The following is a 56,486-nucleotide window of genomic DNA, read 5'->3' on the forward strand; positions in this document are numbered from 1 at the left end:
AATACCTTTATCGAGACCTGCCCTGAACATCCACTCAGGGCGCTCCAGGCTGTAGAAGCGACGCGTCGATCTTTGGACTTCTTCATCAGCCATTTCCACGTCTCCTGCTCAGAAAGACAGCAAGAGTAGAAGTTACGTGAAGTCGATAAAGCCTACTACTGACAGAACTGACAGTTCTATAGTAGAAATCCTCATAAACATGCACGCTATTCGGACTATTTCAAGTACGTGAAAACGATCAATACAAGGCCGTCAGCAGGACGGGGGTATCGTTTGGGCCGCATCCGGCTATGCGCGGCGACGCAGCCACTGTAAGAAGCCCTTTTTCACCGCGACATTGGGCACTTCCTGGCTCAGGGTCTGGGCGCTGTGCAAGCGGTAGTCGAGCAAAGCTTGGATTGCTTCGCTGATGTCATGGCGGGCGTCGAGGCAGGGTTTGAGGTAGGCCTTCTCGATGCGGTACAGGGTGCAGAAGGTCTTGGCCGAAAAGTCCGCCGGCAGCGAGGCATCGGAAAGGATGCCGGCTTCGCCGATCACCTCCCCCGGCCCCATGCGCCCGGCTTCGAACGGGCTGCCGTCGCGAGTGAGGCTCACCGAGACCACGCCCGATTCGATGATGAACAAATGATCGCTGACCTCGCCCGCGGGCAGGATCATCTCGCCGGCACGCAAGGTTACGAGCTGCATGTTCTGGCTGAAGGTGTCTTTTTCGTCCGGGCGCAGGGTGGAGAATATGCTCGAGCTTTCCAGCAGTGCCCGCGGCCGCGAGTAGCCTTCTGGTGCTTGGTTTTCCGCGCTGGACAAAAGGCTCACACCCGAGGCCTGCAAGTGCCGGAAGGCTAGGTCGAACAGCGCATTGCGCGCTTCACGCTTGTGCAGCATGGAGCTGACAAAAGCGCTGATCTCGTACTCCACGCCGCTGCTGCTGGCACTTTTCAATGCCACGCTGGGGGCGGGTTTCGCGAGCAATTGCCGGCAACCCTGCATCGCCCGCTCCAATGCTTCGATCACCGTTTGCGGGCGGGCATGGGGGCTGACCTGCACGCTGACCGCAATGCCGAAAATGTCGCTCGGGCGGCTGAAGTTGATGATCTTGGCCTTGGCCGCCAGTGAGTTGGGAATCACCGCCATGCTGCCCTGGGAGGTCTGCAGGCGCGTGGCACGCCAGTCGATGTCGATGACCCGGCCTTCCATGCCGTCGATGGAGATCCAGTCATCGAGTTGATAGGGTTTGGTGGTGTTGAGCACGATCCCCGAGAACACATCACTGAGGGTACTTTGCAGCGCCAGGCCGACAATGATCGCCACCGCCCCGGAGGTGGCCAATACCCCCTTGACCGGCAGGTCGAGGACATAGGCCAGCGCGGCAATCACCGCAATCAGGAAAATCACCGCGCCGAGCAGGTCCTGCAACAATCGCCCGGTATGCCCGACGCGCTGCATCATCAGCGCGCCGATCAGCACCGTCAGGGTTCTCGCAGCGAACAGCCACCAGCCGATCTGCAGGCCGGTCGCCGCCAGGTGCAACGGCACATTGTCCGGCCAGGGCGCGGTCTGCAGCGGGTTCAGGCCTTCGTTGAACAGCACCATGCTGAACAGCGAAAAAATCAGCACCCGCACCAACAGCTTCCAATAGCTGCTACTGGCGCTGAGCAACCGCCACAACAGCATGTCGAGAAGAATCAGGGCCAAGGCGCAGATCAGCGGATGATCAGTAAAAAAGGACAGCATCGAACCACTCCAGCCAAGCCAATGCCGTGACGACTGCACGGATTGGGCACAGTGTAGGAGCAATTGAGGGCAGGCAAAGAAGGGACCGCAGAAAAACCTGTAGGAGCAAGCTTGCTCCTACAGGGGGTGAGGGATGGCGTACGGAATCGGGGTACGCCACCCGGGCAAGGTTACTTGCTGTTGGTCAGGGTGTTGTAGCTGGTCATCAGGTTGCGGTAGTCCGGGATGTGGTTGGAGAACAAGGTGCCCAGCCCTTCCACATCGTTGCGCCAGTCGCGATGCAGCTCGCAGGCCAGGCCGAACCAGGTCATCAGTTGGGCGCCTGAGGACGACATGCGATCCCAGGCCGATTGCCGGGTCAATTCGTTGAAGGTACCGGACGCATCCGTCACCACGAACACCTCAAAACCTTCGGCCAGGGCCGAGAGAGCCGGGAACGCCACACAGACTTCAGTCACCACACCGGCGATGATCAGTTGCTTCTTGCCAGTGGCCTTGATTGCCTTGACGAAGTCTTCGTTGTCCCAGGCGTTGATCTGGCCAGGACGGGCAATGTACGGCGCATCCGGGAACAGTGCCTTGAGCTCGGGCACCAGCGGACCGTTGGGGCCGGTTTCAAAGCTGGTGGTCAGGATGGTCGGCAGCTTGAAGTACTTGGCCAAGTCGGCCAGGGCCAGCACGTTGTTCTTGAAACGATCGGGGTCGATGTCGCGTACCAGCGACAGCAGGCCTGCCTGGTGATCCACCAACAGAACGGCGGCGTTATCCTTGTCCAGACGCTTGTAAGAAGTAGTCATTGCAGTAGTCCTCGCGTGTTATCGATGCCGAGTGAGCGTCGGCGTTGGGTACCCGGCCCGTGCTGGAAGTCCAGCACCGGCTGTTCGTTCGCTACCTGTGAGCCCTTACAGCCCAAGGAGCGTAGTCATGATGTGAAGCAGCACCACTGCAACCTGGGCCAAACGGTCAATTGTCGGATCAGTGGCCGGTTGCAGTGGCTGGCGCGGCAGGGGTCAACCCTGCATCTGGCCGAAGCGTCCGGACTGGAAGTCGGCGAACGCCTGGTGAATCTCTTGTTCGGTGTTCATCACGAACGGGCCGTGACCGACGATCGGCTCGTCGATCGGCTCACCGCTGAGCAGCAGCACCACGGCATCGCCGTTGGCTTCCAGGCTAAGTTGGTCGCCATTGCGTTCGAACAGCGCCAACTGCCCTTGACGCACCAGCTCCTGGCCGTTGACCTGAACCGTGCCGCGCAGCACCACCAGGGCGGTGTTGCGACCTTCGTGCAGGTCCAGGTTGAGCACCTTGCCGGCATTCAGGCGGATGTCCCAGACGTCGATCGGGGTGAACGTGCGCGCCGGCCCCTTGTGACCGTCGAACTCACCGGCAATCAGACGCAGGCTGCCGGCCTTGTTCTTCAGGGCGATGCTCGGGATGTCTGCATCGAGGATCGTCTGGTAGCCGGCCTCGGCCATTTTGTCCTTGGCGGGCAAGTTGACCCACAGCTGGACCATCTCCAGGGTGCCGCCCTTCTTGGCGAACGCCTCGGAGTGGTACTCCTCGTGCAGGATCCCGGAGGCCGCGGTCATCCATTGCACGTCGCCAGGTCCGATCTTGCCGCCGCTGCCGGTGGAGTCGCGGTGCTCCACTTCGCCGTCGTAGACGATGGTCACGGTTTCGAAACCGCGGTGCGGGTGCTGGCCAACGCCGCGCCGGGCATTGGTGGGGGTAAATTGCGCAGGACCGGCATGATCGAGCAGCAGGAATGGGCTGATGTGCTTGCCCAGGTTGTCGTAGGAAAACAGTGTGCGAACCGGGAAACCATCGCCCACCCAGTGCGTTTTTGGGCTGGTGTAGATACCGATGATGTTTTTCATGGTGCCTCCGAATGGGGTGAGTCAGAACATGGACAAAGCTTAAATCCACCACCTTTGATGGGATAGACTGCAAAAATCGCTCTTAGCGTTCTATTTGAGGAACGATAGTGGAAGACCTGAACACCCTGTATTACTTCACCGAGGTGGTTGAACACGGCGGATTTGCCGCGGCCGGGCGTGCCTTGGACATGCCGAAATCCAAGCTCAGCCGGCGTATCGCCCAGCTCGAAGAGCGCCTGGGCGTGCGCCTGATCCACCGCTCCAGCCGGCATTGCTCGCTCACCGAAATCGGCCAGGCCTATTACCAGCGCTGCCTGGCGATGCGCGTGGAAGCGGAAAGCGCCGCCGAACTGATCGAGCGCAATCGCTCCGAACCCCAGGGCCTGGTGCGCATCAGTTGCCCGACCGCGCTGCTCAACTCCTGGGTCGGGCCAATGCTGACGCGCTACATGCTCAAGTACCCGTTGGTGGAGTTGTTCATCGAGAGCACCAACCGCCGCGTCGACTTGATCCACGAGGGGTTTGATATCGCCCTGCGCGTGCGTTTTCCGCCCTTGGAAAACACCGACCTGGTGATGAAAGTGCTAGGCAACAGCACCCAGGTGCTGGTGGGCAGCCCGGCGTTTGCCCAGCGCTTGTCGGCGCCCGCCCTGCCCGCCGACCTGAGCGGACTGCCCAGCCTGCACTGGGGCGCGGCGCAACGGGAATACCAGTGGGAGCTGTTCGGCCCGGAAGGCGCCACTGCGCTGATCCGCCATCATCCGCGCCTGGTAACCGACGACTTGATCGCCCTGCGCACGGCCGTCCTGCAAGGCCTGGGAATTGCCCATCTGCCGGCCGTGGTGGTGCGCGACGACCTGGCCGCCGGGCGCCTGATCGAACTGGTGCCGGGCTGGGCGCCCAAGTGCGGGATTGTCCATGCGATCTTCCCGTCGCGTCGCGGTTTGTTGCCGTCGGTGCGCGCCCTGATCGACTTCCTGGGAGAAGAATTCAGCCACAGCGACATCGCGTAGGAGCAAGGCTGGCCCAAAGGCATTGCTCCGGACTGGGATTAACTCGCGCGGCTCAGCCTTTGAGGGACTGGTCCAGACGCCGCATAGCGGACCCTAGATCTTGCACCGCCTGCTCCAGGGCCGCACTGCCGGCGGATTCCTGGCAGGCGGACTCGAGCAACTCGCAACCGTGAATCAGTTGCCAAGCCCTGACCATGTTTGCCCCGCCCTTGATGCGGTGAGCCAGCTCCAGCAAGCCTGGCACATCGCCTCGTGCATGCAGTTCCTGCAGGCGCGCCATGTCCTCGGCATTGCTGGCCGCCAATTGCACCAGCAGAGCGTCGATCATCGCTGGATCATCCCCGCTCATCTGCCGCAGCCCACTAAGGTCGATACCAGCCGCGGCATCGCCCACTGACACAGGCGACAACGGCCCGTCGGTGTTGAGTGTGCCCCGCGCAAGGGCGGCACCGAGGTCGCGCAGGCCAATGGGCTTGAACAGGCAATCATCCATCCCGGCCTCAAGGCAACGGATCTTTTCCTCGGGCTGCGCGTTGGCGGTAAAGCCCAGGATCAGGCAGCAAGGCAAGCCCAGGCGGCGCTCTTCGTCGCGGATCGCGGCCGCCAATTCATAACCGTTGAGCGCGGGCATGTGGCAGTCGCTGATGACCACGTCGAACGCCTGGTCATGCCAGGCTTGCAGCCCTTGCGCGCCATCGTTGGCGACCTGCACCTGATGCCCCAGATGGCGCAGTTGTTGGGCGAGCAACTGGCGATTGGCCGGGTAGTCATCCACCACCAGCACATTCAACGAACGCCCTGGTTCCGCTGTCGTCACGTCGCTGCCGGGCGGCAACTCGCTCAAGGATGGCAGCGTGGGTAGGTCGAGGGTGACTTCGACCCGGGTACCACTGCCCAGCACACTGCTCAGGTGCAGTTGCCCCGCCATCATTTCGCACAAGGAGCGGCTGATCACCAGGCCCAGGCCCGAGCCACTGCGCCCGTGCTGCGAGCCCTGGGCTGCCTGCACAAAGGGGCTGAACAGGCGTTGTTGGTCAGTGGCGCTGATGCCGATTCCGCTGTCCTCGATCAGCACCTTGACCGCCACATGCCCGGCAATGTTGCCTGGTACCACCCGCAACCTCAGGCGAATGTAGCCGGCGTGGGTAAACTTGATAGCGTTGCTCAACAGGTTGGACAGAACCTGTTTGAAACGCATCGGGTCGATCAACACATCACGCTGGCAGTGCACGTCCAGTTCCACCTGCCACTCCAGGTTTTTCTGCCGCGCCAGGCCTTCGAAAACTGCACTCAACGATGTCACCAGCAGCCGCAGGTTGGTCCGCTCCGGCACCAGGGTCAAATGCCCGGACTCGATCCGCGAGATGTCGAGAATGTCGCCAATCAGCTCCAGCAGGTGCTGCGCGGCATTCGATGCGACCTCGATCGCGACGCGGTCGGTCACCCCCTGTTCGGCACTTTTGCTCGCCAGCTCCAACATGCCGATCAGCGCGTTCATCGGCGTGCGGATTTCATGGCTCATAGTTGCCAGGAAGGTGCTCTTGGCGCGGTTGGCGTCGTCGGCGTCGGCCCGGGCCTGCTGCACTTGATCCAGCAACAGTTGCCGCTTGCGGATCAACTGCCGCTGATAAGTGATCCAGCCCAGCGCCAGCAGCAACAACAGGCTGGCGGCCACAAAGCCTTGGATGATCGTCGTGCGATAGCGCGCCCAATGGCTGTCGTTGACCGGTTGTCCAGTGCGCCAGCGGTTGGCCAACTCGTCCATTTCCTCCGGCGCAATACTGAGCAACGCCTTGTTCAGGATCGACTGCAGCTCAACCGCCCCACGCTGCGTAGCAAAGCTGATGTGCACCGGTTCGGCGCCCACGGTACTGGCCACCTGGAGCTGGTCACGGTATTGCCGGGCAATGATGTAGCGCGCGCTGATCAAGGTATTCAACGCCGCCTCCGCCCCGCCGCTGGCCACCAGCGCCATCGCCTGGGCGGGACTGTCGACCTCGATGAAGCGCACGTTGGCGGCCTGGCTGCGGATCAGCTTGCGTTGCGGGTTGCGGCTGACCACCGCCACCCGCTTGCCCGCCAGATCCTTGAGCGTGACCGGGGGCTGGTTGCCGATCGCGCAGACCAATACATAAGGGTTGATCAGATAGGGTCGAGTGAACCGCAGCAAGGCCTGGCGTTCGAGGGTCGGGGTGATTCCGGCCAGTACGTCCAGTTCGCCGGCCTGGAGCCGGGCGATCTGGCCACCGAGGGAGTCACCCGCCAGCGCCTGGAATTTCAGCCCGGTGCGCAGGCTGATACGGTCCAGGACCTGGGCGCCGAGCCCCGCAAATTGTGCATTTTCGTCTTCATACGACAGCGGTGCGAAGTTGCGCAGGAAGCCAACCTTGACCTGGGGGTGTTGCTCCAGCCAACGCTGCTCGCTCGCGCTCAACTGCACCTGTTGGTTGTCGCCAAAACTGCTGCCGGCGCTCCAGCGGCGCAGGATGCTGGTGCGCTCCTGCTCGGGAATCGCCGCCAGCGCGGCGTCGATGATGCGCCGCAACCGCGGGTTGTCGACACTCAGGGCAAAGCCGAACGGGTTGACTTCCAGCCGCGCGAATTGAGCCAGTTGCACGTTGCTCAGGTAGTGGTTGTTGATCAGGTAACTGGCGCTGATGGAGTCTCCCAGGTACACATCCGCTCCGCCAAACGCCACCGCGCCGACTGCGTTCAAGGTCGACTGATACAACTCCAGGTGCGCCTTGGGATAAGCGGCCCGGATAGTCTGCGGCGGCAGGTAATGGTCGAGCATCGCCACCCGCAGGTTTGCCAGATCGGGGGCCAGGCGCGCATTGTCGCCCCGGCGGGTCACCAGGATGGGCGCATCCTCGGCATAGGCGCGGGACATCACCAACTGCGGGTCGGCCGCTTCAAAACCATTGGCCGCCCCCAGCAGATCGACCTCGCCCCGTTTGAGCGCGGCAATCACCGCCTGACGCGAATCGTAGCGTTGGACTTCCACCCGGATATGCAGCAACTGGCCGATCAACCCGGCAAAATCGGCGGTGATACCCTCGAAATTATCGCCATTGATCGTGTTTTCGAAAGGTGGGTAATCCGGCGCCGAAGCGCCCAACCGCAAACGGCCCTGGGTCCTCAGCCAGCGCCAGTCGGTTGCCGCGAGCTCGACCCGATAACCTTCGACACTCGAGCGCCCCAACAACTGCAAGGGTTGCGGTCCGGCGGCAGGGCTGTTCGCCGACCACCACAGGTTGAGCAACGTCAACAGCAGCAGCCAGGCGCGCATGTCGATAGCCCTTCAGATCAGATGATTGCGCTGGGCAAAATCCCTCAAGTGGACCAGGGATTTCACGTTGAGTTTATCGATCAGGCGGGTCTTGTAGGTGCTGACTGTCTTGTGGCTCAGGTGCAGGCGCTCGGCGATTTCCTTGTTGCTAACACCACGGGCGAGCGCCTGGAAAATGCTCAGCTCGCGGTCCGAGAGCGTGTCGATCATCTTCTGCTCGTCGAGTTGCACGCTGCTGAGATTGACCGTGCTGGTATCCAGCTGAGGGAAATAGGTGTAGCCACTGAGCAGCGCTTGAACAGCTTTGCGCAGCTCCTGCAGGTCGTTGGTTTTTTCGACGAAGCCCATGGCACCGACCCGGGTGCAGCGCTCCATGTAAAACCGCGGTTCGTTGGCGGTGAACACCACCGCCCGCGTAGGGATCTGTTCACGCTGCAGGCGACTGAGAAAGTCCAGCCCGCTGAGCCCTGGCATATTGAGGTCGAGCACCAGCAGCGAGGGCGCATGTTGATGAATCATCTGCAGGGCCTCAATCCCGCTGGAAGCCTCCAGGATAGTCGTGAAGACTGTCCGGTCGCGGGCGTCCTTGAGGGCTCCAAGCATCATTTTCAGAGCGGCACGAATTACCGGATGATCATCGATGATCAACAGTGAGCTCATGGATAGTTCCTGATGTACACGGCGTGCGCCAACGCAGGCGCTACGGCTGCGCCAAGACTATTGCACGGGGGATGACGCCCGGACTACCTGTCAGATCTGACAGTTCCGACGAACGGTAGTCCAGTTCAAGGCTATTCAGGCGCGCAAACTGTCACGCGGCCAGCCATGTCCACGCTCGGACAGTGGAATAGGTGTATCGACCCGCCGCATCAGGCTCTCCAGGGTTTCCTGGTCGGGTAGACGGGCCTGGTGGAGCCGCACCTTGCGCTGTGCAACGGCATACAGGGCGGGCAGCCCGGCCTGCTCGGCATCGTAGATCAAGGCATGGCGGATCTGCAGGTTGTCCTGGCACAAACCCAGCGGGTCCAGCCCGCCGCTGGTGGTCAGGTTGGCATTGAGGATGACCAGGTCAAAGGGCTCGCAGCCGTACTCCACCACAATCAGCAGTTCTTCGAGCGAGTGCACGGGAGCAATCCGGTAGTAACCGAGCTGGTTCAGGCCACGTTCGATTTTCATGCGATGAAAATGCTGCTCATCGGCGATCAGGATGCGTAAGGCTTTATTTGGCATGGTGACTAACTCTGCAAAGACAATGCGACCGGTCTTTAACCAGCCCTTTCAAGAGGCTGCAAGACTAAGCGCAACATCGCGACGTTTCTGTAGGACTATTCCTAAAGAAACAGTTCCATTCTCGATCAGGTTTTTTGTTGCCCGAGCGCAGACGCCTGCAGCCAGCGCAACAGATCGGGGCCGCTCATGGGGCGGGCAAACAGATAGCCCTGGGCCTGGGTACAGCCCAAATCAAGCAACTGCTGGCGCTGCTGCTCGGTCTCGACCCCTTCGATCACCACCGACATGCCCAAGGCCTCCCCCAGGGCCAGGGTGCTGCTGATCACTGCCCGGCAACGCGGCTGATCCTCAAAGGTGCGGACGAACTCGGCGTCCAGCTTGATCTCGTTGAACGGCAGTTGGCACAGGCGCTGCAACGAGGAAAAGCCGGCACCGAAGTCATCGATCGACAGCTGGCAGCCCATCATGCGCAAGCGCACCAGACTCTCAAGGCTGGTAGCCGGGGCTTCCAGCAGGCCGCTTTCGGTCAGTTCGAAGGTCAGGCTCGAGCCTGGCGTGCCCTGCAGCGCAAGAATGCCGCGGATGGTGGGGACCAGTTGTGGATTGGCCAATTGCTGGGCGTGCAGGTTGAACGCAACGTTGACCGCAAAGCCCTGCTCACGCGCCTGGCGTTGCAGGGTCAGGGCCTGGTCGATCTGGGTGAACAACAGCGAATCCAGCAAGCCGGCACGCTCAAGCTCCGGCAGGAACGCTACGGGCGACAGCACCCCACGAAACGGGTGATTCCAGCGCACCAGCACTTCCACGCCACAGACCGCGCCGCTCAACAGGTCGACTTTAGGCTGGTAGTAGGGTTGGAACTGACCATCGTGCAGGGCGTGGCGCACTTCGTTGGCACAGACTGGCGGCGGTGCTGGCTGCGGCACTCGCTCTTCGCGGGGACTGATCAGGTGTTTTTCCAGCAACTGGCCCAGCGCCTGCGGATGCAAGGGTTTACCGACATCCCCCAGCAGCCTGAGCCCCGACAACGCCACGATCTGCCGCACCGCGCGGCGCAGGTCCGCCGACAGTGAACTACTGATGATGATCGAGCCGACTAACCCGGATTGCCCGACTTGGCGGAAGAACTCCAGGCCATCCATACCCTCCATGCACAGGTCACACAGGGCAATGTCCACGGCACCTACTTCATCCAGGACCGCCAGCGCCTGCTCGCCATCACTGGCCTGGAATACCGCCTCGCAGCCCAATTGCGTGAGCATCTTGACCGCTACAGCGCGGACAAAAGGGTGATCCTCAAGTACCAGAACCCTGATCGGCAGTATCATTTGGGCGGCCCGTTGCGTAAAAAAGATTCCTGATTATCACCGCCCGCTTCCTGAACTTAATTAGGAAACGTCCTAAAACTTGTAGGAAATTTCCCAGAGTTACCCATTTGCCCTCGCAATCGCGCTGCCCCCCTTGCCGCTCAGCCCACCTGTTGCTCCAGGGTTTCCCCCAGGCGCTCCATGGCCTGCTGCAATGCATCTACTGCAGCCGTCAGTTGCGCCTCATCGAACCCCTCGCAGGCCGCCTCCAGACGTTCACAACAGTGAATCAGCCCTTGCGCCTTGATGATCCGCGCCCCGCCCTTTACCCGGTGCGCCAGGTCTGCCAAACCGTTGACATCATGACGGCTGAACAACTTCAGTAGCCGCGACATGTCCTCTTCGTTGCTGCTGGCCAGGTCCCCGAGCAGGTTGCGGATAACCGTGCGGTCACCCCGGGTCAGCTGTTCGAGGTTGTCCAGGTCGATGGCATCGGTGGGCTCGCGACGCTCCTCGAGGGTCGGGACCGGCAAGGTATCCGGGGCCACGGACGCCAGGCACGCACTCAAGTCCCGCAGGCTGATGGGCTTGAACAGGCAGCCATCCATCCCGGCCTCGCGGCAACGGACTTTTTCCTCCGGCTGCGCGTTGGCCGTGAAGCCCAGGATCAGACCGGGCTCAATGCCCCTGGCGCGCTCTTCGGCACGAATCGCCTGGGTCAGTTCATAGCCGTTCATCAGTGGCATGTTGCAGTCGGTGATGACCACATCGAAATGCTGACTGCGCCAGACACACAAGCCGTGGGCGCCGTCCTGCGCTTCCTTGACCCGATGCCCCAGGTAAGTCAGTTGCTGGGACAACAACAGGCGATTGGCCGGGTAGTCATCAATCACCAGGATATTCAGCTCCTGGCCCTGCGCTGCGGGCGCTTCCTTGTCCTCAAGGGCGGTAGCCAGGGGCTCGAGAACTGGCAAGTGCAGGCCCACCTCAATCTGTGTGCCTTGGCCCAGCACACTGGACAGTTGCAGCGTGCCGCCCATCATCTCGCACAGCGTGCGACTGATCATCAAGCCCAGGCCGGAGCCGCTGCGCGCCGACTGCAGGTTGTTGCTGGCCTGGCTGAAGGGACTGAACAGGCGTTGCTGGTCTGCCAGGCAAATCCCGCTGCCGGAATCTTCCACCCGTACGAGCACCGTCAGCCCCTGGCCGTCATCGCCCGGCGTGACCTGCACCCGCAGGCGCACCTGGCCCTTTTCAGTGAACTTGATGGCATTGCTCAGCAGGTTGGAAATGATTTGCTTGAAGCGCAGCGGGTCGACCAGCACATCCTGGTTGGCGGCGGCATCCACCTCCAGGTGCAGGTGCAACTGCTTCTGACGGGCCAGCCCTTCGAAAATCCGTGCACCCGACTCCACCAGGGCGCGCAGATTGGCGCGCTCGGGCGCCAGCGACAGGTGCCCGGACTCGATACGCGAGATGTCGAGGATGTCGCCGATCAACTCCAGCAGGCCTCGCGCCGCGCCTGAGGCCACCTCGACGGCAAAGCGGTCCATGATCCCTTGCTCGGCCTTTTTCATCGCCAGCTCGAGCATGCCGATCACCGCGTTCATCGGGGTGCGGATCTCGTGGCTCATGGTCGCGAGGAAGGTGGTCTTGGCCCGATTGGCCGCGTCGGCCTCGTCCTTGGCTTCGCGCAACTGTTCCAGCAACTGCTGGCGCTCGCTGACGTCGATCCAGCCACCGATAATGCCTTTGACCTGACCGGCGCTGCCCCGGTAGGGCAGCATCCAGTGATAGATGGTGCGCACATCCGTGGCCGACAGGGTCAACTGCCGATCGAGCACTCGCGGCAACCCCTGCGCCATCACCTGCAGATACTCTTCGTGGAAAACCCTGGCTTCGACCACGCTCTTGAGCTTGCCGGTGATCACGGTCTTGCCGATGACCGACTCGCGCTCAACCCCGAATACCTGCAAATAGGCGTTGTTACAGACCATCAGGCAGCCCTGGCGATCGCGCACATAGATCGGGTGCGGCGTACCGTCGATCAACACGCGCATAAACTCCAGTTGATCGCCGAGCGCCTGTTCGGCCTGCTCGCGTTTGTGAATCAGGCGGCGCAGGTAGCCGATCCATACCAGCGCCACCACCAACAGCAGGCCGGCAATGGCAAAACCCTGGATGATCGTCGAACGGTAGCGCAGCCAGTAACTGTCATCGACCACCACCTCGCTGCGCCAGCGATTGGTCAGTTCGTCCATTTCTTCCGGGGGGATGCTGAACATGGTCTTGTCCAGGATCGAATGCAGCTCCCGCGCCTCGCGCCCCGTGGCAAAGGCCATATAAGCCGCAGACGTGCCGACGGTACTGGTGATCTGCAATTGGTCGCGGTACTGCCAGGAAATCATGTAGCGCGCGGTAATCAACGCACTGACCGCAGCATCCACTTCGCCGCTGGCCACCATCGCCATGGCCTTCAGGGCGTTGTCTGCCTCGAGCAGCTGAATGCCCGGATAACGCGCGGCGATCATGTCCTTGACGGCGCTGCCCTGGGTCAGGACCAAGCGCCGACCGTCCAGTTCATCCAGGGTCGCCGCCGCGTTGTCGGTCGCGCGGCTGACCAGCACGTAGGGGGTATTGAGATAAGGACGGGTGAAGCGCAGCTTGCCTTCTCGCTCGGCACTCGCGGTCAGGGACACCAGCAGATCGGCCTGGCCCGACTCGATCCGCTGGACCAGCTCAGGCACGGCAAAGCCTCGTTGAATGTCGAATTTCAAGCCGCTGCGCAGGCTGATCTTGGCCAGCAGATCAGCCGTTACCCCACGAAACTCACCCTCGCTGCTGTAGAACGACAGCGGTACAAAGCTGCTGTCGACGGCCACCCGCACCCGGGGATGAGCGTCCATCCAGCGCTGTTCGCTGGCCGTGAATTGCACGCGATTTTTCCCCGAGAGACTGGCGCTGCCGGCATTCCAACGCCGCAGGATGGTCTGCCGTTCTTCCGCGGGTATAGCGGCCAATGCGGCATTGATCAGGCGTAGCAAGCGCGGGTTGTTCCGGGCCAGGGCGAAGGAAAAATCGTTGACCTCCATGCGCGAGAAATCGACCAACTGCACGTTGTTCAGGTAGTTTTTCAGAATCAGGTAGTTGGCGCCGATGGCGTCGCCGATGTAGACATCCGCCTGGCCAAACGCGACCGCACCTATCGCACTCAGGGTCGAGGGGTACAGTTGCAACTGCGCCTTGGGGTAGAAGGCCTGCACCTGGTCGGGAGGCAGGTAGTAATAGACCATGGCCAGGCGCTTGCCCGCCAGGTCCGGGGTGACTTCCCGGGGAGCATCGATCCGGCTGACCAGGGTCGGCTGGTCATCGGCATAGGCGTTGGACAGCACCACCTGCGGGTCGGCGACCTCGAAGCCGTTGGAGGTGCCAAGAAAATCGATCTGGCGCGCCTTGAGTGCCGCGATCACTTCGCCCCGCGAGCCGTAGCTGCGGACCTTGACCTCGACTCCCAGCAATTGCCCGAGCAGGTACGCATAGTCGGCGGTGATGCCTTCATAATCGCGGCCATTGCTGGTGATTCCGAACGGTGGGTACTCAGGCTCCGATGCCCCGAGCACCAGCGTGCCCTGCTTGTGCAACCACTGCCGGTCGCTGTCGTCGAGTTCGACCTGATAACCCTCGACCGTGGAGCGCCCCAGCAGTTTGTAGGTCAAGGGCTCGGCCGCCAGCAGACTGCTCGCGAGCGACAGGAGCACGACGCCGAGCGCGCCCAGGTACCTTCCCATGGACCTCATCTACAGCAGGTTGTTACGTTTGGCGAAGTCCGCCAGGTACACCACCGACTTGACGTTGAGCTTCTCGATCAGGCGGGTCTTGTAGGTGCTCACAGTCTTGCTGCTCAGCAGCATTGCCTCGGCGATCTGCTTGTTGCTCAAGCCGTTGGACAGTTGCTGGAGGATGCTCAGTTCCCGGTCGGTCAGGCTCTGGATCAGCTCCAGTTCGCTGGTCTGGCCGTCGCTGCGGCGTACCGAGCTGTCGGCCAGGTTGGGGAAAAACGTGTAGCCGTGCATCACCGCGGCGATGGCCTTGCGCAGTTCGCCGACGTCATCGGTCTTGCACAGGTAGCCGGCAGCGCCGGCCTTCATGCAACGCATGGCATAGAACTGCGGGGCCTGGGAGGTCAGCACCAGGATTCTGATCGGCAGGCGCAGGGCGCTGATCCGGCTGATGACCTCCAGGCCGTCCAGCTTGGGCATGGCGATGTCCAGCAACACCAGGTCGGGTACGTGCTCGCGCGCCAGTTGCACGGCATCGGCACCGTTGCCCGCCTCGGCCACCACGGCAAATTGTTCCTGCTCCAGCAGCACCCTCACTGAAGACCGAATGAACGGGTGATCGTCCACGATCAGTGCCTTGTACATGGGGACCCCTGCAGACCAAGCAAAACGCCATGATATCCCGTCTGGCCGCAACATTCCCCGTCCAGTGCACGCGGTGGCGCCATCATTCGGTGGTGCTCGGGCTCCAGAAGGCTTGTTGCACCAGCGGCGACAGGCTCAAGCGCGCCACCAGGGCGTCCAGTTCGTCGCCGTCCACCGAGGTGGTGGCCAGGGTCGCTTCGATCTCCACTTCATCGCTGCCAAAGGCGTGCACGTCGACGTCGCTGGCCGGGTAGTTGCTGCGTTCCAGCTCAGCTTCGAGCAGGGCCAACACGGCTTTTTGCCGAGAGCGTTGGGCGATGACATAGACGATATTGGTCACTTCGGCCGAGACCACATCCAGCGGCTGGCGGTTGATGTTATTGACGATCGGCCGAAGCAACGTGTTCGCCGCCAACACGAACAAGGTGCCCAGCAGCGCCTCGAGCACCAGGTCAGCGCCGGCACAGGCGCCGACTGCCGCCGAGGCCCAGAGGGTAGCGGCGGTGTTCAAGCCGCGGACATTGCCCTCCTCGCGCATGATCACCCCGGCGCCGAGAAAGCCGATCCCGGAGACCACATAGGCCACCACCCGCACGGCCCCCTCGGCGCCGGCCAGGCGGTTGGCCATGTCGACAAATATCGCCGCGCCAACGGCCACCAGTACGTTGGTGCGCAGGCCCGCCGTACGTTGGCGGTACTGGCGCTCGAAGCCGATCAGTCCACCCAGGATGAAGGCGGCGCTGAGGCTGACCAAGGTGTCGACCAGTGAGTCGAGATTGATGTTGTTGAGTGCTTGCATAGGTAGATTTCCTGACTGGGTTGCCAAGTGCAGGAAGACCCTCAAGCCGGTACGACCGAGCGCTGCCCCGCAAACCAACCGGGACAGGGGTGACGCGCCGGGCAAAAGACTGGCGTGTCGACAGCGGGTCTGGTCCACCCAAGGTGGCCAACACAGGCTGTTCAGTGTCGATGAGAGGGGTGTCACACGTCGGCCAGGACTGGCCTTGACCGGAGGAAACCGCTGCTCGCTGTTTATCGGCGAGACAACGGCACAAGCGGGCTGCGCGTTATCTTGCCGAGAAGGTGCCGGTTAGCGTAACCGGCCGACGACTGTCGCTCGAACAAGTACCCACTGTGGGTCTCCGTAAAGGTTGAAAACGCGCGCAGCTTACGCCTCGCGTTGCGCAGGGTAAACCTTGATGGCCGATTATGCGGGGCGATTCCCCAGCCGTTCAGTACCGATTCAGGCTGAGGGTGGGACTAAACCACCCCCGCACTAACGTCGTGCTCAGGACGCCTGGGCGTCAGGCTTGTGCGCGACAAACCGCATCATCCACTCGGCTACGGTGCTGCCATGGTGGTCCTGGTCGAGGCTGGCCACGCCTTGCTGGTAGATCTGTTCGCCGAGAAACTGCTGGCGAATGTCCAGCAACGCCCGCGAGTAGTCGTGGATGAACTCGGGATGCCCCTGGAAACACAACACCTGATCGTTGATGTGATACGCCGCAAAGGGGCAGAAATCGCTGGAAGCAATCACCGTGGCGTTCTCCGGCAGCGCGGTGACCTGGTCCTGGTGGCTGATCAGCAGCGTCAGCTCCTCGCGCACCGGGCTCATCCAGGGGGCCTTGGCCGCCATTTTGTAGTTGTGGATACCCACGCCCCAGCCTTGGCTCGCGCGCTCGCTCTTGCCACCCAGCAACAGTGCCAACAGTTGATGGCCGAAGCACACTCCCAGCAACTTGTCGCCGCGCTCATAGCGCGCCAGCAGATAAGTCCTGAGGGTTTCGATCCAGGGGTCGGTGCCGAACGAATCGGCCTTGCTGCCGGTAACCAGGTAGGCGTCGAATGTCAGGTCATCGCTCGGATACTCGCCCTGCATTACGTTGTACACGGTGAACTCGGCGGCGATCGGTTGCTGGGAAAACAGGCGCTGGAACATCTGCCCGTAACCCTGGTATTGATCGACCAGTTCTGGACGCAGGATGTCGGTTTCCAGAATGCAGATGCGTAGCGACATAAAAAATACCTGACACGATGATGGGAATAATTGACACCCCAGAGCCTGCCTTGAAACACCCTGGCAAGGCAAGCCCCGAGATGCGCCCTCACCGCCTCAGAACAGCTCGCCCTTGGCTGCTTTTTCCAGCAACAGCGCCGGCGGCGCAAAGCGCTCACCGTACTGCTCGGCGAGGTAGCGGGCACGGGCGACAAAATCCTTGAGCCCATACTGGTTGATGAACTGCAGTGCCCCGCCCGTCCACGGGGCAAAGCCGATACCGAAGATCGAACCGATGTTGGCGTCGGCCGTCGACATCAACACGCCCTCTTCCACACAGCGCACGGTCTCGATGGCCTGCACGAACAACAGGCGATCGCGCACATCCTGTGGCGAAATCTGCCCATCCGTCTGCTCGAAGCGGGTTTTCAATTGCGCCCACAGATGTTTTGGCGCGCCGGCCGGGTAGTCGTAGAAACCACCGCCAGCAGCCTTGCCCGCCCGCTTGTACTCATTGAGCAGCAGATCGATCACGGCAAACGCCGGATGCTCTGGCAATGGCTTGCCTTCGGCTTGCAGGTCCTTGGCGGTCTGCTGACGGATGTGGCTCATCAGGCTCAGGGAGACCTCGTCGGAGATCGCCAGGGGGCCAATCGGCATCCCGGCCTTGCGGGCCTCGGTTTCGATCATGGGCGCGGCGATACCCTCGCCGAGCATGGCAATGCCTTCGTTGGTGAAGGTGCCAAATACCCGCGAAGTGAAGAACCCCCGGCTGTCGTTGACCACAATCGGGGTCTTGTTGATTTGCAGGACAAAATCGAAGCCCCTGGCCAGGGTTTCATCGCTGGTGTGAGCACCCTTGATGATTTCCACTAGGGGCATTTTTTCCACCGGGCTGAAGAAGTGCAGGCCAATGAATTTGCCCTGGTCCGGCACTGCCCGGGCCAGGCCGCCGATGGGCAGGGTCGAGGTGTTGGAGGCGATCACCGCGTCGGCACCGACCACCGCCTGGGCGGCCGCCGAAACTCGGGCCTTGAGTTCGCGGTCTTCGAACACCGCTTCGATTACCAGGTCGCAACCGGCCAGGTCGGCATCCTGCTCGGTGGGTGTGATCCGCGCCAGCGTGGCGTCGCGCTGCTCGGCGCTCAACTGGCCGCGGGCAACTTTCTGCTCGAGCAATGCCGCCGAATGAGCCTTGCCCTTCTCGGCTGCCGCCAGGTTGATGTCCTTGAGCACCACCTCGATGCCCGCCACCGCGCTGACGTAGGCAATGCCGGCGCCCATCATGCCCGCACCGAGCACCCCGACCTTGCGTGTCTGGTACGGCGCAAAACCCGCCGGCCGCGAACCGCCGGCATTGATCTGATTGAGCTGGAACCAGAAGGTACCAATCATGTTCTTCGCCACCTGGCCGGTGGTGAGCTCGGTGAAGTAGCGGGTTTCGATCAACTGTGCCGTGGCGAAATCCACCTGGGCGCCCTCGACGGCCGCGCAGAGGATTTTCTCCGGGGCCGGCAGGCAACCCTGGGTCTTGCTGCGCAGGATCGACGGGGCGATGGCCAGCATCTGCGCGACCTTGGGATGGGCCGGCGTGCCACCAGGGATCTGGTAACCCTTGACGTCCCAGCGCTGCACCGCCGCCGGATTGGCCAGGATCCAGTCGCGGGCCTTGGCCAGCATGTCAGCGTGATCCAGCGCCAACTCATCGATCAGCCCGGCCTGCAATGCTTGCTGGGCGCGGACTTTCTTACCTTCGAGCAGGTATGGCAGGGCTTTCTCCAGGCCCAGCAGGCGCACCATGCGCACCACTCCGCCACCGCCTGGCAACAGGCCGAGGGTCACTTCCGGCAGGCCGATCTGCACCGCACTGTGGTCCAGGGCGACCCGGTAATGGCAGGCCAGGCAGATTTCCCAGCCACCGCCCAGCGCCGCGCCATTGATCGCCGCGACCACTGGTTTACCCAGGGTCTCCAGGCTGCGCAGCTGGCTTTTGAGTTCCAGGACCATGGCATAGAACGCCTTGGCCTCGGGTTTGCCGACCTTGATTAATTCATTGAGGTCGCCGCCGGCAAAAAAGGTTTTCTTGGCCGAGGTGATGATCACCCCGGCGATGCTGTCCTGCTCGGCGAGCAGCCGCGCGACACAGCCAGCCATGGCCTCGCGGTACAGCGCATTCATGGTGTTGGCGCTCTGGCCCGGCATATCGATGGTCAGGACCACGATCTGGTCCTGACCTTTTTCGTAACGAATGGCATCAGTCATCAATATGTTTCCTTGAAGTCAGGGGGCTCAGAGGCGTTCGATGATGGTGGCGATACCCATGCCGCCACCGACACAGAGCGTGGCCAGGCCATAACGCTGCTGGCGCGCTTCCAGCTCATCAAGCAAGGTGCCGAGAATCGCGCAGCCGGTAGCGCCCAGCGGATGCCCCATGGCAATCGAGCCGCCATTGACGTTGACCCTCCCCGGATCGATGGCCATGTCCTTGATGAACTTGAGCACCACCGAGGCAAACGCTTCGTTGACCTCGAACAGGTCGATGTCTTCGACCCGCAACCCGGCCTTGGCCAGGGCCTTGCGGGTCGCCGGTGCGGGGCCGGTGAGCATGATGGTCGGGTCGGTGCTGGTGACTGCGGTGGCGACGATCCGTGCCCGTGGCTGCAGGCCCAGCGCCTTGCCCTTGGCTTCGGAGCCGATCAGCATCAGCGCCGCCCCGTCGACGATGCCGGAACTGTTGCCCGGGGTGTGCACGTGACGGATCCGCTCGACATGGCTGTAGACCCGCAACGCAGTCGCGTCGAAGCCCATCTGCCCAATCATCTCGAAGCTCGGCTTGAGTTTGCCCAGGCCTTCAAGGGTGGTGTCGGCACGGATGAATTCATCCTGCTCGAGCAGCACGATGCCATTCTGGTCCTGCACCGGTATCAGCGACTTGTTGAACGCCCCCGCTGCGCGCGCCCGGGCGGCCTTGAGTTGTGACTGCAAGGCGAACGTGTCGACATCCTCGCGACTGAAGCCTTCGAGCGTGGCAATCAGGTCGGCGCCCACGCCCTGTGGCGTGAAGTGAGTGTGCAGGTTGGTTTGCGGGTCCAGCGCCCAGGCGCCGCCATCGCTGCCCATCGGCACGCGCGACATCGACTCGACACCACCGACCACCACCAAGTCCTCGAACCCGGAGCGCACTTTCATGGCCCCCAGGTTCACCGCCTCCAGACCCGAGGCGCAGAAGCGATTGATCTGCACGCCAGCGACGCTGACATCCCAATCGGCTACCAGGGCGGCCGTCTTGGCGATGTCGGCGCCCTGGTCGCCGACCGGCGTCACACACCCGAGCACGATGTCATCAACCTGGCTGGTATCGAGCTGGCTACGTTGTTGCAGCGCCCCCAGCAGGCCCGCCAGCAGGTTCACCGGCTTGACGCTGTGCAAGGCACCATCGGCCTTGCCACGACCACGGGGCGTGCGTATCGCATCGAAAATCAAAGCTTGGGTCATGACATCCTCGTACTGGCGGGCAGGTAAAAGATCAATGAGTGTCCACCTTAGGCCGACGGGTGAGGGATTCAATGACCGATACGCTCAATGGCCTTGACGCTCATGCTCAGACGAACGGTCGCCAGCAATTGGGTTAACCGTTTCAGGTCAGCGAACTGTCTAGCAAAAGGCCGACCACGCAGATGGCAATAGGCCTCATGCCTTTTTAGCTGCCTTTTGCGCTTAGCTGATATGAAATGGATCTAAGCCACAGCCCGCGTGGCCCCTAAGGTAAAGCTTACGAGGTTGTCGTCGGGTTTTGCCGAGGCACCCGGTAGCTGGACCCTACAGCGCTTTGCCGATGGAGATTTGCAGGCAAGCATTCGACGCTCAGGAAATAACAAAAAAGGCGGTCAGCCATGTTCAAACAATCGAAAGTGCGTCAAGCCGGGCTCATTCTCTTCGCCACCACCCTGCTGTTGATTCTGCCGAACCTGACCAAGGTGATTGGCTGATCCAACGCCAAGTGTTGCGACACCTTACTGTTCGCCCTCGTGTGCTTGTGCCAACCTTGGCGGCATGACCACGACCGGATGGCTATTACGTGAAAGCTTTGATTCTGCTTGCAGCCTTGCTCCTCGGCACGCCCTTGCATGCCGCACAACTGGTGCTCGACCTGGGTGCCGACAGCCGCACCTGGCAGACCGAGGAGCTGCTGCACCATCCGTTGGCACAGACCATCCGTGTTGCTGACGACGTTTCCTATAAGCGCGACATGGACTACCGAGCAGTGCCCCTGGCAGCGCTGCTGACGGGCGTCAAGGCCGACCATCACCTGCAGGCCGTGGCCCTGGATGGTTTCGCCGCAGAGCTGGCGGCGGCCCCCTTGCTCGCGACACAGGGCGCCCAGGCCTGGCTGGCCATTGAAGACCCGGCGCATCCGTGGCCGGCACTGGCGCCTGGCAAACCCAGCGCGGGTCCGTTCTACCTGGTCTGGACTCAGCCCCAGGCCGCGGGGATCAGCCCGGAGCAATGGCCATTCCAGGTCGCCAGCATCAAGCGCCTGGCCGCCGTCGCCGAGCGTTTCCCGGCCCTGCTGCCGGACCCTGCCCTCCCCACCCGTGACCCGATCAACCTGGGCTTTGCCCTGTTCCAGAAAAACTGCCTGGCCTGTCATCGCCTCAACGGCGCGGGTGACGCGCAGTTCGGACCGGACCTGAACATCCCCTACAGCCCTACCGAATATTTTGGCGCGCAGTTTCTCGAACGCTACATCCGCGACCCGCAAAGCCTGCGCCAATGGCCCCAGGCTAAGATGCCGGGGTTCTCCCAGGCGGTGTTGAAGGATGAAGAGTTGGCGCAGTTGGTGGCGTACTTGCGGCATATGGCGGGGCGCAAGGTGAAACCCTGACGGGTGGCCCCATCGCGAGCAGGCGGAGCGCGCGCGGATGTCTCCCACAAGGTCTGTTGATCACCGCAAGAGCCACTGTGGGAGCGAGCTTGCTCGCGATGCAGGCACGCCGCCTACTGCTGTTGCACCGACATCACCGGCGCCGGCAACGGCGAGACGAAGACCTTGGCGTGCATCTGTTCAAAACCGCCACCGCGGCGCATGCCGCGTACCGGGCAGGCGTCGAGGTAGTCCAGGCCCACTGCCAGCTTCAGGTGGCGCTCGGGACGGGCCAGTTGGTTGGTCACGTCAAAGCTGTACCAGGCGTCTTCCAGCCAGGCTTCGGCCCAGGCATGGCTGGCCAGGTGTTCGCTGCTTTCGCTGTACAGGTAGCCCGACACATAACGCGCCGGGATCCCCAGGCTGCGGGCACAGGCGATGAAGGTGTGGGCATGGTCCTGACAGACCCCGGCACGGCCGGCGAAGGCTTGCGCGGCGCTGGTTTGCACTTCGGTGGCGCCTGGGGTGTAGGTGATGTACTGGTTCAGGCCATGCATCAGGTCAATCAACGCGCTGCGGTCGCGGCGTTGCCGACACTGTTGTGTCGCAAAGGCCTGCAGGGCCTCGTCGGCCTCGGTCAGGCGGGTGAAGCGCAGGAATGGCAGGGCCGATTGGCTCTCGTGTTCGGCCTCGCGCAACTCATCGATGTCCACCTGCCCGCGCGCCCCGATGATGATGGCGTCGTGGGGCTCGTCCAGGGTCAGCACATGCAGGATGTTGCCGAACGGGTCGAGCTGCGCACGCACCGGCCGCGGTAACTCCAGCTGCCAGCTGAGTACGTGCTGGCGCTCGCTGTCGTGGGGGGTCAACCGCACATACTGGATGCTCGCCCGCACCTGGTCCTCGTAGTGATAGGTGGTCTCGTGGCTAATGGAAAGTCTCATGCAGCCTCCAGGTAGGAACTGTGTATGGCATTGCCCAACTGGCGTACCAGCGGGATGAACTCGGTCAACCAGGCATGCAGGCCTTCGTCGAGGATTTCCTGGATGCCGGTGTAGCGCAGGCGCGCGTCCATTTCCGCCGCCAGGCGCTGGGCTGGACGGCCGTTGGCGCCTGGTAACTGGGCAAGGATCTGGTCGATTTCCTCGGTGCAGGCACGCAACGAACGGGGGACATCGGCTCGCAGCAACAACAACTCGGCGACCTGCTGGGCGCCGGGCGCATCACGATAGATTTCGGTGTAGGCCTCGAATGACGACAAGGCCCGCAGCAACGCACTCCACTGGTAGTAGGCGTGGGCGGTGCCATCGCTGACCGCCTCGCCCTGATCGCCGGCCATTTCGTAGCGCGCATCCAGCAGGCGCAAGGTGTTGTCGGCCCGCTCGATGAAGGTGCCCAGGCGAATGAAGCGAAACGCATCATTGCGCATGATGGTGCCGTAGGAAGCCCCGCGGAACAGATGGGAACGTTCCTTGATCCACTCGCAGAACCGGCTCATGCCATAACGCCCAAGGCCCTGTTCGGCTATCCCGCGAATTTCCAGCCAGGTGGCGTTGATGTTTTCCCACATGTCGGCGGTAATCCGCCCACGCACCGCATGGGCGCTGGCCCGCGCGGCCCCGAGACAGCTATAGATGCTGGCCGGGTTGGCGGCGTCCAGGGCGAAGAAGTGCAGCAAACGCTCGGCGTGCAACGCGCCATGGCGCTCCAGGTAGTCGTCCAGCGTGCCGGTGATCAACAAGGGCATCGCCAGTTCATGCAAGCCATCGCCGCGGCCGTCCTGCGGCATCAACGACAGCGAATAACTGATGTCGAGCATCCGCGCGAGGTTTTCCGCCCGCTCCAGGTAGCGCGACATCCAGTACAGATCCGAGGCAGTTCTACTCAACATGGCAAGCTTCCTTTAATCCTCGACAACCCAGGTGTCCTTGGTACCGCCACCCTGGGAGGAGTTGACCACCAAAGAGCCCTCGCGCAGGGCGACGCGGGTCAGGCCCCCAGGCACCACCCGGGTTTCACGGCCCGACAAGACGAACGGGCGCAGATCGATATGCCGCGGGGCGATGCCGTTCTCGACGAAGGTCGGACAGGTCGACAGGGACAACGTCGGCTGGGCGATATAGGCATGGGGCTTGGCCTTGATCCGTGCGCGGAACTGTTCGATCTCGGCCGCCGTCGCTGCCGGTCCGACCAACATGCCGTAGCCGCCGGAGCCCTGGGTTTCCTTGACCACCAGCTCGGGCAGGTTGGCCAGCACGTGGGACAGTTCCGCCGGGTTGCGACACTGCCAGGTCGGCACGTTTTTCAGGATCGGCTCCTCGTCGAGGTAGAAACGGATCATCTCGGTGACGAACGGATACACCGACTTGTCATCCGCCACACCCGTGCCGATGGCGTTGGCCAACACCACATTGCCGCTGCGATAGGACGCCAGCAGGCCGGGAACCCCGAGCATCGAGTCCGGGTTGAATGCCAGCGGATCGAGGAAGGCGTCGTCGAGCCGCCGGTAGATCACATCGACGGCCTTGGGGCCATCGGTGGTGCGCATGAAGACTTTGTCGTCACGCACAAACAGGTCCGCGCCTTCCACCAGTTCCACGCCCATTTCCCGGGCCAGGAAGGCGTGCTCGAAAAACGCACTGTTGAAGCGTCCCGGGGTCAGTACCACCACGCTCGGGTTATCGATGGGGCTGGAGCTTTTCAGGGTGTCGAGCAGCAGGTTCGGGTAGTGGTCGATGGGCGCAATACGCTGGGCCGCGAACAGCTCAGGGAACAGGCGCATCATCATCTTGCGGTCTTCGAGCATGTAGCTCACACCGCTGGGGGTGCGCAGGTTGTCTTCCAGCACGTAGTAGCTGCCGTCGCCATCGCGCACCAGGTCGACCCCGGAGATGTGCGAGTAGATGTCGCGGTGCAGGTCCAGGCCCTGCATGGCCAGTTGGTACTGTTCGTTGGCCAGCACCTGCTCGGCCGGGATGATGCCTGCCTTGATAATGCGTTGTTCGTGATAGAGGTCGGCGAGGAACATGTTCAGCGCCTTGACCCGCTGGATGCAGCCACGCTCGACAATCCGCCACTCGCTGGCGGGGATGCTGCGCGGAATGGTGTCGAAGGGAATCAGGCGCTCGGTGCCCTGCTCGTCGCCATAGAGAGTGAAGGTAATCCCGGCGCGATGAAACAACAGATCGGCCTCGCGTCGGCGTTGAGCCAGCAGCTCGTCAGGCGTTTGGGCCAACCAACGGGCGAATTCTCGATAATGCGCGCGGACCTGGCCGCTGGCATCGTACATCTCATCAAAATAGGTGCGGATCATGCCGTACTCCTTGTCACCCGGACACCTTGGCATCGCAAGGCCCGTGCCAGCGGCATAAACCCTTTAGTATCAATCAGTTGGATTTTCACCCCGAAGGCTTCGCACCAATCCCGTGCAGCAAACGCCCCCACCTGATCGCCCGCGCTTCATTGCGAAGCAATGCTTATGGCTATTAGCAGCATAGCCATAGTTCATTTCACTGCCCGCCCAGGCACGCGGATAATTGGCCCATCACGCAGCAAGCGGCACCGCTCGCTTGCTGGCTACCCCTCTTCCCTTTTGGCCACCTGCTCAGGTGGCTTTTTTTTGCCTGGCGTTTGCCCCAACCCAAATGAAAACGGCCGACCCAAAAGGTCAGCCGTCGCTGAGTGATGTCGCTATTCATAGTGTTATGCGAGTTGCCCTCGTACCTCCTGCTTGACGCCCCAACCTTCGATGATTCCCCCCAAAGGCTCGACCACCGCCTCGAAGTCCTGTTCAAAATCGCCAATGCCGCCGTAGGTGGCGTACATCACCTTGCTCAGTTCCAGGTACCAGGCACCGTCGTCGCGCACACTGATCTGTGCATTCAAGGATTCACCGCGAAATTGTCCTGCCGCCCTGCGTGCCCCCTCCTCGTCGGGGAAAATGGCGTAGAACTCGATGGGATGGAACCGTGAAAAATCAAAACCGCCTTCTTTCATGCGGCGCAGCACGCTGCTGCTGATGTCTTCTTGATAGGCTGTGCTCATGAAACGTCCTCCTACTTCCAATGGATAGACTTTCCGTACTCCACGCGCCGGCAACCGAATGGTGCAGGCGCTACGGCAATCAGATTGCCGCCGGGACACAAGCATGTAGCTGACAAGACCAGACCTTAGCGATCCATTCGCTGATCTCGCTTGCAGAGTAGCTCCAACTCGGAGCGCGTGCCAAGGCCTGGTTACAGAAGGGATTATGGAATCGGGGAGATGCTGAGGATTTGAATGCTGTTCTGATCTTTGAGGCTCTTGAGCGTCGGGTCGTCGGTGCGACCTTCCAGGTCATTGAGATCCAGCTCGGCCGGGACCGGGAGAAGTTTGGCGCGAATCAGTTGCGCGGCCTTTTCCATGTCAGGTTGCTGCTCGCAGTCGAAGCGTTCGACGCTTTGCACACCATGATCATCCACAAAGGTGATTTCCCACTTTTGCATCGGTGCCTCCTCGATAAAACCCGTAGATGGGCTTACTTCCATCTCGACCCGGGTCGCCGGGCATTCGTTCCCTGCCCCTCGAAGAACTGCCCTGGCAACAGGGTTGCTATCACCAACCCTGTTGTTCCGATGGCCTGGAACAGGCGTGCTTACTTCTCGGCACGTTCCTTGAGGGCCTTGAGGGTCTCGAAAGGTGCATCGACCACAAACTTGTTGGCGACCATCGCCGGCACGCTACCACCTGGCTCTGTGTGCACTTGATAGGTCACTTCGACCTGATCGCCCTTGGGCACGAACTTCCAGAAGCCCTTGACCTCGGTTACCCGGACAAAACCCTTTTCCTCCGGAATGTATTTCGGCACGCCTTCCAGGTTGCGGGTCAGGCTGCCATCGGCGCCATCGACGGTGGTGATATGCAGCACCGAGTCACGCGCAGTCACCGGCCAAGGGGTATTGAACTGGGTGTAGGTCCAGCTCTGGTCACCTTCGTGCTTGAGCAGTTTCTGGCTCTTGCACTCGTGGATCCAGGCACAGGCCCCGGCCACGTCTTCCTGCAGCGCCCGCAGCTTGGCAACAGTGGTCTTCATCAGGGTAACGCCCTGATAGGACTTGTAGTCGGAGCCCGGCACTTCACTCAGGGAGATCTTGATCCCGTCTTCGTTCTTGGCAACTTTCCAGTCTTCGGCCTGAACCACGGTGGAGGCCAGAACAGCGCTCAACCCACACAGCACAGCGATACGATGCAGCGAACCCATAGTCTTGTTCCTTATTGTTGAAGTTCCGTTCGTTGAACACACTACGCCGCGGTCATTTGTTCCCACCAGCCGATCAGTGTGATGGCTTGTTCCTGGCTGCTGCCGCAGACCTCGATATCCGCCTGGAACGCACCACAGACGGCAGGACGCTCGGGCTGGCCGAAGATACTGCACAGATTATCGACAGACAGTTGCACACAACGTTCGCCCGCGGGCTTGCCATGGGGCATGCCGGGAATCGGTGTACTGATGGAAGGGGCAATGCAGCAGGCGCCACAGCCTTCTCGGCATTTCATGACGACAAGCTCCTCGGGAGTGTGGAATGACGGAGACTAGAGTACCCGCTTAAACAGCCGTTTGAAATTGGCCGCCCAGGGGTTTTTCGCGCAAATACGCGTGACTGATCAGTCTTGCGACAAAGCGTCGGCTCGCCAGGTCACACCTGCCGTCGGGTTTTACTGATTGAACTGGAATTCCAGGGCCGCGCCTTCGATTTCCCGGCGCTCTTCGTTGCGCAGTTGCAATTGCATTTCGTTGGAAATCAGCCGGCCGTTAAGCTGGAACTTGCTTTCTTCCTTGGGTTTTTCCTCGAACAGTGGCGGCAACAAGGGTGCGCGCTTGACGATCGGGACGGTGCCAATGGGTTGCAACTGGCGGACCATTTCCGGAGGCAGGCTCAGGTCGATATTGGTGGACGGTAACTCAGTGGTGCGCACCACTTCGCTGGCGGCCTTGGATTTTGAGGCAATCGGCGGGCGTGGCTTGTGCGCAACGGGTTTGTTCGCAGCGTCCGTTTTTTTCACGGGCGCGACTTTTTTGACCGGCGTGGTGGGGGCCACCTTAGTCGTTGACGTACTGGAAACCGCTTTATCCGGGGTCGCCGCCGCCATCGCGCTCCCCCAATTGAACACACTCAGCAAGCAGACCAACACCAGACCAACAGGAAAAATCGCTTTCATAACCCCTACAGCACTAACGGCAGAGGGCCATATGCTCGCCTGTTGCAAGGGCGCTGACAAGCGCCCATCTCGATCAGCCCCGGCGATGCCTCAAAAACCGCTGGCGGTTTCCTGACACAGCTGGGTCGCGAGCATGCCCAGTGTCATCAAGGCTCGCTCGGCTTCACGGTTCCAGGGGATGCCGCAGTTCAAGCGAATGCAGTGGTTGAACTGCTCGGTGTTACTGAAAATCAGTCCCGGGGCGATGCTGATCCCCTGCTGCAAAGCCCGCACGTGCAGTTCCTGGGTATTGACCCGTCCCGGCAAACTGACCCACAGGATGAAACCGCCAGTGGGTCGGGTCATCTGGGTGCCTTCGGGGAAATACTGCTGCACTGCCAGCTGGAACGCACTGAGGTTCTTGCGATATTCCTGGCGAATGTAGCGCAGGTGCCGATCGTAACCGCCGTTCTCCAGGTAGGCCGCGATGCCCATCTGCGTGACGCTGCAGGCCGAATGGGTACTGAAGGTCTGCAGCCGCTGGATTTCTTGCTGGTACTTGCCGGCGATCATCCAGCCGATGCGCACCCCGGGGGACAGGGTCTTGGAAAAGCTCGAGCAGTAGATCACCCGATCCAGGCGGTCATAGGCCTTGAGGGACTTGGTGCGCCCCTGCTCGAACATCAACTCGCCGTAGATATCGTCTTCGACCACCTGGATATCAAAGTCCGAGGCCAGGCGCAGCAGTTGTTTCTGCCGCTCTTCCGGCATAGTGCCACCCAGGGGGTTGCTCAGGCGGGTGGTCAGCACCAGGGCCTTGATCGACCACTGGTTGGCGGCTAGTTGCAGGGCTTCCAGGCTCATGCCGGTGGACGGATCACTGGGAATCTCGATGACTTTGAGGCCGAGCAGATCGGCCAGTTGCAACAGGCCGTAATAGGTCGGCGACTCTGCGGCAATCAGATCACCGGGGCGGGTCAGCACGCGCAAGGACATCTGCAGGGCGTCGACACAGCCGTGGGTGATCACCACTTCGGATGGGTCGACCACCACCCCGGCGTCGCGCATGCGAATCGCCACCTGGCGGCGCAAGGGCTCGAAACCGGGACTGAACATGTAGCTGAACGCCCGCGGACTGTGAAAACGCGTGACCTTGGCCAGTTGCTGATGCAGCGCCCGCACCGGCAGATAGTCGACACTGGGCACAGCGGCGCCCAGTGGGAACACCCCTTCGCGGCGTGACTCCACCAACACTTGCTGGATGATGCTGCTGCGGGTCACGAGGCCCGGGCGCTCGACCCGGGCGATATCCGGGGTCGGCGCGGTCAGGGCCGGGGTCTGGTGAACGTAGTAACCCGACTGCGGACGTGCGCGAATCAGGCCCTGGTCTTCCAGGTTGGCATAGGCCTGGAGCACCGTCGCATGGCTGACATTGAGCTGCGAGCTCATCTTGCGCACCGAAGGCACACGCTCGCCAGGCTGATACACGCCGCGCCGGATATCCTCAGCCAGCTGCTGAGCGATACGTTGATAGAGCAAAAGATTGGTCATGACGCAGCACTCGATTTCACGGGCATTTTATTTTTGTAGAGAACTATACCGGCACAGTTTAGAAGTGTACGGGGACAGTTGCCACAATAGTCGACCGTACAGCCCAGTGTCAGTAAAAACTGTACTGTTTTGTGCGCCGATTGGCAGGCCAAAAAAAACCCGGCACCTCTACAGGTGCCGGGCTTTCCAGTAACGCTGACCTTAGCGGGCAGCGCCGAGCTGGCCTTTTTCGTCGGAGAACACAATTTCCACCCGGCGATTCTGCGCCCGGCCCCGCTCGGAAGCGTTGGCCTCTACCGGGTATTCATCGCCATAACCTTCGACTTGAATACGTTTATCGTCAACACCCAGGTCCATCAGCATGTCGGCCACCGCCTGGGCGCGGTCCCGGGACAGTTTGCGGTTTTCCTGTTTGCCGCCCGTGCTGTCGGTGTAACCCTCGATGCGCACGACACGCTTGGGGTTGAGCTGCAGGAACTGGACAATTTTCAGCACCGTGCGATTGGCCGAACTCTTGAGCTCCGCCTCACCAGTGTCGAACAGCACATCGCCAAGGGTCATCACCAGCCCGCGATCGGTCTGGGTAGTTGCCAGGCTGATGATCTGCTCTTCCAGCCATTTGCCCTGCTGCTGCACGCTGAGCAACTTGGCCTCGCGCAATGCCAGTTGCAGGCGTTGGCGCTCCAGCTCGAGCTTGGCTGCGCGCTCTTCGTTGAGCACTTTCTCGCTATGTTGCCGGGCAATCTCACTGTAACGCTGGCTCAGGTAGGAATAGTGCTGCACATCGGCACCGCTGCCCCAATAGCTGGACAGGCGATCGGCCCGGGCCAGGGATTCACCGGCCCGGATCACGTCCTTGGGCGCGATGCGCAATACGTTGGAGTCTTCCTTGACCTTCTGGAAGTCGTTATAGGCTTGTTGCAATGCCACATCGCTGTGCTGGCCCGCACACCCGTACAGGCTGGCCAGCAGCAGGCCGCCGAGGACGCCATTCGCAAGCTTCATTGGGCGTCTCCCAACTGCTTGCGCAAGCGCGCGATGCGGGTGTTGAGAACGTTCAGTTGCTCCTGGCTTTTAAGCGTCAGGACCTTGGCCTCGGCCAGGCGTGCATCCAGTTCGGCCTGCTCGGCCTGCACACGGGCATCCTTGAATGACTGGTCGGCCATATCGGCCTTGGCCTGGGTGTACTTGCCTTCTGCCAGCTTCAGCTCCGGCACTTCCTCGGCGGTGGCCCCCACCGCGGTCGCCTGTTCCAGGGCCTGCCCGGTCAAACGCATTTGTTCATTCGGCGCCGGATCGGCTGCACAACCCGCCAGAGCCGTGACGGCCAGGGCAGCGAAAAGAGGTCGAATAGTCACTAAAAATCCCTACTGTTTTGGGGTGCTGACGGGCTGTTTCAATTGTGCTTTCCAGCGCTCCAGATTGCGCTGTAGCACGGCCTCAGTCAGACCGGACGCGGGCAATTCTGTCATCTTTTTGGCTAACTGTCCGCGCAACCATGGATCGTTGCACGCCGAGTTGTGGGAAATAGCCAGAAACAGCCCGGGTTTATCCACCGGTTGGGCGTAAGCCTGCACGTCGTTGGCGATACTCAGGGTCTGTGTCATGGCCATCCCGGCGTACCGCCCCGCCAACACAAACTCCACTTCGCCCAGCAGCAATTTCTGAAACGCCTGGGTCAGGTTCGGCGTACTGACCAGGGTCAGTTGCGATTGGGCGAACGCTGCGAAATCCTGGGTCAGCCGTGCCTGCTGCGACACCGCGCCTAGATGCCCACTCAGATCCTTGGCCTCGCTGTAGTCCAGCATCGAACCATTACGGGTCCATACCAGGTAGTCATTGCTGGCCAGCGCCGGGTGTATGTAGTCCAGCGCCTCCAACTGCCCGGTCGCCAACGGAGCGTCCGCCAGCATGTCGATGCGCCCGCTGCGCACCTCCTCCAGCGCCTGGGAGCGCTTGCCGGCATAACGCAACTCGACCTTGAGCCCCAACTCCGCTGCCACCTGCTGCAGCAAGTCGGCATTGGCGCCGATCAGGTGCACGGGGTCCTGCGGGTCTTGCCACAGATAGGGCGGTGCATCGGGGCTGCCGGTCACCACCAGGCGTTCGCATTTACCGGCAGCGTTCGATACAAGGGGCAATAGGGTCAGGCCGAGGAACATCGACCAACCGCTCAAGCGACGCAAATCCATGGCGTATGTCTCCACTCTCAACTCGCGGACAAAAAAAAGCCCAGCCAAAAGGCCGGGCTCTTTATAAGTGAAGCCGCTGGATTAGACCAGCTTCTCCAGCTCAGGGATGGCTTCGAACAAGTCCGCCACCAAGCCGTAATCAGCCACCTGGAAGATCGGCGCTTCTTCGTCCTTGTTGATCGCAACGATCACTTTGGAGTCTTTCATGCCGGCCAAGTGCTGGATCGCGCCGGAAATACCGACGGCGATGTACAGCTGTGGAGCAACGATCTTGCCGGTCTGGCCGACCTGCATGTCGTTGGGTACAAAACCTGCGTCAACCGCGGCACGGGAAGCGCCGACAGCAGCGCCCAGCTTATCGGCCAGGGCGTACAGGTGTTTGAAGTTGTCGCCGTTCTGCATGCCGCGACCGCCAGAAACGACGATCTTGGCAGCGGTCAGTTCCGGACGATCGGATTTGGCCAGCTCTTCGCCAACGAAGCTGGAGGTGCCAGCATCGTGAGCAGCAGCAACCGCTTCAACAGCAGCCGAACCACCTTCAGCTGCAACCGGGTCGAAACCGGTGGCACGCACGGTGATCACTTTTACGGCGGCGTTCGATTGCACGGTGGCGATCGCGTTACCGGCGTAGATCGGGCGCTTGAAGGTGTCAGCGCTTTCTACCGAGATGATCTCGGAGATCTGGTCAACGTCCAGCTGCGCGGCAACGCGCGGCAGGATGTTTTTACCGTTGGAAGTGGCGGCAGCCAGGATGTGGCTGTAGCCAGCGCCCAGCTCGGCAACCAATGGCGCTACGTTTTCCGGTAGTTGGTGTGCGTAGGCGGCGTTGTCGGCCACCAGCACTTTTGCCACGCCAGCGATTTTCGCAGCGGCTTCAGCCACCGCGCCAACGTTCTGGCCTGCGACCAGGACGTGGATGTCGCCACCGATCTTCGCAGCGGCAGCCACGGTGTTCAGGGTGGCCGGGGCCACAACCTTGTTGTCGTGTTCAGCGATTACCAAGATAGTCATGATTAGATTACCTTCGCTTCGTTTTTCAGTTTCTCGACCAGTTCAGCCACCGACTTGACCTTGATACCCGCGCTGCGTGCAGCCGGCGCTTCGACTTTCAGGGTCTTGTTGGTGGAGGCAGTGGAAACGCCCAAAGCATCCGGAGTCAGCACTTCAAGCGGCTTCTTCTTGGCTTTCATGATGTTTGGCAGGGACGCATAACGCGGCTCGTTCAAACGCAGGTCGGTGGTGACGATGGCTGGCAGTTTCAGGGAAACTGTCTGCGCGCCGCCGTCGATTTCACGAGTCACGGCAACGCTGTCGCCAGACACTTCGACTTTCGAAGCGAAGGTGCCCTGACCGTAGCCGCTCAATGCAGCGAGCATCTGACCAGTCTGGTTGTTGTCGCTGTCGATCGCTTGTTTGCCGAGGATCACCAGCTGCGGCTGTTCCTTGTCGACAACAGCTTTCAACAACTTGGCAACGGCCAGGGAAGTCAGGTCTTCGGCGGATTCGACGAGGATGGCGCGGTCGGCACCCAGAGCCAGCGCGGTGCGCAGTTGCTCTTGAGCGGTGGACGGGCCGATGGAGACGACGACGATTTCAGTCGCAACACCTTTCTCTTTCAGGCGTACGGCTTCTTCCACTGCGATTTCGCAGAAAGGGTTCATCGACATCTTGACGTTAGCGAGATCGACGCCGGAGTTATCCGCTTTGACGCGGACCTTGACGTTATAGTCGACCACTCGTTTGACAGCTACAAGAACCTTCATGGATTCCTCGTTACTCTCCGGTGAAAAGAAAGTCGCCTAGGCGAACCTGGCGGTTGATGCTCATCGGGCACAAGGGCACCTCTAAAAACGCCGGCCTGTGTATCGGGTAATCCTGCTCAGGAGGCAAATGACCGTTCGTCAGCGGTGACTGACAAGTCATTCGTTTTCACAGCGTGTAGACTTCGCCGCGAACCCACATTGCGCATCACCTTGTACTGCCTTCGCCCTGTCTTTAGAGGTGCTCTTGAAACCAACAGTCAGCCTACGGCGAGCGCAAAACCGCCCGTATCTTGACCGGAACGCCTATTCCGGTCAATACGGCAAAATGGTCAGTTATAAGCCGCGCTTCTTTGATTTATCTGGCTTCCAGCAATTTCAAACAAACGTTTGTATTGGACGCTGAGAGTGGTGTAGATATAATGCGCCACCTAGAGAGAAAGGTGGGCCCTCGATTGTCCTCCTGCCCACAGGGCAGAGCAATTGATCGAGGCTACACCAAACCTCCAATTAGAAAAAAAACTGTTGAGCCTTGAGTAGGAGATAACCTGTGGAACGCGAATACATGGAATTCGACGTGGTCATCGTCGGTGCCGGCCCCGCTGGTCTTTCCGCCGCCTGCCGATTGAAGCAGAAGGCCGCCGAAGCCGGTAAGGAAATTAGCGTCTGCGTGGTCGAAAAAGGCTCCGAAGTCGGTGCGCATATCCTGTCCGGCGCGGTGTTCGAACCTCGAGCCCTGAACGAATTGTTCCCGGACTGGAAAGAGCTCGGCGCCCCGCTCAACACCCCGGTCGTGCGCGATGACATCTATGTGCTGCGCAACCCCGAGGCGTCCGTCAAGGTTCCTGACTTCTTTGTGCCCAAGACCATGCACAACGAAGGCAACTACATCATCTCCCTGGGCAACCTGTGCCGCTGGCTCGCCCAGCAGGCCGAGAACCTGGGCGTGGAAATCTACCCTGGCTTCGCCGCACAGGAAGCCCTGTTCGACGAAAATGGCGTGGTCCGCGGGATCATCACCGGTGACCTGGGCGTCGATCGCGAAGGTAATCCGAAAGAAGGCCTGTACACCCCCGGCATGGAACTGCGCGGCAAGTACACGCTGTTCGCCGAAGGTTGCCGCGGCCACATTGGCAAGCAACTGATCAAGCGCTTCAACCTGGACAGCGATGCCGACGCCCAGCACTACGGCATCGGCCTCAAGGAAATCTGGGAAATCGACCCGGCCAAGCACCAGCCTGGCCTGGTGGTCCACACCGCCGGCTGGCCGCTGGATATCATGGGCACCGAGAACACCGGCGGCTCGTTCCTCTATCACCTGGAAAACAACCAGGTGGTCGTGGGCCTGATCGTCGACCTGTCCTACAGCAACACCTACCTGTCGCCATTCGACGAGTTCCAGCGCCTCAAGCATCACCCGGTGCTCAAGCAATACCTGGAAGGCGGCAAGCGCATCAGCTACGGCGCCCGGGCAATCTGCAAAGGCGGCCTGAACTCGTTGCCGAAAATGGTCTTCAAGGGCGGCGCGCTGATCGGTTGCGACCTGGGCACCCTGAACTTCGCCAAGATCAAAGGCAGCCATACGGCGATGAAGTCCGGCATGCTCGCGGCTGAAGCGGTGGCTGATCGCCTGTTCGCCGAATCCGAAGGCGGCGACGAACTGACGGCCTATGTCGACAGCTTCAAGAAAAGCTGGCTGTACGAAGAACTGTTCGCCAGCCGCAACTTCGGTCCAGCGATCCACAAGTTCGGCGCGATCGTCGGCGGTGGGGTCAACTGGCTCGACCAGAACATCTTCGGCGGCAAGCTGCCGTTCACCCTGCACGACACCAAGCCAGACTACGCGTGCCTGAAGCTGGCGGCCGACTGCAAGAAGATCGACTACCCGAAACCCGACGGCAAACTCAGCTTCGACAAGCTCAGCTCGGTGTTCATCTCCGGCACCAACCACGAAGAAGAGCAGCCGTGCCACCTCAAGCTGGCCGACGCGAGCATCCCGATCAGCAAGAACCTGCCGCTCTACGACGAGCCTGCGCAGCGCTACTGCCCGGCCGGTGTGTATGAAGTGATCACCAAGGAAGACGGCGAGAAACGCTTCCAGATCAACGCCCAGAACTGCGTGCACTGCAAGACCTGTGACATCAAGGACCCTGCGCAGAACATCACCTGGGTGACGCCGGAAGGCGCGGGCGGACCGACTTACCCGAACATGTAAGCCGTATGCCTGAACATCAAGGCTCCCGAATGGGGGCCTTTTTGTTGCCTGCAATAAAGCTCTGGTAGCAGCTGCCGAGCAGCGCACGGCTGGGTCAAGCGGCGCGCTCGTCTCCCGGGTTGCGCTCGAAGTAGCGCTTGTACTCGCGACTGAACTGCGACGTGCTCTGATAACCGACCCGGTGCGCCACCTGCGCCACGCCCAGGCCCTCGGCCACCAGCAAAGTCTGAGCCTTGAGCAGGCGCAGGCGCTTCAAGTACTGCACCGGCGACAACAAAGTACTGCGCTTGAAGTGTTCATGAAAAGTCGAGGCGCTCATGTTGGCGTAGCTGGCCAGGGTCTCGACGTTCAACGGCTCGTTGTAGTGCGCATGCAGATGGCTGATCGACGCCGCGACGCGGGCGAACTGGCCCTGCTGCTCCACCAGCGCCCGCAGCACATCGGCCTGGGGCCCGCGCAGGGCGGTGAACAACAATTCACGCAGGCGCGCCGGCCCCATGATCCGAGCTTCCAGCGGATCGTGCAGGCACGACAACAACCGCTCGACACAACCGCGCATGCCGTCATCGAGCACCACCGAGGTCATCGACTCGGGTGTCTGTGCGGCACCGGGCCGCCCTGGCGCCAGCCCCATGGCCAGCACCAACTCCCCCAGCAGCACCCGGTCAATCGCCACCGAGACCCCCAGCAAGGGGGCATTGGGCAAGGCATAGGTTTCGCATTCGAAGGGCACCGGCAATGCCTGGATCAGGTAATGCCCGGCCCCATACTCCATGGTCCGCGGCCCCAGGTACGCCAGTTTGCTGCCCTGGGCGATGATCATCAGGCTCGGCTCATAGATATGAGGGCCGCGGGCAACGTCGCAACTGGCGCGCAGCACCTGCACGCCGGGCAACGCGGTCGGGGTGAAGCCATCACCGGTGGCCAGCGGCTCGATCAGCGCCACCAGGCTGGCATTGGCGTCGAGATGACGGGTCAGCAACATAGGAAAAACTTCGCAAAAATGGGATGAAAGCATCATCGCAGGTCTGCTCGCCAATGCGAGCCTTGGCAGGCCGATGCCGGAGGATTAGGCATGACACCCGGAGGAATCGCCATGGCCGTTGACCGCCTTGGCGCCCAGAATGCGCCGCCTCTCCTGTCACTGTATTTGCGAGGTTCATCATGTACACCGCCATCGGTTACGCCGCCCAGTCGGCCACCACTCCCCTCGCCCCCGTGCAATTCCAACGTCGTAGCCCACGAGCTGACGACGTCGCAATCGAGATCCTCTACTGCGGCGTCTGCCACTCCGACATCCACCAGGCACGCAACGAATGGGGGATTGCCGTTTACCCGCTGATGCCGGGCCACGAAATCGTCGGCAGGGTCACAGCCATCGGCGCCGACGTCAGCCAACATAAAGTCGGCGACCTGGTCGGCGTCGGCTGCATGGTCGACTCGTGCCGCCACTGCGAAGCCTGCCAGGCTGACCTGGAGCAGTACTGCCTCGAAGGCCCGACTATGACCTACGCCACCCCGGACCGGGTCGACGGCAGCAACACCATGGGCGGCTACTCCGACAGCATCGTGGTCAATCAACACTTTGTGGTGCGCATCCCGCCGCAACTGGACGCAGCCAGCGCCGCACCGATCCTCTGCGCCGGTATCACCACCTATTCGCCGCTCAAGCACTACGGCGTGAAGGCTGGCGACAAGGTCGGCATTCTCGGCATGGGAGGCCTGGGCCACATGGGGATCAAGTTCGCCAAGGCCATGGGCGCCGAAGTGACGCTGTTCACTCGCTCGGCGAGCAAGGCTGAAGAAGGGCGTCGCCAGGGGGCCGACCACGTGATCGTCAGCACCGATGCCGCGCAGATGGCTGCGGCGGCCGGACAGTTCGATTTCCTGCTCGACACCATCCCGGTGCAGCACGACCTCAACCCCTACCTCGACACCCTGCGGTTTGACGGTGTGCACATCCTGGTGGGCTTGATTGAACCCGTCGATCCACCGGTCCACGCCGGCAAACTGGTGATGAGCCGCCGGGTCCTCGCTGGCTCGCTGATTGGTGGCATTGCCGAAACCCAGGAAGTGCTGGATTTCTGCGCCGCACACGGGATCACCTGTGACATCGAAATGCTCGATATCCGCCAGATCAACGAGGCTTATGCGCGCATGATCGCCGGTGATGTGAAGTATCGCTTTGTCATCGACATGGCGACCCTCAAGGCCTGAGCAAAGCTTCAGCGCCCCTCGGCGAAATCACGCAGGACATTGCCGTCCATGCGATAGCGCACCCACTCTTCCTGGGGCTGGGCGCCGAGGGATTTGTAGAACTCGATGGCTGGGGTGTTCCACTCCAGCACACTCCATTCAAAACGCCCGCAGTCGTTGGCGCAAGCAATCTTCGCCAGGTGGCGCAGCAAGTACTTGCCTGCGCCACCGCCGCGCTGCTCGGGCGTGATGTACAGGTCTTCAAGGTACAGGCAGTTACTGCCCAACCAGGTCGAATAGCTGAAGAAAAACACCGCAAACCCGATCGGCAGGCCATCGCGCAGACAGATCAGGCCGTGAGCGGTGGCACCTTCACTGAACAGGCTGCGTTCGATGTCGGCGACACTGGCGATGACTTCATGGCGGGCGCGCTCGTAATCCGCCAGCTCGGTGATGAAGGCGAGAATTTGCGGGGCATCGCTGGGTGTGGCCGGGCGGATCTCGATCGACATGGACGTCCCTTGAGAACGAATGAAAACGCCATACTATGTCGCCGATCGACGTTCGTCACATGGCACTGTCAAATTTTCTCCAGGCAACGCTGGTGCTGATCAAAGGACTCGCGCTGCCTAGGGGTTACTCCGCCATTCGCTAACCCTGAAACCGCCAACCACAGAACAAACACTCGGGCTGGCCGTGGTAGATAAGGGTTCGACAAACCTACCGGTCACGAGATATCGCCATGCCCCGTCGCCCTACTCCGGACTCCGCCGTTGCGGGAAAACTGTTTGGCCTGTTCTGCCTCGCCAGCTACCTGCTGTCGTTGTCCTACGGCTCGACCTTTTTACTGTCCCTGCTGATCAGCTCACGGGGCGGTAACGAGCACGATGCCGGCAGCGTGATTTCCGCGGCGATGCTCAGCACCTTCGCCGCGGTGCTGGTTTCCGGGCATTTGTCGGACCTGTTCGGTGCCGCGCGCTCGATTGCCCTGTTCGGCGGCCTGCTGGTGCTGGCCAGCCTGGGGTTTGCCTTGACGCCGGGCTTTGGCAGCGCCTTGCTGTTTTTTGGCCTGACCCTGGGCCTGGGCTGGGGCGTGTTCTACACCCTGGGGCCGATCATCGTGGCCATGCTGGTGCCCGCAGCACAACGGACCAGGTATTTCGCCCTGCTGTCGGGCAGCATGATGACCGGCATCGGGTCCGGGCCCTTGCTGGGGCGCGCCGCCAGCGCCCTGGGTTATCCACTGAGCAGCGCGTTTTTCCTCGCCGCCCTCGCCAGCCTGATCGGTGCGCTGCTGTTCTGGCGCCTGGGTGCGGTGCTTTCGCAACGACCCAATCAGCTGGGCAATGCCGCGCTTTCGCGCATTTCCTGGGCAGCGACGGTTCGGGTGATGTCCTCCAGGGCGCTGTTCCCGATCATCATGGTGGGTCTGGGTGGTTGTGTCTTCGGCGGGCTGTCGAGCTTTCAGACCAGCTACGCCGCCGCGCGTGCGCTGGATTACTCGCTGTTCTTTCTCGGGTTCATGAGCGCGGCGATTACCAGCCGCATGCTGATTGCCAGCTTCGTGGTCAAGCGCGACCCTTACTGGGCATCCTGCCTGCTGTCAGGATTGATGGTGGTGTCGGTGCTGATGTTCGGCTTCGTCGTCGACGATGCCTTCAGCTACCTGCTGGCAGCCGTGGTGCTGGGCATCGGCTACGGCCTGACCTACTCGGTGATCAATGGCCTGGCCGCCAACGAAGCGCCGCCCGGCAGCACCCCTCAAGCCCTGCTGCTGTTCAGCCTGGGCTATTTTGTCGGGGTATTCGGCTTTCCCTGGCTGGCGGGCAGGATCATCGTCGAGCAAGGGCTGCCGGCGATGCTGCTGGTGGTGCTGGGCGTGGCGCTGTTGAACTGGTTGATCACCGTCGGGCGGTTGTTGTGGCGCTGGCTGGTCGTGAGCAAGGCATTGCAGGAGGCGTAGGGTGCTCGTGTCAGTCACGCTCAGGGTTCGAGCCCGATGGGGAAAAACTCGCCACCGCTGTAAACCCCCAGCCAGCGCTGGCCGTCGAGTTCGCGGGTGACCGCGAGCTCGACCAGTTGGTAGAACACGTTGCGATGGATCAAGGCTTCGAGGTTGCTGCGTACGTGCACATAAGGGGCTGGTTCCTGGGTCTGCGGGTCGATGACCACTCGCAGAGGGTGCTCTGGCCCGGCGTCGGTGACTTCCTCGACGTTGGTGGTGAAACGCAAAACCTGGGCCTCGCCCTCGCCTTGCACCTCCAGGGTCACGGCCACGAAAGGCGCGTCATCCACTTTGATCCCGACCTTCTCCACTGGGGTGATCAGGAAATAATCGTCACCGTCGCGGCGCATGATGGTGGAGAACAGCTTGACCATCGGCTTGCGCCCGATGGGCGTGCCCAGGTAGTACCAGGTGCCGTCGCGGGCGATGCGCATGTCGATGTCGCCACAGAAGTCGGGGTTCCACAGATGAACCGGCGGCAAGCCTTTGGACTTGGGGATTTGCCCCAGCAGATCGTTAGCTTTTTGCGCACCACTCATGTTGTTCTCCCGTTGAACTACTGATCGCCCAGGCCCAGCAGGCTACGCGCATATTGCGCCAGCGGCGGGCCCAGCAGATCTTCTGGCCTGGTGTCGTGGAACGTCAGTAAACCGCCACGACTCTTGATCCGTGCAGTATCAATCAAATACTGGGTGCTGGTCTCGATCAACATCAGTTGAATCACCCCTTTGTCGATACCCAGGCGATCCACCGCCTCTTGATCGAGCCATTCATCCGAGTTGCCGATGCGGTCGTCGGCGCTGGCAAAGCGAGTGTAGAGCAGGTAATGGGCGCCGGCAGCCCGTGCCTCGCCCATGGCGGCATCCAGGCCCTCGGGCGCGCGGGCGCGACGGACCATCGGAAAATACTCGATAAAGCCGTTGAAAGCCTGTTCGGCAACCACGTTGGGGCGTGGCTCGGCACTGCCAGGCGGAGCAAACGGGCCCTGGGCAATGTAGATGAACGAGTCTGGCTGAATACGCAGGTTGTTCACCCGACGGCTGTCGCTGTGATCGAGAAAACCGGCGTCGCTCATCTGATCGCGAACCCCTTCGCCCATGTCGCTGACAGTCATGCAGCCGCCAAGCGTGACAACCGCCAGCAGCAAAACCAGGCTACGCATCCTTACCCTCCAGAAGCCGGTGACGGAAAACCGGCGAATCCGGGCAAGATGCAGCTTCCGCGCCAGCTCAGCCGCCGATGATTTTCATCACGGTCGCGCCACCGGAAAATGCCACTTCCTGCTTGTCCCCCAGGGCCTTCACCAACAGCCGCTGCAACGCCGGCAAGGCCTGGTGACGGGGCTTGTCCAGCAGGTCGCCGACATAATGCCGATTGCTCGATGACAGGCAGCCATGCAACCAGCCCGTGGACGACAGGCGCAGGCGCGAGCAGGTCCGGCAGAACGGCACGCTTTCATTGGCGATCACGCCAAAATGGCCGAGCCCGGGGATTTCATAGCGCACCGCCGTGGCATCCACCGGCGCATCGGCTTGCAGGTATTCGTATTGCTCGCCAATCAGGCTGAGCAACTGCTGGAGGCTGACGAACTGCTGCAGGAAGGCATTCGAGTCGGAGGCCAGGTGGCCCATGCGCATCAATTCGATAAAACGCAGTTCATAGCCGCGCTCCAGGCAGTATTCGAGCAAGGGCATCACCTGGTCCAGGTTCTGCCCGCGCAGCGGTACCATGTTGACCTTGATCTTGATGCCCGCGGCGCGGGCCTGCTGCATGCCATCGAGCACCGTCGGCAGATCGCCACCGCGAGCGATGCCGCGAAAGGCCGCCGGGTCGAGGGTATCGAGGGAAACGTTGATCCGCCGAATACCGGCATCCACCAGCAACTGCAGCTTTTTGCCCAGCAACTGGCCATTGGTGGTCAGGCTGATCTCATCCAGGCCCATCTGCCCGACCGCTCGCATGAAGGTTTCCAGCTTCGGGCTCACCAGCGGCTCACCGCCGGTAATGCGCAGCCGCTCGATGCCAGCCGCCTCGATCAGGTACGCAACCCCGCGCGCCATGGCTTCGGCCGACAGCTCGTCCTGCGCAGCCACCAGCCGCTTGCCGTTAGGCACGCAGTAGGTACAGGCATAGTTGCAGGCGGAGGTCAGGCTGACGCGCAAATTGCGGAAGCGCCTGCCTTGTCGGTCAACGATCATGGATTACTCCGGCGGAAGTCGGTGCGGAAAAGCTAAAACTTGACTCACAAATCAAGTTTTAGCAATACCTAAGCCTGAGTATATTCCTGGGGCACTGCGCCATACAGGGAAACATGGCGCAATAAGGCTGCTGAATGAATCAGCTGCCTGGGGTGTCGGTATCGCGCTTGCGCTTGTTGCCCATGCGCACGCCGATATCCATCAGGAACTGGAAGAAACCTTCCTGGTCTTCCAGCACATTGCTCCAGAACGGCGAGTGATACAGCGCCACCGCGCCGTGCACCAGCGCCCAGGATGCGCAGTAGTGGAAATACGGCGGCACGTCTTCCAGCTTGCCTTCGCTGATCCGGCCCTTGATCAACAGGGTCAGGCGCTCGAAGTTGGAGGCGCGGATCTTGTGCAACTCCTCGACCATCTCTGGCACCTGGTTGCCCTTGACCACTTTCTCTTCCAGGCGATCGAACAACCGGTAGCGTTGTGGGTCGCGCATGCGGAATTCGAAGTAGGCCCGGGACAGGGCTTCCTTATCCTTGTCGACATCGGCAGAGTGCAGCAGCTCGTTCAGGTCACGCTCGTAATCGAGCATCAGGCGCAGATAGATCTCCGCCTTGGACTTGAAGTGCTTATAGATGGTGCCTTTGCCGATACCCACGGCATCAGCGATCATCTCGACGGTGACACTGTCTTCACCTTGTTCGAGGAACAGCTTGAGCGCGGTGTCGAGAATTTCTTGCTCGCGGCGACGAAACTCACGGACCTTACGAGGTTCTTTGTGCATAAGAAAAAGGTCTGTAGGGGTCAAAATTCGAAGCCGCGTATTATGCCTAACTTGCGCCAAATTGCACGGATCATCCGACCATGACTACGTTTCTTGATGAATTTGTACAGGCTCCAGGCCTTCGCTATTTGAATCATGCGGCCGTCGCGCCCTGGCCAAATCGGGCGGCCAGCGCCGTGGCGCGCTTCGCCCAAGAGAACGTTTTGCTGGGCGCGCGGGACTATTCGGACTGGATGTCACTGGAGCAGCGCCTGCGTGAACGCCTGATGCGCCTGCTAAACGCACCGTCGACGGACGACATCGCGCTGGTCAAGAATACTTCTGAAGCGCTGTCTTTTGTCGCCTTCGGACTGCCCTGGCAGAGCGGTGACCAGATCGTCATCAGCGATGAGGAGTTCCCATCCAACCGCATCGTCTGGGAAGCCCTGGCCGCGCAAGGCGTCGAAGTGATCCAGGCCAGCCTCAAGGGCGACGACCCGGAAGGCGCGCTGCTGGCTGCCTGCGGCCCCCGCACGCGCTTGATGTCGGTCAGCGCCATACAATTTGCCAGCGGCCTGCGCCTGGACCTGCAGCGCCTCGGAGCCGGCTGCAAACAGCAAAACGTGCTGTTTTGCATCGACGCCATCCAGCAACTCGGCGCCCTGCCCTTCGACGTCCAGAGCTATCAATGCGACTTTGCCATGGCCGATGGCCACAAATGGTTGCTGGGCCCGGAAGGCCTGGGGGTGTTCTACGTGCGCAGCGAACTGCGCGAACAACTCAAGCTGCACGAATTCGGCTGGCACATGCTTGAACACATGGGCGACTACACACGCACCACCTGGGAGCCGGCCAAGAGTGCCCGGCGTTTTGAGTGCGGCAGCCCGAACATGCTCGGCGCGATGGCCCTGGAGGCCAGCCTGTCGTTACTGGAAGAAGTCGGCATGCAGACCGTGGCCACACTCATCGCCGAACGCGTGCAGTGGCTGCAGGACGGTTTGGGCGCAATCGCCGGGATCACCCTGCACAGCCCGCTCAATCCGGCTCGGCGCGGGGGGATTTTTTCCTTCAGCATCGACGGCATCGATAACCAGGTCGTGTACGAGACTCTCAAGGCTCAGCAGGTGGTGTGTATTCCGCGCGGCCCGGGCGTGCGGTTTTCCCCGCACTTCTATACCGAAAAACGCGTGATCGACGAAACTATCGCCATCGTCGCAGCCATCGCCCAGCAGTGAGAACTCAAGCGAAGCGCCGGTATTCCAAATATGTTTAAGAAACCCGGGGAGCAAACTGGACTCGGCGCAATACTGATCAATACTTGAAATGTCGGCGCGTCATCTCCCCCAAGTGGCGCGTGGATATAGGTACCAACGGACCGCGTACCTTTGTTTTACTCCTAATGGTCTTAACCCGGATTCACCCCCCAGAACCCGGGTTTTTTTTGCCTGCGATTTGCCTCCCCAGGCCGTCGCTCAAACCGATTTAACGTGGGCCAAGGGGAACAGTCGCTTGAAGTTTTCGGTGGTCTGCTCGGCAAACCGCTCGTAGGACTCACCGCGGAGCATCGCCAGGAACTCCGCCACTTCGCGTACGTATTGCGGCAGGTTAGGTTTGCCGCGGTAGGGAATCGGCGCCAGGTAGGGGGAATCGGTCTCCACCAGCAGGCGATCGGCCGGCACCTTGCTCGCGACATCACGCAAGGCATCGGCATTGCGGAAGGTGACGATGCCGGACAACGAGATGTAGAAGCCCAGGTCAAGCGCCGCCTTGGCCATGTCCCAGTCTTCGGTGAAGCAATGCAGCACACCCGCCTGGGGCAAGGCTGCCTCGCGCAGCAATGCCAGGGTATCGGCACGTGCGCCACGGGTGTGGACGATCACCGGCTTGCCCGTTTGCTGGGCGGCTTGCAGGTGAAGGCGGAAGGATTGCTGCTGCAGCTCGGCCGCCTCTGGCTCGTAATGGTAGTCAAGGCCCGTCTCGCCAATGGCCACCACGCGCGGATGATTGAGCTCGTGCAACAGCCAGTCCAACGCAGGTGCCGCGCCCGGCTGGACGTCCAGCGGATGCACGCCCACCGAGCAGTCGACGTCGTCGTAGCGCTCGGCAAGCGCCTTGACGTCGGCCGCGTTGTCGACACTGACGCCGATACACAGGAAATGCCCAACCCCGCGCTGGCGCGCCGCCTCAAGGGCAGCGTCCAGGGAGCCGTCGTGGGCGGCGAGGTCGAGACGGTCGAGATGGCAATGGGAATCTACAAGCATAGTGAGGTTGCAACTAAATCGTATGGGTGGGGCGCCCGGACACAGTCCGGGCAGCGCGGATTAACGTTGAGCCGGCAACCCTGTCCACTGCACCAGCAGGGCCTCGAGCAGCAGCACACGGTTGAGGTTAGCCTTGCTCAGGACCTTCTGCCGCTGGGCCAGGATCCAGTCCTGGATGTTCAGCACCTTGTCCTGGGAAGACTTCTGTGCCAGGTACTGCACCACCTTGCGCATATCCACCAGGCCGAGGCCGGCTTCATCCTGGGTCAGTTGATAACGCAGGATCAGGCTCGACCAGTCGCAGAACCAGTCGAACAACAACAGCAGCGGGATCGCATTCCAGCCTTCGGCCAGTTGGGTGGGCGACTGCTGTTGCTTGAGTAGTTTCTTCACCCCGTCGACCACCAACGCCCGCTGTTCGCGTACGCCCTGGGCCTGCAGGGTGACCGCTGCCAGGGGCGAGCCGGCTGCCAGGGTCAGCAACTCGACCCGCTCCTCTTGCGTGCAATCAGGCAAGGCCTGGGCCAGCCATGCCAGGCTCATGGCCTCGCTGGGCAGCGGACAGGCTTGCTGTACACAGCGACTCTTGATGGTCGGCAACAGGCGACTGGTCTGGTGGCTGACCAGCAACAGCACGGTGTCACCAGACGGTTCTTCGAGGCTTTTGAGCAAGGCGTTGGCGGCGTTGATGTTCATCGACTCCACCGGCTCGATCAACACCACCTTGCGCCCGCCCAACTGCGCGGTCTGGACCACGAAACTGACCAACTCACGGACCTGGTCGACCTTGATCGCCTTGTCCGCCTCCTCCGGCTCGAGAATGTAGTTGTCCGGATGGCTGCCGGCCTTGAGCAGCAGGCAGGATTTGCATTGCCCACAAGCATCCAGGCCGTCTGGCCGCTGGCACAGCAGGCGCGCCATCAGACGCTCGGCCAGGGCGCGCTTGCCAATCCCCTTGGGGCCATGGAGCAGGTAGGCGTGGGCGTGCTGCCCGCGGCCGGCCAGTTGCTGCCAGAGGCTGTCCTGCCACGGATAGGCTTCAGCCACGGTGACGCTCCAGCAACTGTGGCAGCAAGCCGTCCAGCGCCTGCTGCACCTGCGCCAATGGCTGGGCGGCATCGACCAACAGGTAACGCTGCGGATCTGCCGCGGCACGCTGGAGGAATGCCGCGCGCACGGCCTCGAAGAACACCCGGCCTTCCAGCTCGAACCGATCCAGTCGGCCACGGGCACTGGCGCGGGCCATGCCGATCTCGATCGGCAAATCGAACACCAGGGTCAGGTCCGGGCGCAAATCGCCCTGGACGAAGGTCTCCAACGCCGCGATGCGCTCCAGCGACAACCCGCGGCCGGCGCCCTGATAGGCGTAGGTCGAATCGGTAAACCGGTCACAGAGCACCACCGCGCCGCGCGCCAGCGCCGGGCGGATGACCTCGGCCAGGTGCTGGGCGCGCGCGGCGAACACCAGCAACAGCTCGGTGTCGGCATGCATGACTTCATCGACCGGCGCCAGCAGCACTTCGCGGATGCACTCGGCCAAGGGGGTACCGCCGGGCTCGCGTGTCAGCACCACTTCGATACCGGCGTCGCGCAGGCGTTCGGCAAGGTATTCGCGATTGGTGCTTTTGCCGGCGCCTTCGGGGCCTTCCAGGGTAATAAACAAGCCAGTCACAGGCAGTCCTTAATCAGAGTCATTGCGAGCTTTGCGGTGCCTGGGCGTCAGGCGTTGGCGGCGCAGGCGGTTGATCCTGCGGGACCGCCTCAGGCGCTTCGGGTACTGCTGGCACCTCGGGCACCTGCGGCACCACCGGCGCCGGCTCCTCGGGCGTCACCGCACCGTTGGCGGGCGCAGGGCTGGAACGATAGTCGGCGCGGCGCTTGAGTTGATACTCGCGCACGGCGTTGTTGTGGGCATCCAGGTCATCGGAAAATACATGGCTGCCGTCGCCGCGCGCGACGAAGTACAGGCTGCTGCCCGACACCGGGTTGAGGGCCGCGTGAATCGCTTCACGGCCGACCATGGCAATCGGGGTCGGCGGCAGGCCGAAAATCACATAGGTGTTGTAGGGCGTCGGCTCGCGCAGGGACGCGCGGGTCAGCTTTCCGTTGTAGCGCTCACCCATGCCATAGATCACGGTCGGATCGGTCTGCAGCATCATGCCGATCTGCATGCGCCGTACAAACACTCCGGCAATCTGTCCGCGCTCCTGTGGCACCCCGGTTTCCTTCTCCACCAGAGACGCCATGATCAGCGCCTGGTAGGGCTCGCTGTACGGCACATCCGGGGAGCGCTTGCTCCATTCCTTGGCCAGCACTTCTTCCAGCCGATCGTAGGCCTTTTCCAGGACTTCGGCATCGGTCATGCCGCGGACGAAACGGTAGGTGTCCGGAAAGAACCGCCCCTCGGGAAACACGCCGCCATGCCCGAGTTTTTCCATCAGTTCGCTGTCGCTGAGGCCGGCCAGGGTCTGTTCAAGCTTATCGTTTTTCGCCAGCGCTGCACGCACCTGGCGGAAGTTCCAGCCTTCCACCAGCGTCAGACTGTACTGGACCACTTCGCCGCGCTGCCACAGACCGATCAGGCCTTGTGCGCTCATGCCCGGCAGCATGCGGTATTCGCCGCTGTGCAGGGGTTGGGTGGCCAGGTTGAAGCGCCAGTACAGGCGCAGCCAGAAAGCGTCCTCGAGCACACCGTCGGCTTCCAGGCGATTGAAGGTCCCGGACGGCGTCGAGCCAGTGGGTACGTCGAGTAACTCTTCCTGAGTAATGTTGAGTGGCTGTTCCAGCGCCGAATTGATTTTCCAGGCCGAAGCGCCCAGCAGCAGCCCCGCCAGAACCAATCCGGTTTCCAGCAGCAGCAAGAGTTTACGTCTCACGAATCAAGCATCCAGTAGCGCGCGGGCAATTCCCTGCAGTTTACGGGTGAGCGGCCCAACCGGCCAGCTCAGCGCAGCATATGCGTTTACCGGCCAGATGCCGTAGACGCTGTTGCAGACAAAGACTTCATCGGCCTGTTGCAGTTGTTCGAGGCTGATGTCAGTGATTTCAGTGGGGATCCCCAGTGACTTGGCTTGAAACAATAATTCGCCCCGCATCACCCCGGCGACACCACATCGGCGCAAATCGGCGGTCAGCAGCACGCCATCACGCACGATGAACAAATTACTGAACACACCCTCGATGACTCGGGCATCTACGTCCAACATCAACCCTTCTGCGCATTCAGGCCCCTGCCACTCGGCGCGGGCAAGGACTTGCTCAAGACGATTGAGGTGCTTGAGGCCCGCCAGCAGCGGCTGGCTGGCCAAACGCGTGGCACAGGGGAACAGGCGCACGCCGTGCTCGGCATGAACGCTGGGGTAATGTGCAGGGGGATTGCCTTGCAGGATACGTCGCGGCGCAGCTGCAGGGTCGAAGGCATAACCGCGTTGACTGTCGCCGCGGGTCAGGATCAGCTTGAGCACGCCGTCGCCGAGTTCGGCGGCATAGGCCACCAGTTCGGCGCGAATCAGCCTGTGATCCGCCGCCAGCGCCAGGCGCAAGCAGCCCTCGGCCAGGCGTTGCAGGTGGCGTTCCAGCAATACGGGCTGGCCGCCCCTGACGGCGATGGTCTCGAACAAGCCATCGCCGTAGGCCAGGCCGCGGTCTTTTAGCGACAGTGCGTCAGCCGGCTGACCGTCGACCCAGCTTTCCATCAGTCGACGAACCGACGGAACACCAGGGAGCCGTTGGTGCCACCAAACCCGAAGGAGTTGGACAGCACTACGTCGATATCCATGTTACGCGCAGTGTGCGGCACAAAATCGAGATCGCAGCCTTCGTCCGGCTCGTCCAGGTTGATGGTTGGCGGCGCGACCTGGCCGTTGATCGCCAGCACGCTGAAGATCGCCTCGACGGCGCCCGCGGCACCCAGCAGGTGGCCGGTCATGGACTTGGTAGAGCTGATGGCCAGCTTGTAGGCGTGATCGCCGAACACGGTCTTGATCGCCTGGGCTTCGGCGAGGTCGCCGGCCGAGGTCGAGGTGCCGTGGGCATTGATGTACTGCACCTGGTCGCCATTGATCCGCGCATCGCGCAAGGCGTTGGCGATGCAGCGAGCAGCACCGGCACCGTCCGCCGGAGGCGAGGTCATGTGATAGGCATCGCCGCTGGTACCAAAGCCAATCAGCTCGGCGTAGATGGTCGCCCCGCGTGCCTTGGCGTGCTCCAGCTCTTCGAGAACCAGGGCCCCGGCACCGTCGGACAGTACAAAACCATCACGGCCCTTGTCCCATGGACGGCTGGCGCGGGTCGGCTCGTCATTACGCGTGGAGAGTGCACGGGCAGCACCAAAGCCACCCATGCCCAGGCCACAGGCGGCCATCTCGGCACCGCCGGCAATCATCACATCGGCTTCGCCGTAGGCAATGTTGCGCGCAGCCATGCCGATACAGTGAGTACCGGTGGTGCAGGCAGTGGCAATGGCGTAGTTAGGTCCCTGTATACCCAGGTGGATCGACAGGAAACCGGAAATCATATTGATGATCGAGCCCGGCACGAAAAACGGCGAAATCCGTCGCGGCCCGGAATCATGCAGCGTGCGGCTGGTCTCTTCGATATTGGTCAGTCCGCCAATACCCGAGCCCATAGCCACGCCGATACGCTCACGGTTGGCATCGGTGACTTCCAGGCCGGCATTACGCACCGCCTGAAATCCGGCCGCCAGACCGTATTGAATGAACAGGTCGAGTTTGCGAGCTTCCTTGACCGACAGGTACTCCTCGACATTGAAGCCCTTTACCGAGCCGCCAAAACGAGTGGAATAGGCAGAAAGGTCAGTGTGTTCGATCAGACCAATGCCACTGCGGCCAGCCAGAATGCCCTGCCAGCTGCTCGGCACATCCGTGCCCAGTGGCGACAACATACCCATACCGGTGACTACGACGCGTCTACGCGACACAGCACTCTCCTTTTTTCAAATGACGACTTTGCATCAGACCTAAAGAAAAAACCGCACGCCATGATGGCAGTGCGGTTTTTCCATGACAGCTAACAACGATTACAAACTATTACGCCTGGTGGCTAGTAACGTAATCGATGGCAGCTTGTACAGTAGTGATCTTCTCAGCTTCTTCGTCAGGGATTTCGGTCTCGAATTCCTCTTCCAGAGCCATCACCAGCTCAACGGTGTCAAGGGAGTCGGCACCCAGGTCTTCAACGAAGGAAGCAGTGTTCACCACTTCTTCTTCTTTAACGCCCAGTTGCTCAGCAACGATTTTCTTGACGCGCTCTTCGATGGTGCTCATACCTTGTTTTCACTCCTAATGGACAAATTCAGGCAGCTGGCCAGTGGGTAAGTGTATAGAAAGGCTTTTCAGTTTTTCAACTGAAAGCTTCACTCCTCAAACCCTGACGACCGGCTGCCTATAAATAGATTGCAGCTTTATAACGGATTTTAGACAGCTCGTATGACATTTTTTTGAAGCGATCCGTCACATTTAACTCATGTACATCCCGCCGTTCACCGGGATTGTAGCCCCAGTAACGTAAGCCGCACCGTCCGACGCAAGAAAAGCGACCACAGACGCGATCTCTTGAGCTTGCCCCAGACGACCCAGCGGAATTTGTGTCTGCAGGGCTTCACGCTGCGCTTCAGGCAGTTCGCGGGTCATATCGGTGTCGATGAACCCAGGAGCCACCGAGTTGACCGTAATCGAGCGCGAGCCCACTTCACGGGCCAAAGCGCGACTAAAACCTTCCAGACCTGCCTTGGCGGCTGCATAGTTTACTTGGCCTGCGTTGCCCATGGCACCCACAACCGAACCAATACTGATAATTCGACCCCAACGCGCCTTGGTCATGCCGCGCAAAACGCCCTTGGACAGGCGGAACAGACTGTTCAGGTTGGTATTGACGACGTCATGCCATTCGTCATCTTTCATCCGCATCATCAGGTTATCGCGGGTGATACCGGCGTTATTGACCAGGATCGCCGGCGCACCGAATTGCTCCTGGATGCTCGCCAGAACACTGGCCACGGACTCGTCGCTAGTGACGTTGAGCTCCAGGCCCGTGCCTTGAATACCATTTTCCTTCAGGGTGGCGGCAATGCGCTCGGCACCCGCGGCGGAAGTAGCGGTACCCACCACGATGGCGCCCTGACGACCCAATTCCAGGGCGATAGCCTGGCCGATGCCACGGCTCGCACCGGTGACCAGTGCAACTTTACCTTGCAGACTCATGCAAGCTTCTCCTGATTCAGGCCAACGCTGCACGGGTGGCAGCGAAAGCGTCTGGGGTATTGAGGTTGGATGTCGACACGCCTTCGGCGCAACGCTTGTTCAGGCCGGCCAGGACTTTGCCCGGGCCGCACTCGACCAGGTTGGTCGCGCCCTTGGCCGCCAGCGCCTGTACGGACTCGACCCAGCGTACTGGCTTGAACAGTTGCTCGAGCAGATCACGCTTGAGGGTCTGTAGATCGGCCGGCACTTGTGCGCTGACGTTCTGCACCACTGGAATCTGCGGGGCCTGCCAGTCAATCGCGGCGACGGACTCGGCAAACTGCTCGGCCGCAGGACGCATCAGCTCACAGTGCGACGGCACGCTGACCGGCAACGGCATGGCGCGCTTGGCACCCCGCGCCTTGCAGCCTTCGATGGCACGCTCGACGGCCGCCTTGGCACCGGCGATCACCACCTGGCCCGGGGAGTTGAAGTTGACCGCGCTGACCACCTCGCCTTGCGCCGCTTCGGCACAGGCCGCCAGCACGTCAGCGTCGTCCAGGCCGAGAATCGCCGCCATGGCACCCTGCCCGGCCGGAACGGCTTGCTGCATCAGTTGACCACGACGCTCGACCAGCTTCACGGCGTCGCCCAGGCTCAGGCTGCCTGCCGCGACCAGGGCACTGTATTCGCCCAGGCTGTGACCGACCACATAAGCCGGACGCGCGCCGCCTTCAGACAGCCACAGGCGCCACAGGGCGATCGAGGCAGTGAGGATGGCCGGCTGGGTCTTGTCGGTTTGATTGAGCTGCTCTTCCGGCCCTTGCTGGGTCAGTGCCCACAGGTCGTAACCCAGAGCATCGGAAGCTTCTTTGAATGTTTCGAGGATCAGCGGATATTGCGCGCCCAACTCGGCCAGCATGCCGAGGGACTGCGAACCCTGTCCTGGAAAGACGAATGCGAGGGAAGCAGACATGTAACAAGCCCCTAATGATCTTGTCGTCGGAGAGTTGACGCCCCGCTGTGGGGACGCAAGAAACTGACAGTTGGATGGCCAATTGAACCGAGCGGTCACATTTAAGCATTGTCCGACGAAAATGCCTAAAGCAGCAAATCCTCGAGACGCCCATGGAGTCGCTGCGGCAGATTCTCCTGAATCTCGATCAAGGCTCGCTGGATCGCACTCTGAAAGCCCTGCACGCCAGCTGAACCGTGGCTCTTGACCACGATCCCCTGCAACCCGAGGAAGCTCGCGCCGTTGTGCCGGGCGGGCGCCAGGTCAGCCTGCAAACGCTTCATCAAGGGCAAGGCCAGGGCCCCGACCATCCTTGATGCAAGATTCTGCTTGAACAAGGCCTCGATACGCCCGGCAATCATGGTCGCCAGGCCTTCGCTGGACTTGAGCAGGATGTTGCCGACAAAACCATCACAGACCACCACATCCGCCTCACCTCGATACAGGCCGTCACCCTCGACAAAACCGATGTAGTTCAGGCCCCGGGCACCTTGCAACAGGGTCGCCGCAAGCTTGACCTGCTGATTGCCCTTGATGTCCTCGGTGCCGATATTCAACAACGCCACCCGGGGCCGGGCGATCCCCAGCGTCTCGGCCGCCACCGAACCCATCACCGCGAACTGGAACAGGTGCTCGGCACTGCAATCGACGTTAGCCCCCAGGTCCAGTAACTGGCAGTAACCCTTTTGTGTCGGGATCGCCGCGACCATCGCTGGCCGATCGATACCGGGCAACGTCTTGAGCACGAACCGCGACAACGCCATCAGCGCGCCGGTGTTGCCGGCACTGACACAGGCCTGGGCCTTGCCATCACGCAGCAACTCCAGCGCCACGCGCATCGACGAATCGGGCTTGCCACGCAGGGCCTGGGCGGGCTTTTCATCCATGGTGATGACTTCGCACGCTGGAGCAATCGACAGACGCGCGCGATCCACAGCCGATTGGCCAGCGATCAGTTCTTCAAGAAGGGAGGGTTGACCGACGAGGGTCAGGTGTAGCGAGGGCGTAGCAGACAGGCAAGCAAGGCTGGCCTGAACAATGCTGCGGGGACCGAAGTCCCCGCCCATTGCGTCAATCGCGATGACTTGAGCGGACAAGGATTACTCGTCAGCGCCCTTGTCGATCACTTTACGGCCACGGTATACGCCTTCTGGCGATACGTGGTGACGCAGGTGAACTTCACCAGTGGTCTTTTCTACGGACAGAGCGCTTGCCTCGAGAGCGTCGTGCGAACGACGCATGTCACGGGCGGAGCGGGATTTTTTGTTCTGCTGAACAGCCATAATTGATTAACTCCTAAACGTGGGGGTCACGCATTACCGGCGCCAATACACTGAACGGGTTGGACCGCGTTACCTCGTCCTCGCTCGGTTCGGGCTCATCGAGACCCGCCGGCTGCTGGCATTCTTCCGGATGATGAGCAGGCACAATGGGCAAGGCGAGCAAAAGCTCCTCCTCGATCAGTGACTGCAGATCCAAAGGATCTTCGCCCAGTTCCAGCACGTCATAACCTTTCGGCAACGACTGGGTATTCGCACCCTCCTTTACCACAGCATAACTGCATTCGCTGTGAATCGGCAGGGTGACCAGCTCAAGACAACGCTGGCAAACCATTTTGACCTCGGTGTCGATAAAGCTGTGGATCACCACAGATTTACGTTCATCTCGTTCAAAAACGAATTTAGCCTGCACCGTACCGACATTGTCGGAAAGCGGGTCGCAGAGTCTCTCCAAATCGGCCAGCAGCATTTCACCTTGAAGGGTGGTGCCACGATCAGCCAATTTGCGCGGGTCAACGTGAGGTGGAATCGGGTCATTCAACATAGGCGCAGCATTATAGGGATGCACCCGCCCTTGTCAAAGGAAATTCAGTCCTGTCCGTCACTTGCAGGCCCCGCTAGAATTTGCGACTGACTTCTGGAGAGCCCTATGTTGCCTTTATTACTCGCTTCAAGCTCGGTTTATCGCCGCGAATTACTGGCTCGCCTGCAGTTGCCTTTTACCTGCAGCTCCCCGGATATCGACGAAAGCCCACTGACGGGCGAGTCCGCCACCGAGCTGGTCAGGCGCCTGGCACAAGCCAAGGCCCAGGCACTGGCCGCCAGCCATCCGGGGCATCTGATCATCGGCTCGGACCAGGTCGCGGTACTCGACGGCAAGATCATCGGCAAGCCCCACACCTTCGACAAGGCCCGCGAACAACTGCTGGCCGCCAGCGGTGCCAGCGTGACCTTCCTCACCGGCCTGGCCCTGCTCAACAGCCAGAGCGGCCACTGCCAGCTCGACTGCATCCCCTTTACCGTCCACATGCGCACGCTCGACCCAGCAAGCGTGGAGCGCTATCTGCGCGCAGAGCAGCCCTACGACTGCGCTGGCAGCTTCAAGGCCGAAGGGTTGGGGGTAAGTCTGTTCCAACGCACCGAAGGCCCGGACGCCACCAGCCTGATCGGCCTGCCGCTGATTCGCCTGGTAGACATGCTACTGGCCGAAGGCGTGCAGATCCCGTAGCTGTCGCCAGATCCAACGCACCCGGCGAGGACTGCGCCCTCGAACGCAGCCTCGCGGGCCCGGCAACTGCTACAGACCATAAAAAAACCGGCCACGCAGGCCGGTTTTTTTATCTCGCACAGCAATCAGCGCAAGGCGGGGCCGTGAAAGCCCATCCACATGGCCAACTGCTCGGCCACACTGGCGCCGAGCTTTTTCGAGAAGCGATCGAACGGCGATTCCTGGATGGTGAAGTCCACCAGTTCTTTCTCTCCGATCACGTCCCGCGCCACCGAACTGGCACTGCCCAGGCCATCGATCAAGCCCAGCGGCAATGCCTGCTCGCCCGACCAGACCAGCCCGGAAAACAGCTCCGGATGATCTTTGTCCTTGAGCCGATCACCACGCCCCTTCTTCACGCTGGCGATGAACTGCTGATGGGTGGTATCCAGCACGCTCTGCCAGAATTTGGTTTCTTCCGGTTTTTGCGGCTGGAACGGATCGAGGAACGACTTGTGCTCACCCGAGGTGTAGGTACGCCGCTCGACACCCAGCTTCTCCATGGTACCTACAAAGCCATAGCCGGCCGCTGTGACACCAATGGAACCCACCAGACTGGCCTTGTCGGCATAGATCTGGTCTGCAGCGCTGGCAATGTAGTAGGCACCCGAGGCGCCCAGGTCGGAAATCACCGCATAAACCTTGATTTGCGGGTGCAAGGCGCGCAAGCGCACAATTTCGTCATAAACGTAGCCGGACTGCACCGGACTGCCCCCAGGGCTGTTGATCCGCAGCACGACACCCTTGACCTTGGCATCCTCGAACGCCGCACGCAGGCTGCCGACGATATTGTCGGCACTGGCCGGCTCTTTATCGGCAATCACCCCAGTGATCTCGATCAATGCGGTGTAGCCCGAGCCGCGCGTCGCGCTCTTTTCAATGTCCATCAGCGGCGTGAACAGGATCAACGCGACAATCAGGTACACAAAGGTCAACAGCTTGAAGAAAATCCCCCAACGCCGCGAGCGACGCTGCTCCTGCACCCCGGCCAGCAGGGTTTTTTCCAGCAGTTTCCAGCTCTTGTCTTCGCCGTCTTCAGCACTGGCTTTGACAGGCGCCTTCCATTCGTCAGTCATTGCATCTACCCCAACCCAAACTTAATTGGCCTGCTGACCCAGCCAGGCATGCAATTGCGAAAAATGATCAATGGCCAGGCACGGCTCGTACGCACGCAGCGCCTCTATGGATTGCGCGCCATAGCTGACTGCCACAGACGCCATCCCGGCATTGCGAGCCATCTGCAGATCGAACGACGAATCCCCCACCATCAGCGCCTGCCCAGGCCCGACCGCGCAATGCGCCAGGATCTGCTCGAGCATCAAGGGGTGCGGCTTGCTAGCGGTTTCGTCGGCGGCGCGGGTGATATCAAAATAATCTTCCCAGCCATGGGACTTCAGCACCCGATCCAGACCACGACGCGCCTTGCCAGTGGCTACGGCCAACTGATAACCCTCGGCGCGGAATGCTTCAAGCGACTCGAGCACGCCCTCGAACAACGGCGAAGGCTCGGCCTCCAGCGCTATGTAGTGATCGGCATAATGCTGACGAAACGCCACCAGCTCGGCATCACCGATTTGCGGATACAAGGTGCGAATCGCCTCTGGCAAACCCAGCCCGATAATGCCCTTGACCGCCAGATCGCTGCACAGCGCAAAACCCGAGCGTTCAGACGCGACGTGCA

Annotated in this window: 55 protein-coding genes (2 of these 55 only partly in view); 7 read left to right on the forward strand and 48 right to left on the reverse strand. The window is 61.3% G+C overall.

Annotation, left to right across the window (positions count from 1 at the left end; all coding sequences use genetic code 11):
* The 4 genes from ACIOVD_RS06265 to ACIOVD_RS06280 all read right to left on the reverse strand — a co-directional run.
* Positions 1-93, reverse strand: the 5' portion of a protein-coding gene (locus tag ACIOVD_RS06265; RefSeq protein ID WP_401126671.1) for a putative mucin/carbohydrate-binding domain-containing protein. Its footprint begins 2,508 nt before the window's first position; the window shows 93 of its 2,601 coding nt (coding positions 1-93); the start codon lies at positions 91-93; its stop codon lies off the left edge, out of view.
* 195 nt (positions 94-288) lie between these two features.
* On the reverse strand, positions 289-1,731 hold the full coding sequence (locus ACIOVD_RS06270; protein WP_401126673.1) for a mechanosensitive ion channel domain-containing protein: 1,443 nt from the start codon (positions 1,729-1,731) through the stop codon (positions 289-291).
* 170 nt (positions 1,732-1,901) lie between these two features.
* Positions 1,902-2,528 (reverse strand): isochorismate family cysteine hydrolase YcaC, encoded by a 627-nt coding sequence (gene ycaC / locus ACIOVD_RS06275; RefSeq protein WP_095167725.1) that lies wholly within the window; start codon positions 2,526-2,528, stop codon positions 1,902-1,904.
* Positions 2,529-2,741: 213 nt separating this feature from the next.
* Complete coding sequence (locus ACIOVD_RS06280) at positions 2,742-3,608, reverse strand: pirin family protein (RefSeq protein ID WP_401126675.1); 867 nt, start codon at positions 3,606-3,608, stop codon at positions 2,742-2,744.
* Between the two features lie 104 nt (positions 3,609-3,712).
* On the opposite strand from ACIOVD_RS06280, the gene ACIOVD_RS06285 reads away from it, so the two are divergent.
* The gene (locus ACIOVD_RS06285) at positions 3,713-4,621 is read left to right on the forward strand and encodes a LysR substrate-binding domain-containing protein (RefSeq protein WP_095167722.1); all 909 of its coding nucleotides are present in this window, start codon (positions 3,713-3,715) and stop codon (positions 4,619-4,621) included.
* 52 nt (positions 4,622-4,673) lie between these two features.
* On the opposite strand, the gene ACIOVD_RS06290 is transcribed toward ACIOVD_RS06285, so the two are convergent.
* From ACIOVD_RS06290 to ACIOVD_RS06335, 10 genes are all read right to left on the reverse strand, one after another.
* Entirely contained in the window at positions 4,674-7,910 is a 3,237-nt protein-coding gene (locus ACIOVD_RS06290) for a transporter substrate-binding domain-containing protein (RefSeq protein ID WP_401126676.1), read from the reverse strand.
* 12 nt (positions 7,911-7,922) lie between these two features.
* Positions 7,923-8,570, reverse strand: coding sequence for a response regulator (locus ACIOVD_RS06295; RefSeq protein ID WP_401126678.1), 648 nt, complete (start codon positions 8,568-8,570; stop codon positions 7,923-7,925).
* A 135-nt stretch (positions 8,571-8,705) separates the two neighbouring features.
* On the reverse strand, positions 8,706-9,140 hold the full coding sequence (locus ACIOVD_RS06300) for a response regulator (RefSeq protein ID WP_401126680.1): 435 nt from the start codon (positions 9,138-9,140) through the stop codon (positions 8,706-8,708).
* Between the two features lie 125 nt (positions 9,141-9,265).
* Complete coding sequence (locus tag ACIOVD_RS06305; RefSeq protein ID WP_095167715.1) at positions 9,266-10,468, reverse strand: EAL domain-containing protein; 1,203 nt, start codon at positions 10,466-10,468, stop codon at positions 9,266-9,268.
* Positions 10,469-10,608: 140 nt separating this feature from the next.
* Positions 10,609-14,235 (reverse strand): transporter substrate-binding domain-containing protein, encoded by a 3,627-nt coding sequence (locus ACIOVD_RS06310; protein ID WP_401126683.1) that lies wholly within the window; start codon positions 14,233-14,235, stop codon positions 10,609-10,611.
* 9 nt (positions 14,236-14,244) lie between these two features.
* On the reverse strand, positions 14,245-14,871 hold the full coding sequence (locus tag ACIOVD_RS06315; RefSeq protein WP_095167712.1) for a response regulator transcription factor: 627 nt from the start codon (positions 14,869-14,871) through the stop codon (positions 14,245-14,247).
* An 82-nt stretch (positions 14,872-14,953) separates the two neighbouring features.
* Positions 14,954-15,670 carry an MgtC/SapB family protein gene (locus ACIOVD_RS06320; protein WP_095167711.1) on the reverse strand — a complete coding sequence of 239 codons (717 nt, stop codon included), beginning with the start codon at positions 15,668-15,670 and terminating at the stop codon, positions 14,954-14,956.
* A gap of 489 nt (positions 15,671-16,159) precedes the next feature.
* Positions 16,160-16,888: an amidotransferase gene (locus tag ACIOVD_RS06325; RefSeq protein WP_095167709.1), complete on the reverse strand. Its 729-nt coding sequence runs from the start codon at positions 16,886-16,888 to the stop codon at positions 16,160-16,162.
* A gap of 96 nt (positions 16,889-16,984) precedes the next feature.
* Complete coding sequence (locus tag ACIOVD_RS06330; RefSeq protein ID WP_401126686.1) at positions 16,985-19,129, reverse strand: 3-hydroxyacyl-CoA dehydrogenase NAD-binding domain-containing protein; 2,145 nt, start codon at positions 19,127-19,129, stop codon at positions 16,985-16,987.
* A gap of 27 nt (positions 19,130-19,156) precedes the next feature.
* Positions 19,157-20,362, reverse strand: a complete 1,206-nt coding sequence (locus ACIOVD_RS06335) for an acetyl-CoA C-acetyltransferase (RefSeq protein WP_095167706.1) — start codon at positions 20,360-20,362, stop codon at positions 19,157-19,159.
* A gap of 583 nt (positions 20,363-20,945) precedes the next feature.
* Here ACIOVD_RS06335 and ACIOVD_RS06340 point away from each other — a divergent pair.
* The gene (locus ACIOVD_RS06340) at positions 20,946-21,752 is read left to right on the forward strand and encodes a c-type cytochrome (protein WP_401126688.1); all 807 of its coding nucleotides are present in this window, start codon (positions 20,946-20,948) and stop codon (positions 21,750-21,752) included.
* A gap of 113 nt (positions 21,753-21,865) precedes the next feature.
* On the opposite strand, the gene ACIOVD_RS06345 is transcribed toward ACIOVD_RS06340, so the two are convergent.
* The 14 genes from ACIOVD_RS06345 to ACIOVD_RS06410 form a co-directional block, all read right to left on the reverse strand.
* Positions 21,866-22,675, reverse strand: coding sequence for a transglutaminase domain-containing protein (locus tag ACIOVD_RS06345; protein ID WP_401126690.1), 810 nt, complete (start codon positions 22,673-22,675; stop codon positions 21,866-21,868).
* A complete protein-coding gene (locus ACIOVD_RS06350; protein ID WP_095167700.1) occupies positions 22,672-23,622 on the reverse strand; it encodes an alpha-E domain-containing protein in 951 nt (316 codons plus the stop codon). The genes ACIOVD_RS06345 and ACIOVD_RS06350 overlap by 4 nt, the downstream gene beginning before the upstream one ends.
* 12 nt (positions 23,623-23,634) lie before the next feature.
* Positions 23,635-25,044, reverse strand: coding sequence for a circularly permuted type 2 ATP-grasp protein (locus ACIOVD_RS06355; protein WP_095167698.1), 1,410 nt, complete (start codon positions 25,042-25,044; stop codon positions 23,635-23,637).
* A 389-nt stretch (positions 25,045-25,433) separates the two neighbouring features.
* Positions 25,434-25,775, reverse strand: coding sequence for a ribonuclease E inhibitor RraB (locus ACIOVD_RS06360; RefSeq protein WP_095167696.1), 342 nt, complete (start codon positions 25,773-25,775; stop codon positions 25,434-25,436).
* Positions 25,776-25,978: 203 nt separating this feature from the next.
* Entirely contained in the window at positions 25,979-26,215 is a 237-nt protein-coding gene (locus ACIOVD_RS06365) for a hypothetical protein (protein WP_401126693.1), read from the reverse strand.
* Between the two features lie 149 nt (positions 26,216-26,364).
* Positions 26,365-26,970, reverse strand: a complete 606-nt coding sequence (locus ACIOVD_RS06370) for an START domain-containing protein (protein WP_159994529.1) — start codon at positions 26,968-26,970, stop codon at positions 26,365-26,367.
* Between the two features lie 41 nt (positions 26,971-27,011).
* A complete protein-coding gene (locus ACIOVD_RS06375) occupies positions 27,012-27,266 on the reverse strand; it encodes a YkgJ family cysteine cluster protein (protein ID WP_095167692.1) in 255 nt (84 codons plus the stop codon).
* Positions 27,267-27,425: 159 nt separating this feature from the next.
* Positions 27,426-27,929 (reverse strand): translation initiation factor 2, encoded by a 504-nt coding sequence (locus tag ACIOVD_RS06380; RefSeq protein WP_401126779.1) that lies wholly within the window; start codon positions 27,927-27,929, stop codon positions 27,426-27,428.
* 90 nt (positions 27,930-28,019) lie between these two features.
* The gene (locus ACIOVD_RS06385) at positions 28,020-29,459 is read right to left on the reverse strand and encodes a PLP-dependent aminotransferase family protein (RefSeq protein WP_095167681.1); all 1,440 of its coding nucleotides are present in this window, start codon (positions 29,457-29,459) and stop codon (positions 28,020-28,022) included.
* A gap of 201 nt (positions 29,460-29,660) precedes the next feature.
* Positions 29,661-30,464, reverse strand: coding sequence for an OmpA family protein (locus tag ACIOVD_RS06390; RefSeq protein WP_095167679.1), 804 nt, complete (start codon positions 30,462-30,464; stop codon positions 29,661-29,663).
* Positions 30,461-30,817 carry a DUF4398 domain-containing protein gene (locus ACIOVD_RS06395; protein WP_095167678.1) on the reverse strand — a complete coding sequence of 119 codons (357 nt, stop codon included), beginning with the start codon at positions 30,815-30,817 and terminating at the stop codon, positions 30,461-30,463. Before ACIOVD_RS06395 ends, ACIOVD_RS06390 begins: the two co-directional genes overlap by 4 nt.
* A 9-nt stretch (positions 30,818-30,826) precedes the next feature.
* A complete protein-coding gene (locus tag ACIOVD_RS06400) occupies positions 30,827-31,651 on the reverse strand; it encodes a substrate-binding periplasmic protein (protein WP_401126696.1) in 825 nt (274 codons plus the stop codon).
* A gap of 81 nt (positions 31,652-31,732) precedes the next feature.
* Positions 31,733-32,662 (reverse strand): electron transfer flavoprotein subunit alpha/FixB family protein, encoded by a 930-nt coding sequence (locus ACIOVD_RS06405; RefSeq protein WP_401126698.1) that lies wholly within the window; start codon positions 32,660-32,662, stop codon positions 31,733-31,735.
* Between the two features lie 2 nt (positions 32,663-32,664).
* Positions 32,665-33,414, reverse strand: coding sequence for an electron transfer flavoprotein subunit beta/FixA family protein (locus tag ACIOVD_RS06410; RefSeq protein WP_003226982.1), 750 nt, complete (start codon positions 33,412-33,414; stop codon positions 32,665-32,667).
* A 547-nt stretch (positions 33,415-33,961) separates the two neighbouring features.
* Between ACIOVD_RS06410 and ACIOVD_RS06415 the strand changes: the two genes are divergently transcribed.
* A complete protein-coding gene (locus ACIOVD_RS06415) occupies positions 33,962-35,626 on the forward strand; it encodes an electron transfer flavoprotein-ubiquinone oxidoreductase (RefSeq protein WP_401126700.1) in 1,665 nt (554 codons plus the stop codon).
* A 94-nt stretch (positions 35,627-35,720) separates the two neighbouring features.
* Here the strand turns inward: ACIOVD_RS06415 and ACIOVD_RS06420 are convergent, their stop codons facing one another.
* The gene (locus ACIOVD_RS06420; RefSeq protein WP_401126702.1) at positions 35,721-36,611 is read right to left on the reverse strand and encodes an AraC family transcriptional regulator N-terminal domain-containing protein; all 891 of its coding nucleotides are present in this window, start codon (positions 36,609-36,611) and stop codon (positions 35,721-35,723) included.
* Positions 36,612-36,790: 179 nt separating this feature from the next.
* Here ACIOVD_RS06420 and ACIOVD_RS06425 point away from each other — a divergent pair, with 179 nt between their 5' ends.
* Positions 36,791-37,843, forward strand: coding sequence for an NAD(P)-dependent alcohol dehydrogenase (locus ACIOVD_RS06425; RefSeq protein ID WP_320333956.1), 1,053 nt, complete (start codon positions 36,791-36,793; stop codon positions 37,841-37,843).
* Between the two features lie 8 nt (positions 37,844-37,851).
* Here the strand turns inward: ACIOVD_RS06425 and ACIOVD_RS06430 are convergent, their stop codons facing one another.
* On the reverse strand, positions 37,852-38,334 hold the full coding sequence (locus ACIOVD_RS06430; protein ID WP_095167667.1) for a GNAT family N-acetyltransferase: 483 nt from the start codon (positions 38,332-38,334) through the stop codon (positions 37,852-37,854).
* Between the two features lie 230 nt (positions 38,335-38,564).
* On the opposite strand from ACIOVD_RS06430, the gene ACIOVD_RS06435 reads away from it, so the two are divergent.
* A complete protein-coding gene (locus tag ACIOVD_RS06435) occupies positions 38,565-39,785 on the forward strand; it encodes an MFS transporter (RefSeq protein WP_401126705.1) in 1,221 nt (406 codons plus the stop codon).
* A gap of 20 nt (positions 39,786-39,805) precedes the next feature.
* Here the strand turns inward: ACIOVD_RS06435 and ACIOVD_RS06440 are convergent, their stop codons facing one another.
* From ACIOVD_RS06440 to ACIOVD_RS06455, 4 genes are all read right to left on the reverse strand, one after another.
* Complete coding sequence (locus ACIOVD_RS06440; protein WP_401126706.1) at positions 39,806-40,366, reverse strand: DUF1285 domain-containing protein; 561 nt, start codon at positions 40,364-40,366, stop codon at positions 39,806-39,808.
* 17 nt (positions 40,367-40,383) lie between these two features.
* A complete protein-coding gene (locus ACIOVD_RS06445; protein WP_095167662.1) occupies positions 40,384-40,989 on the reverse strand; it encodes a DUF4823 domain-containing protein in 606 nt (201 codons plus the stop codon).
* A 67-nt stretch (positions 40,990-41,056) separates the two neighbouring features.
* On the reverse strand, positions 41,057-42,025 hold the full coding sequence (locus tag ACIOVD_RS06450) for a GTP 3',8-cyclase MoaA (protein ID WP_401126709.1): 969 nt from the start codon (positions 42,023-42,025) through the stop codon (positions 41,057-41,059).
* 139 nt (positions 42,026-42,164) lie between these two features.
* Positions 42,165-42,803: a TetR/AcrR family transcriptional regulator gene (locus tag ACIOVD_RS06455; protein ID WP_095167659.1), complete on the reverse strand. Its 639-nt coding sequence runs from the start codon at positions 42,801-42,803 to the stop codon at positions 42,165-42,167.
* 80 nt (positions 42,804-42,883) lie between these two features.
* Between ACIOVD_RS06455 and ACIOVD_RS06460 the strand changes: the two genes are divergently transcribed.
* Positions 42,884-44,017 carry an aminotransferase class V-fold PLP-dependent enzyme gene (locus ACIOVD_RS06460; RefSeq protein WP_401126711.1) on the forward strand — a complete coding sequence of 378 codons (1,134 nt, stop codon included), beginning with the start codon at positions 42,884-42,886 and terminating at the stop codon, positions 44,015-44,017.
* A 237-nt stretch (positions 44,018-44,254) separates the two neighbouring features.
* On the opposite strand, the gene ACIOVD_RS06465 is transcribed toward ACIOVD_RS06460, so the two are convergent.
* The 12 genes from ACIOVD_RS06465 to ACIOVD_RS06520 form a co-directional block, all read right to left on the reverse strand.
* Positions 44,255-45,043: a TatD family hydrolase gene (locus ACIOVD_RS06465; RefSeq protein WP_095167655.1), complete on the reverse strand. Its 789-nt coding sequence runs from the start codon at positions 45,041-45,043 to the stop codon at positions 44,255-44,257.
* A gap of 60 nt (positions 45,044-45,103) precedes the next feature.
* Positions 45,104-46,090, reverse strand: a complete 987-nt coding sequence (locus ACIOVD_RS06470) for a DNA polymerase III subunit delta' (protein WP_095167653.1) — start codon at positions 46,088-46,090, stop codon at positions 45,104-45,106.
* Complete coding sequence (gene tmk / locus ACIOVD_RS06475; protein WP_401126714.1) at positions 46,083-46,715, reverse strand: dTMP kinase; 633 nt, start codon at positions 46,713-46,715, stop codon at positions 46,083-46,085. The genes ACIOVD_RS06470 and tmk overlap by 8 nt, the downstream gene beginning before the upstream one ends.
* A gap of 19 nt (positions 46,716-46,734) precedes the next feature.
* Positions 46,735-47,919 (reverse strand): endolytic transglycosylase MltG, encoded by a 1,185-nt coding sequence (mltG, locus tag ACIOVD_RS06480; RefSeq protein ID WP_401126716.1) that lies wholly within the window; start codon positions 47,917-47,919, stop codon positions 46,735-46,737.
* 3 nt (positions 47,920-47,922) lie between these two features.
* Positions 47,923-48,738 (reverse strand): aminodeoxychorismate lyase, encoded by an 816-nt coding sequence (pabC, locus tag ACIOVD_RS06485; protein WP_095167647.1) that lies wholly within the window; start codon positions 48,736-48,738, stop codon positions 47,923-47,925.
* Complete coding sequence (gene fabF, locus ACIOVD_RS06490; RefSeq protein WP_095167644.1) at positions 48,738-49,982, reverse strand: beta-ketoacyl-ACP synthase II; 1,245 nt, start codon at positions 49,980-49,982, stop codon at positions 48,738-48,740. Before fabF ends, pabC begins: the two co-directional genes overlap by 1 nt.
* A gap of 109 nt (positions 49,983-50,091) precedes the next feature.
* Positions 50,092-50,328: an acyl carrier protein gene (gene acpP, locus ACIOVD_RS06495; RefSeq protein ID WP_003175607.1), complete on the reverse strand. Its 237-nt coding sequence runs from the start codon at positions 50,326-50,328 to the stop codon at positions 50,092-50,094.
* 192 nt (positions 50,329-50,520) lie between these two features.
* On the reverse strand, positions 50,521-51,264 hold the full coding sequence (fabG, locus tag ACIOVD_RS06500) for a 3-oxoacyl-ACP reductase FabG (RefSeq protein WP_401126718.1): 744 nt from the start codon (positions 51,262-51,264) through the stop codon (positions 50,521-50,523).
* Between the two features lie 16 nt (positions 51,265-51,280).
* Positions 51,281-52,219: an ACP S-malonyltransferase gene (fabD, locus tag ACIOVD_RS06505; protein ID WP_401126720.1), complete on the reverse strand. Its 939-nt coding sequence runs from the start codon at positions 52,217-52,219 to the stop codon at positions 51,281-51,283.
* A gap of 125 nt (positions 52,220-52,344) precedes the next feature.
* Entirely contained in the window at positions 52,345-53,355 is a 1,011-nt protein-coding gene (gene plsX, locus ACIOVD_RS06510; protein WP_095167639.1) for a phosphate acyltransferase PlsX, read from the reverse strand.
* A gap of 3 nt (positions 53,356-53,358) precedes the next feature.
* Positions 53,359-53,541 carry a 50S ribosomal protein L32 gene (gene rpmF, locus ACIOVD_RS06515; RefSeq protein WP_010447173.1) on the reverse strand — a complete coding sequence of 61 codons (183 nt, stop codon included), beginning with the start codon at positions 53,539-53,541 and terminating at the stop codon, positions 53,359-53,361.
* A gap of 13 nt (positions 53,542-53,554) precedes the next feature.
* Positions 53,555-54,082: a YceD family protein gene (locus ACIOVD_RS06520; protein WP_401126723.1), complete on the reverse strand. Its 528-nt coding sequence runs from the start codon at positions 54,080-54,082 to the stop codon at positions 53,555-53,557.
* Between the two features lie 105 nt (positions 54,083-54,187).
* Between ACIOVD_RS06520 and ACIOVD_RS06525 the strand changes: the two genes are divergently transcribed.
* Positions 54,188-54,766: a Maf family protein gene (locus tag ACIOVD_RS06525; RefSeq protein ID WP_401126725.1), complete on the forward strand. Its 579-nt coding sequence runs from the start codon at positions 54,188-54,190 to the stop codon at positions 54,764-54,766.
* A gap of 125 nt (positions 54,767-54,891) precedes the next feature.
* Here the strand turns inward: ACIOVD_RS06525 and sppA are convergent, their stop codons facing one another.
* Together sppA and ACIOVD_RS06535 are read right to left on the reverse strand one after the other, a co-directional pair.
* Positions 54,892-55,881, reverse strand: a complete 990-nt coding sequence (gene sppA / locus ACIOVD_RS06530) for a signal peptide peptidase SppA (RefSeq protein ID WP_095167635.1) — start codon at positions 55,879-55,881, stop codon at positions 54,892-54,894.
* 21 nt (positions 55,882-55,902) lie between these two features.
* A protein-coding gene (locus ACIOVD_RS06535; RefSeq protein WP_095167634.1) for an HAD-IA family hydrolase crosses the window boundary here: on the reverse strand, positions 55,903-56,486 show its 3' portion. The gene runs 82 nt beyond the window's last position; the window shows 584 of its 666 coding nt (coding positions 83-666); its start codon lies off the right edge, out of view; the stop codon is at positions 55,903-55,905.

The organism is Pseudomonas sp. NPDC087626, from assembly GCF_044743405.1.
Taxonomy (GTDB): Bacteria; Pseudomonadota; Gammaproteobacteria; order Pseudomonadales; family Pseudomonadaceae; genus Aquipseudomonas.

Coding starts and splice junctions, on each gene's coding strand:
- ACIOVD_RS06270 (WP_401126673.1), bottom strand. CDS start 1,731: ATGCTGTCCTTTTTTACTGATCATCCGCTGATCTGCGCCTTGGCCCTG.
- ycaC (WP_095167725.1), bottom strand. CDS start 2,528: ATGACTACTTCTTACAAGCGTCTGGACAAGGATAACGCCGCCGTTCTG.
- ACIOVD_RS06280 (WP_401126675.1), bottom strand. CDS start 3,608: ATGAAAAACATCATCGGTATCTACACCAGCCCAAAAACGCACTGGGTG.
- ACIOVD_RS06290 (WP_401126676.1), bottom strand. CDS start 7,910: ATGCGCGCCTGGCTGCTGCTGTTGACGTTGCTCAACCTGTGGTGGTCG.
- ACIOVD_RS06295 (WP_401126678.1), bottom strand. CDS start 8,570: ATGAGCTCACTGTTGATCATCGATGATCATCCGGTAATTCGTGCCGCT.
- ACIOVD_RS06300 (WP_401126680.1), bottom strand. CDS start 9,140: ATGCCAAATAAAGCCTTACGCATCCTGATCGCCGATGAGCAGCATTTT.
- ACIOVD_RS06305 (WP_095167715.1), bottom strand. CDS start 10,468: ATGATACTGCCGATCAGGGTTCTGGTACTTGAGGATCACCCTTTTGTC.
- ACIOVD_RS06310 (WP_401126683.1), bottom strand. CDS start 14,235: ATGGGAAGGTACCTGGGCGCGCTCGGCGTCGTGCTCCTGTCGCTCGCG.
- ACIOVD_RS06315 (WP_095167712.1), bottom strand. CDS start 14,871: ATGTACAAGGCACTGATCGTGGACGATCACCCGTTCATTCGGTCTTCA.
- ACIOVD_RS06320 (WP_095167711.1), bottom strand. CDS start 15,670: ATGCAAGCACTCAACAACATCAATCTCGACTCACTGGTCGACACCTTG.
- ACIOVD_RS06325 (WP_095167709.1), bottom strand. CDS start 16,888: ATGTCGCTACGCATCTGCATTCTGGAAACCGACATCCTGCGTCCAGAA.
- ACIOVD_RS06330 (WP_401126686.1), bottom strand. CDS start 19,129: ATGACTGATGCCATTCGTTACGAAAAAGGTCAGGACCAGATCGTGGTC.
- ACIOVD_RS06335 (WP_095167706.1), bottom strand. CDS start 20,362: ATGACCCAAGCTTTGATTTTCGATGCGATACGCACGCCCCGTGGTCGT.
- ACIOVD_RS06345 (WP_401126690.1), bottom strand. CDS start 22,675: ATGAGACTTTCCATTAGCCACGAGACCACCTATCACTACGAGGACCAG.
- ACIOVD_RS06350 (WP_095167700.1), bottom strand. CDS start 23,622: ATGTTGAGTAGAACTGCCTCGGATCTGTACTGGATGTCGCGCTACCTG.
- ACIOVD_RS06355 (WP_095167698.1), bottom strand. CDS start 25,044: ATGATCCGCACCTATTTTGATGAGATGTACGATGCCAGCGGCCAGGTC.
- ACIOVD_RS06360 (WP_095167696.1), bottom strand. CDS start 25,775: ATGAGCACAGCCTATCAAGAAGACATCAGCAGCAGCGTGCTGCGCCGC.
- ACIOVD_RS06365 (WP_401126693.1), bottom strand. CDS start 26,215: ATGCAAAAGTGGGAAATCACCTTTGTGGATGATCATGGTGTGCAAAGC.
- ACIOVD_RS06370 (WP_159994529.1), bottom strand. CDS start 26,970: ATGGGTTCGCTGCATCGTATCGCTGTGCTGTGTGGGTTGAGCGCTGTT.
- ACIOVD_RS06375 (WP_095167692.1), bottom strand. CDS start 27,266: ATGAAATGCCGAGAAGGCTGTGGCGCCTGCTGCATTGCCCCTTCCATC.
- ACIOVD_RS06380 (WP_401126779.1), bottom strand. CDS start 27,929: ATGAAAGCGATTTTTCCTGTTGGTCTGGTGTTGGTCTGCTTGCTGAGT.
- ACIOVD_RS06385 (WP_095167681.1), bottom strand. CDS start 29,459: ATGACCAATCTTTTGCTCTATCAACGTATCGCTCAGCAGCTGGCTGAG.
- ACIOVD_RS06390 (WP_095167679.1), bottom strand. CDS start 30,464: ATGAAGCTTGCGAATGGCGTCCTCGGCGGCCTGCTGCTGGCCAGCCTG.
- ACIOVD_RS06400 (WP_401126696.1), bottom strand. CDS start 31,651: ATGGATTTGCGTCGCTTGAGCGGTTGGTCGATGTTCCTCGGCCTGACC.
- ACIOVD_RS06405 (WP_401126698.1), bottom strand. CDS start 32,662: ATGACTATCTTGGTAATCGCTGAACACGACAACAAGGTTGTGGCCCCG.
- ACIOVD_RS06410 (WP_003226982.1), bottom strand. CDS start 33,414: ATGAAGGTTCTTGTAGCTGTCAAACGAGTGGTCGACTATAACGTCAAG.
- ACIOVD_RS06420 (WP_401126702.1), bottom strand. CDS start 36,611: ATGTTGCTGACCCGTCATCTCGACGCCAATGCCAGCCTGGTGGCGCTG.
- ACIOVD_RS06425 (WP_320333956.1), top strand. CDS start 36,791: ATGTACACCGCCATCGGTTACGCCGCCCAGTCGGCCACCACTCCCCTC.
- ACIOVD_RS06430 (WP_095167667.1), bottom strand. CDS start 38,334: ATGTCGATCGAGATCCGCCCGGCCACACCCAGCGATGCCCCGCAAATT.
- ACIOVD_RS06435 (WP_401126705.1), top strand. CDS start 38,565: ATGCCCCGTCGCCCTACTCCGGACTCCGCCGTTGCGGGAAAACTGTTT.
- ACIOVD_RS06440 (WP_401126706.1), bottom strand. CDS start 40,366: ATGAGTGGTGCGCAAAAAGCTAACGATCTGCTGGGGCAAATCCCCAAG.
- ACIOVD_RS06445 (WP_095167662.1), bottom strand. CDS start 40,989: ATGCGTAGCCTGGTTTTGCTGCTGGCGGTTGTCACGCTTGGCGGCTGC.
- ACIOVD_RS06450 (WP_401126709.1), bottom strand. CDS start 42,025: ATGATCGTTGACCGACAAGGCAGGCGCTTCCGCAATTTGCGCGTCAGC.
- ACIOVD_RS06455 (WP_095167659.1), bottom strand. CDS start 42,803: ATGCACAAAGAACCTCGTAAGGTCCGTGAGTTTCGTCGCCGCGAGCAA.
- ACIOVD_RS06460 (WP_401126711.1), top strand. CDS start 42,884: ATGACTACGTTTCTTGATGAATTTGTACAGGCTCCAGGCCTTCGCTAT.
- ACIOVD_RS06465 (WP_095167655.1), bottom strand. CDS start 45,043: ATGCTTGTAGATTCCCATTGCCATCTCGACCGTCTCGACCTCGCCGCC.
- pabC (WP_095167647.1), bottom strand. CDS start 48,738: ATGGAAAGCTGGGTCGACGGTCAGCCGGCTGACGCACTGTCGCTAAAA.
- acpP (WP_003175607.1), bottom strand. CDS start 50,328: ATGAGCACCATCGAAGAGCGCGTCAAGAAAATCGTTGCTGAGCAACTG.
- fabG (WP_401126718.1), bottom strand. CDS start 51,264: ATGAGTCTGCAAGGTAAAGTTGCACTGGTCACCGGTGCGAGCCGTGGC.
- fabD (WP_401126720.1), bottom strand. CDS start 52,219: ATGTCTGCTTCCCTCGCATTCGTCTTTCCAGGACAGGGTTCGCAGTCC.
- rpmF (WP_010447173.1), bottom strand. CDS start 53,541: ATGGCTGTTCAGCAGAACAAAAAATCCCGCTCCGCCCGTGACATGCGT.
- ACIOVD_RS06520 (WP_401126723.1), bottom strand. CDS start 54,082: ATGTTGAATGACCCGATTCCACCTCACGTTGACCCGCGCAAATTGGCT.
- ACIOVD_RS06525 (WP_401126725.1), top strand. CDS start 54,188: ATGTTGCCTTTATTACTCGCTTCAAGCTCGGTTTATCGCCGCGAATTA.
- sppA (WP_095167635.1), bottom strand. CDS start 55,881: ATGACTGACGAATGGAAGGCGCCTGTCAAAGCCAGTGCTGAAGACGGC.